53 protein-coding genes and 1 pseudogene are annotated in these 53,775 nt (G+C 69.1%); 28 read left to right on the forward strand and 26 right to left on the reverse strand.

All coding sequences use genetic code 11. The annotated features are described in order from the left end of the window. Window positions 1-483 precede the first annotated feature (483 nt). The 9 genes and pseudogenes from yajC (at window position 484) to SALMUC_RS23485 (ending at window position 7,036) form a co-directional block, all read left to right on the forward strand. The gene (gene yajC, locus SALMUC_RS23450) at window positions 484-771 is read left to right on the forward strand and encodes a preprotein translocase subunit YajC (RefSeq protein WP_020041911.1); all 288 of its coding nucleotides are present in this window, start codon (window positions 484-486) and stop codon (window positions 769-771) included. Window positions 772-799: 28 nt separating this feature from the next. Beyond that, on the forward strand, window positions 800-2,461 hold the full coding sequence (gene secD / locus SALMUC_RS23455) for a protein translocase subunit SecD (protein ID WP_020041912.1): 1,662 nt from the start codon (window positions 800-802) through the stop codon (window positions 2,459-2,461). Between the two features lie 18 nt (window positions 2,462-2,479). Beyond that, window positions 2,480-3,448, forward strand: coding sequence for a protein translocase subunit SecF (gene secF / locus SALMUC_RS23460; protein ID WP_020041913.1), 969 nt, complete (start codon window positions 2,480-2,482; stop codon window positions 3,446-3,448). Between the two features lie 299 nt (window positions 3,449-3,747). After that, a complete protein-coding gene (locus tag SALMUC_RS23465) occupies window positions 3,748-4,101 on the forward strand; it encodes an Mth938-like domain-containing protein (RefSeq protein WP_037372868.1) in 354 nt (117 codons plus the stop codon). A gap of 124 nt (window positions 4,102-4,225) precedes the next feature. Continuing rightward, a pseudogene (gene ccmA / locus SALMUC_RS29300) lies at window positions 4,226-4,702 on the forward strand (heme ABC exporter ATP-binding protein CcmA); the annotation flags it as partial. Window positions 4,703-4,761: 59 nt separating this feature from the next. Next, complete coding sequence (ccmB, locus tag SALMUC_RS23470; RefSeq protein WP_245584738.1) at window positions 4,762-5,493, forward strand: heme exporter protein CcmB; 732 nt, start codon at window positions 4,762-4,764, stop codon at window positions 5,491-5,493. A gap of 115 nt (window positions 5,494-5,608) precedes the next feature. Continuing rightward, a complete protein-coding gene (locus tag SALMUC_RS23475) occupies window positions 5,609-6,337 on the forward strand; it encodes a heme ABC transporter permease (protein WP_020041917.1) in 729 nt (242 codons plus the stop codon). After that, entirely contained in the window at window positions 6,334-6,489 is a 156-nt protein-coding gene (gene ccmD / locus SALMUC_RS23480; RefSeq protein ID WP_020041918.1) for a heme exporter protein CcmD, read from the forward strand. The genes SALMUC_RS23475 and ccmD overlap by 4 nt, the downstream gene beginning before the upstream one ends. A gap of 16 nt (window positions 6,490-6,505) precedes the next feature. Beyond that, window positions 6,506-7,036 carry a DsbE family thiol:disulfide interchange protein gene (locus tag SALMUC_RS23485; protein ID WP_020041919.1) on the forward strand — a complete coding sequence of 177 codons (531 nt, stop codon included), beginning with the start codon at window positions 6,506-6,508 and terminating at the stop codon, window positions 7,034-7,036. A gap of 23 nt (window positions 7,037-7,059) precedes the next feature. Here SALMUC_RS23485 and SALMUC_RS31605 read toward each other — a convergent pair whose 3' ends face one another. Next, window positions 7,060-7,185, reverse strand: coding sequence for a hypothetical protein (locus SALMUC_RS31605; protein ID WP_021120892.1), 126 nt, complete (start codon window positions 7,183-7,185; stop codon window positions 7,060-7,062). Window positions 7,186-7,482: 297 nt separating this feature from the next. Then, window positions 7,483-10,257 (reverse strand): aconitate hydratase AcnA, encoded by a 2,775-nt coding sequence (gene acnA / locus SALMUC_RS23495; protein ID WP_020041921.1) that lies wholly within the window; start codon window positions 10,255-10,257, stop codon window positions 7,483-7,485. Between the two features lie 223 nt (window positions 10,258-10,480). Here acnA and SALMUC_RS23500 point away from each other — a divergent pair, with 223 nt between their 5' ends. After that, entirely contained in the window at window positions 10,481-11,185 is a 705-nt protein-coding gene (locus SALMUC_RS23500; protein WP_020041922.1) for a DUF1223 domain-containing protein, read from the forward strand. Here the strand turns inward: SALMUC_RS23500 and SALMUC_RS23505 are convergent. The 5 genes from SALMUC_RS23505 to purB all read right to left on the reverse strand — a co-directional run bounded on the left by SALMUC_RS23505 (window position 11,149) and on the right by purB (window position 17,014). Then, complete coding sequence (locus SALMUC_RS23505) at window positions 11,149-12,078, reverse strand: lysophospholipid acyltransferase family protein (protein WP_020041923.1); 930 nt, start codon at window positions 12,076-12,078, stop codon at window positions 11,149-11,151. The genes SALMUC_RS23500 and SALMUC_RS23505 overlap by 37 nt on opposite strands. Window positions 12,079-12,141: 63 nt before the next feature. Beyond that, the gene (locus SALMUC_RS23510; RefSeq protein ID WP_020041924.1) at window positions 12,142-13,194 is read right to left on the reverse strand and encodes a flagellar motor switch protein FliG; all 1,053 of its coding nucleotides are present in this window, start codon (window positions 13,192-13,194) and stop codon (window positions 12,142-12,144) included. 140 nt (window positions 13,195-13,334) lie between these two features. Beyond that, complete coding sequence (locus tag SALMUC_RS23515; protein ID WP_020041925.1) at window positions 13,335-13,490, reverse strand: chitin-binding domain-containing protein; 156 nt, start codon at window positions 13,488-13,490, stop codon at window positions 13,335-13,337. 113 nt (window positions 13,491-13,603) lie between these two features. Then, window positions 13,604-15,577, reverse strand: a complete 1,974-nt coding sequence (locus SALMUC_RS23520) for an alpha/beta hydrolase (protein WP_020041926.1) — start codon at window positions 15,575-15,577, stop codon at window positions 13,604-13,606. A 129-nt stretch (window positions 15,578-15,706) separates the two neighbouring features. Beyond that, window positions 15,707-17,014: an adenylosuccinate lyase gene (gene purB, locus SALMUC_RS23525; protein ID WP_020041927.1), complete on the reverse strand. Its 1,308-nt coding sequence runs from the start codon at window positions 17,012-17,014 to the stop codon at window positions 15,707-15,709. Between the two features lie 313 nt (window positions 17,015-17,327). Between purB and trpB the strand changes: the two genes are divergently transcribed. Next, a complete protein-coding gene (gene trpB / locus SALMUC_RS23530; protein ID WP_021120894.1) occupies window positions 17,328-18,548 on the forward strand; it encodes a tryptophan synthase subunit beta in 1,221 nt (406 codons plus the stop codon). A 74-nt stretch (window positions 18,549-18,622) separates the two neighbouring features. On the opposite strand, the gene SALMUC_RS23535 is transcribed toward trpB, so the two are convergent. Then, on the reverse strand, window positions 18,623-18,991 hold the full coding sequence (locus SALMUC_RS23535) for a DUF2237 family protein (protein ID WP_020041930.1): 369 nt from the start codon (window positions 18,989-18,991) through the stop codon (window positions 18,623-18,625). A gap of 73 nt (window positions 18,992-19,064) precedes the next feature. Further along, the gene (pth, locus tag SALMUC_RS23540; protein WP_020041931.1) at window positions 19,065-19,790 is read right to left on the reverse strand and encodes an aminoacyl-tRNA hydrolase; all 726 of its coding nucleotides are present in this window, start codon (window positions 19,788-19,790) and stop codon (window positions 19,065-19,067) included. A gap of 74 nt (window positions 19,791-19,864) precedes the next feature. Here pth and hmuQ point away from each other — a divergent pair, with 74 nt between their 5' ends. Continuing rightward, window positions 19,865-20,176: a heme-degrading protein HmuQ gene (hmuQ, locus tag SALMUC_RS23545; protein ID WP_020041932.1), complete on the forward strand. Its 312-nt coding sequence runs from the start codon at window positions 19,865-19,867 to the stop codon at window positions 20,174-20,176. Between the two features lie 81 nt (window positions 20,177-20,257). Here hmuQ and SALMUC_RS23550 read toward each other — a convergent pair whose 3' ends face one another. After that, window positions 20,258-20,890, reverse strand: a complete 633-nt coding sequence (locus SALMUC_RS23550; protein WP_020041933.1) for a 50S ribosomal protein L25/general stress protein Ctc — start codon at window positions 20,888-20,890, stop codon at window positions 20,258-20,260. A gap of 149 nt (window positions 20,891-21,039) precedes the next feature. Here SALMUC_RS23550 and SALMUC_RS23555 point away from each other — a divergent pair, with 149 nt between their 5' ends. Then, complete coding sequence (locus SALMUC_RS23555; protein ID WP_020041934.1) at window positions 21,040-22,194, forward strand: MFS transporter; 1,155 nt, start codon at window positions 21,040-21,042, stop codon at window positions 22,192-22,194. Between the two features lie 113 nt (window positions 22,195-22,307). Here the strand turns inward: SALMUC_RS23555 and purU are convergent, their stop codons facing one another. After that, a complete protein-coding gene (gene purU, locus SALMUC_RS23560; protein WP_020041935.1) occupies window positions 22,308-23,192 on the reverse strand; it encodes a formyltetrahydrofolate deformylase in 885 nt (294 codons plus the stop codon). Window positions 23,193-23,527: 335 nt separating this feature from the next. Between purU and SALMUC_RS23565 the strand changes: the two genes are divergently transcribed. After that, window positions 23,528-25,261 carry a sugar phosphorylase gene (locus tag SALMUC_RS23565; RefSeq protein ID WP_020041936.1) on the forward strand — a complete coding sequence of 578 codons (1,734 nt, stop codon included), beginning with the start codon at window positions 23,528-23,530 and terminating at the stop codon, window positions 25,259-25,261. Here SALMUC_RS23565 and SALMUC_RS28560 read toward each other — a convergent pair. The 6 genes from SALMUC_RS28560 to SALMUC_RS23595 all read right to left on the reverse strand — a co-directional run bounded on the left by SALMUC_RS28560 (window position 25,245) and on the right by SALMUC_RS23595 (window position 31,706). After that, complete coding sequence (locus SALMUC_RS28560; RefSeq protein ID WP_021120896.1) at window positions 25,245-26,390, reverse strand: Hint domain-containing protein; 1,146 nt, start codon at window positions 26,388-26,390, stop codon at window positions 25,245-25,247. The two genes, SALMUC_RS23565 and SALMUC_RS28560, sit on opposite strands and share 17 nt — an antisense overlap. Before the next feature lie 81 nt (window positions 26,391-26,471). Continuing rightward, a complete protein-coding gene (locus SALMUC_RS23575; RefSeq protein ID WP_020041938.1) occupies window positions 26,472-27,692 on the reverse strand; it encodes a glycosyltransferase family protein in 1,221 nt (406 codons plus the stop codon). Between the two features lies 1 nt (window position 27,693). After that, complete coding sequence (locus tag SALMUC_RS23580; protein WP_020041939.1) at window positions 27,694-28,476, reverse strand: HAD-IIB family hydrolase; 783 nt, start codon at window positions 28,474-28,476, stop codon at window positions 27,694-27,696. Between the two features lie 105 nt (window positions 28,477-28,581). Then, window positions 28,582-28,797 carry a GDCCVxC domain-containing (seleno)protein gene (locus tag SALMUC_RS23585; RefSeq protein ID WP_020041940.1) on the reverse strand — a complete coding sequence of 72 codons (216 nt, stop codon included), beginning with the start codon at window positions 28,795-28,797 and terminating at the stop codon, window positions 28,582-28,584. Between the two features lie 47 nt (window positions 28,798-28,844). Beyond that, window positions 28,845-30,236: a 30S ribosomal protein S6--L-glutamate ligase gene (gene rimK / locus SALMUC_RS23590; RefSeq protein WP_020041941.1), complete on the reverse strand. Its 1,392-nt coding sequence runs from the start codon at window positions 30,234-30,236 to the stop codon at window positions 28,845-28,847. 129 nt (window positions 30,237-30,365) lie between these two features. Next, window positions 30,366-31,706, reverse strand: coding sequence for an NAD(P)H-dependent oxidoreductase (locus SALMUC_RS23595; RefSeq protein WP_020041942.1), 1,341 nt, complete (start codon window positions 31,704-31,706; stop codon window positions 30,366-30,368). Window positions 31,707-31,889: 183 nt separating this feature from the next. On the opposite strand from SALMUC_RS23595, the gene SALMUC_RS23600 reads away from it, so the two are divergent. From SALMUC_RS23600 to SALMUC_RS23610, 3 genes are all read left to right on the forward strand, one after another. Then, the gene (locus SALMUC_RS23600) at window positions 31,890-32,747 is read left to right on the forward strand and encodes a transketolase (protein ID WP_020041943.1); all 858 of its coding nucleotides are present in this window, start codon (window positions 31,890-31,892) and stop codon (window positions 32,745-32,747) included. Window positions 32,748-32,848: 101 nt separating this feature from the next. Then, the gene (locus SALMUC_RS23605; RefSeq protein WP_020041944.1) at window positions 32,849-33,886 is read left to right on the forward strand and encodes a transketolase family protein; all 1,038 of its coding nucleotides are present in this window, start codon (window positions 32,849-32,851) and stop codon (window positions 33,884-33,886) included. Window positions 33,887-33,911: 25 nt separating this feature from the next. Continuing rightward, on the forward strand, window positions 33,912-34,664 hold the full coding sequence (locus SALMUC_RS23610) for an SDR family NAD(P)-dependent oxidoreductase (protein WP_020041945.1): 753 nt from the start codon (window positions 33,912-33,914) through the stop codon (window positions 34,662-34,664). Here SALMUC_RS23610 and SALMUC_RS23615 read toward each other — a convergent pair. The 3 genes from SALMUC_RS23615 to metF form a co-directional block, all read right to left on the reverse strand. Next, complete coding sequence (locus SALMUC_RS23615) at window positions 34,654-35,652, reverse strand: LysR substrate-binding domain-containing protein (RefSeq protein ID WP_020041946.1); 999 nt, start codon at window positions 35,650-35,652, stop codon at window positions 34,654-34,656. The genes SALMUC_RS23610 and SALMUC_RS23615 overlap by 11 nt on opposite strands. A gap of 46 nt (window positions 35,653-35,698) precedes the next feature. Continuing rightward, window positions 35,699-36,229: a hypothetical protein gene (locus SALMUC_RS23620; RefSeq protein WP_020041947.1), complete on the reverse strand. Its 531-nt coding sequence runs from the start codon at window positions 36,227-36,229 to the stop codon at window positions 35,699-35,701. Between the two features lie 181 nt (window positions 36,230-36,410). Next, window positions 36,411-37,277, reverse strand: coding sequence for a methylenetetrahydrofolate reductase [NAD(P)H] (metF, locus tag SALMUC_RS23625; protein WP_020041948.1), 867 nt, complete (start codon window positions 37,275-37,277; stop codon window positions 36,411-36,413). Window positions 37,278-37,371: 94 nt separating this feature from the next. Here metF and SALMUC_RS23630 point away from each other — a divergent pair, with 94 nt between their 5' ends. After that, the gene (locus SALMUC_RS23630; RefSeq protein ID WP_021120898.1) at window positions 37,372-38,304 is read left to right on the forward strand and encodes a LysR family transcriptional regulator; all 933 of its coding nucleotides are present in this window, start codon (window positions 37,372-37,374) and stop codon (window positions 38,302-38,304) included. A gap of 55 nt (window positions 38,305-38,359) precedes the next feature. On the opposite strand, the gene SALMUC_RS23635 is transcribed toward SALMUC_RS23630, so the two are convergent. Further along, a complete protein-coding gene (locus SALMUC_RS23635; RefSeq protein ID WP_020041950.1) occupies window positions 38,360-38,566 on the reverse strand; it encodes a cold-shock protein in 207 nt (68 codons plus the stop codon). Window positions 38,567-38,786: 220 nt separating this feature from the next. Here SALMUC_RS23635 and SALMUC_RS23640 point away from each other — a divergent pair, with 220 nt between their 5' ends. Then, window positions 38,787-39,107, forward strand: a complete 321-nt coding sequence (locus SALMUC_RS23640) for an arsenate reductase family protein (RefSeq protein ID WP_020041951.1) — start codon at window positions 38,787-38,789, stop codon at window positions 39,105-39,107. A 6-nt stretch (window positions 39,108-39,113) separates the two neighbouring features. Here the strand turns inward: SALMUC_RS23640 and SALMUC_RS23645 are convergent, their stop codons facing one another. The 5 genes from SALMUC_RS23645 to thrS all read right to left on the reverse strand — a co-directional run bounded on the left by SALMUC_RS23645 (window position 39,114) and on the right by thrS (window position 44,104). Then, window positions 39,114-39,689 carry a DoxX family protein gene (locus SALMUC_RS23645; protein ID WP_020041952.1) on the reverse strand — a complete coding sequence of 192 codons (576 nt, stop codon included), beginning with the start codon at window positions 39,687-39,689 and terminating at the stop codon, window positions 39,114-39,116. A gap of 1 nt (window position 39,690) precedes the next feature. Further along, on the reverse strand, window positions 39,691-40,428 hold the full coding sequence (locus tag SALMUC_RS23650; RefSeq protein WP_021120899.1) for an HvfC/BufC N-terminal domain-containing protein: 738 nt from the start codon (window positions 40,426-40,428) through the stop codon (window positions 39,691-39,693). A 170-nt stretch (window positions 40,429-40,598) separates the two neighbouring features. Next, complete coding sequence (gene bufB, locus SALMUC_RS23655; protein ID WP_020041954.1) at window positions 40,599-41,450, reverse strand: MNIO family bufferin maturase; 852 nt, start codon at window positions 41,448-41,450, stop codon at window positions 40,599-40,601. 59 nt (window positions 41,451-41,509) lie between these two features. Further along, entirely contained in the window at window positions 41,510-41,812 is a 303-nt protein-coding gene (locus tag SALMUC_RS23660) for a BufA1 family periplasmic bufferin-type metallophore (protein WP_020041955.1), read from the reverse strand. 300 nt (window positions 41,813-42,112) lie between these two features. Further along, a complete protein-coding gene (gene thrS, locus SALMUC_RS23665) occupies window positions 42,113-44,104 on the reverse strand; it encodes a threonine--tRNA ligase (protein ID WP_020041956.1) in 1,992 nt (663 codons plus the stop codon). A 207-nt stretch (window positions 44,105-44,311) separates the two neighbouring features. Between thrS and SALMUC_RS23670 the strand changes: the two genes are divergently transcribed. The 9 genes from SALMUC_RS23670 to SALMUC_RS23710 form a co-directional block, all read left to right on the forward strand. After that, window positions 44,312-45,568: an MFS transporter gene (locus SALMUC_RS23670; RefSeq protein ID WP_020043618.1), complete on the forward strand. Its 1,257-nt coding sequence runs from the start codon at window positions 44,312-44,314 to the stop codon at window positions 45,566-45,568. Window positions 45,569-45,630: 62 nt separating this feature from the next. Next, on the forward strand, window positions 45,631-46,224 hold the full coding sequence (locus SALMUC_RS23675; protein ID WP_020043617.1) for a LysE/ArgO family amino acid transporter: 594 nt from the start codon (window positions 45,631-45,633) through the stop codon (window positions 46,222-46,224). 58 nt (window positions 46,225-46,282) lie between these two features. After that, a complete protein-coding gene (locus SALMUC_RS23680; RefSeq protein ID WP_020043616.1) occupies window positions 46,283-47,185 on the forward strand; it encodes a DMT family transporter in 903 nt (300 codons plus the stop codon). A gap of 110 nt (window positions 47,186-47,295) precedes the next feature. After that, the gene (locus tag SALMUC_RS23685) at window positions 47,296-47,493 is read left to right on the forward strand and encodes a hypothetical protein (protein ID WP_020043615.1); all 198 of its coding nucleotides are present in this window, start codon (window positions 47,296-47,298) and stop codon (window positions 47,491-47,493) included. 217 nt (window positions 47,494-47,710) lie between these two features. Then, a complete protein-coding gene (betI, locus tag SALMUC_RS23690; protein ID WP_021120901.1) occupies window positions 47,711-48,277 on the forward strand; it encodes a transcriptional regulator BetI in 567 nt (188 codons plus the stop codon). Further along, complete coding sequence (gene betC, locus SALMUC_RS23695) at window positions 48,274-49,785, forward strand: choline-sulfatase (RefSeq protein ID WP_021120902.1); 1,512 nt, start codon at window positions 48,274-48,276, stop codon at window positions 49,783-49,785. Before betI ends, betC begins: the two co-directional genes overlap by 4 nt. Before the next feature lie 17 nt (window positions 49,786-49,802). Further along, window positions 49,803-51,263 (forward strand): betaine-aldehyde dehydrogenase, encoded by a 1,461-nt coding sequence (betB, locus tag SALMUC_RS23700; protein WP_020043612.1) that lies wholly within the window; start codon window positions 49,803-49,805, stop codon window positions 51,261-51,263. Window positions 51,264-51,438: 175 nt separating this feature from the next. Continuing rightward, window positions 51,439-53,091 (forward strand): choline dehydrogenase, encoded by a 1,653-nt coding sequence (gene betA / locus SALMUC_RS23705; protein WP_020043611.1) that lies wholly within the window; start codon window positions 51,439-51,441, stop codon window positions 53,089-53,091. A 156-nt stretch (window positions 53,092-53,247) separates the two neighbouring features. Continuing rightward, the coding region (locus SALMUC_RS23710; RefSeq protein WP_245584739.1) for a thermonuclease family protein at window positions 53,248-53,775 on the forward strand (528 nt) is incomplete at its 3' end.

The following is a 53,775-nucleotide window of genomic DNA, read 5'->3' on the forward strand; positions in this document are numbered from 1 at the left end:
CCGGTCAGGTCGCGTGTCACCGGCGCGGCGGCCGCGCCGAACTCGGCCCGCAGCCGGGGCTGGCCGCCGATGGACTCCACCAGCCCCGAGGCCATCTCGACCGGCCCGGCGGCGATGTCGAAGAGCCCGAACTTGAGCGATGACGACCCCGCGTTGAGCGTCAGGGCGACGGTCCTGGTGGTCATGGTGCCGGGTCCTCCGGAAGCTGTCGCCGCCCGCGCGCGGGCCGGCGGGGGCGGATCTGTCGCCGGGCATCATGCCCGAGGCGGGGCCGGGCACAACCGCGATGTCGTCGCAGTCCCCCGGGGGCGCGCGTGCCCGGGGGCCCGTCGGCGCCGGCCCCGGCGTCCTCACGCCGGAACAATCGGGCGATATGCGGTGTCCGGGCGGGATTCGCCGCCTTGCATCGTGTTCCGATCCCACATAGGTATCCGCCAGCTTTGCGGGGGTGTGCCCCGCCTGTCCACATCAAGGAGCACGCCCATGGATAGCAGCGCGATTGCACAGTTCGTTCCGCTGATCCTCATCTTCGCGATCATGTATTTCCTTCTGATCCGGCCTCAGCAGAAGAAGATGAAGGAACACCAGAAGATGGTGCAGGCGCTGCGCCGGGGCGACCAGGTGGTCACCCAGGGCGGGCTGATCGGCAAGGTCTCGAAGGTCAAGGACAACAACGAGATCGAGGTCGAGCTGGCCGAGGGCGTCAAGGTGCGCGTGGTGCAGAACACCATCAGCCAGGTCCTGAGCAAGACCGAACCCGCCGAGAGCTGATCCCACTTCGCGCGAGGCGCCCCCCGACATGCTTCAGATCGACCTCTGGAAACGCGTTCTCATCTGGGCGCTGGTTGTCGCAGGCCTGCTGCTGGCCATGCCCAACGTGTTCTATTCCCGCGTCGAGACCCACAACGACGCCATGACGGTGATCGAGCAGGGCGTCTCGAACGACGAGATCGAGGCGCAGGCGGGGCAATGGCCCTCGTGGCTGCCCTCGGGCCTGGTCAACCTCGGGCTCGATCTTCGCGGCGGGGCGCACCTGCTGGCCGAGGTCCGCGTGGCCGAGGTCTATGAAAGCCGGATGGAGGCGCTCTGGCCGGATGTCCGCGACGTGCTGCGCGAGGAGCGCGGCACCGTCGGCACCATCCGCCTGCAGCCCTCCGATCCCGGCGTTCTGCGCGTGCGGATCTCGAACCCCGAGAACATGGCCCGCGCGGTCGAGGTCGTGCGCGGCCTCGCGCAGCCGGTAACCTCGCTCAGCGGGGCAGGGGCGAGCGACCTGTCGGTCTCGGGCGAGGGTAACGATCTGATCGTGACCCTGTCGGAGGCCGAACGCCGTGCGACCGACGAACGCACGATACAGCAGAGCCTCGAGATCATCCGCCGCCGCATCGACGAGGTCGGCACGCGCGAACCCACGATCCAGCGCCAGGGCTCCGACCGCATCCTGATCCAGGTGCCGGGCATCGGCTCGGCGCAGGAGCTCAAGGACATCATCGGGACCACCGCGCAGCTGACCTTCCAGCCGGTCGTGAGCCGCACCCAGGACGCCGAGGCCTCGGCCGGGGTCGGCAACGAGCTGGTGCCGGCGCTCGACCAGGACGGGCTCTACTACGTCCTGGAGCAGGCCCCCGTGGTCACCGGCGAGGAGCTGACCGACGCGCAGCCCGCCTTCGACCAGAACGGCCAGCCTGCGGTCAACTTCCGCTTCAACCCCTCGGGCGCGCGCAAGTTCGGCGACTACACCGCCGAGAACATCGGCGAGCCCTTCGCCATCGTGCTCGACAACGAGGTGATCTCGGCCCCCGTCATCCAGAGCCACATTCCCGGCGGCTCGGGCATCATCACCGGCAACTTCACCGTCGAGGAATCGACCCAGCTTGCCGTGCTGCTGCGCGCGGGCGCGCTACCGGCGGGGATGGACTTCCTCGAGGAACGGACCATCGGCCCCGAGCTGGGGCAGGACAGCATCGACGCGGGCAAGGTGGCGACCGTCGTGGCCTTTGCCGCGGTGCTGGTCTTCATGGTCCTGAGCTACGGCCTTTTCGGCGTCTTCGCGAATATCGCGCTGGTGCTGAACATCGGCCTGCTCTTCGGGATGCTGTCGCTGATCGGGGCGACGCTGACGCTGCCGGGCATCGCCGGCATCGTTCTGACGGTCGGCATGGCGGTGGACGCGAACGTGCTGATCTTCGAGCGTATCCGCGAGGAGCTGAAGACCGCGCGCGGCCCCGCACGGGCCATCGAGCTGGGCTACGAGAAGGCGCTGAGCGCCATCGTGGACGCCAACATCACCACCGTCATCACGGCGATCATCCTCTACGTGATGGGGTCGGGCCCGGTGCGCGGCTTCGCCATCACGCTGGGGCTGGGGATCGTCACCTCGGTCTTCACCGCGATCTTCGTGACGCGGCTGCTGATCGTCATGTGGTTCGAGCGGCGCCGTCCGCGCACCATCGAAGTTTGAGAAAGGGCTGAGACCGACATGCGCCTGAGACTGGTCAAGCAAGGCACCTCCTTCGACTTCTTCAAGCACTGGAAGACGTGGCTGGGCATCTCGGCCGTGATGATCCTGCTGGCGCTGGTCAGCTTCGGGGTCCGCGGCCTGAACTACGGCATCGACTTCCAGGGCGGCACGACGATCCGCACCGAGAGCGCCGAGCCGGTGGACGTCGGCGCCTACCGCGACGCGATCCAGCAGCTCGACCTCGGCGAGGCGGTGATCTCGGAGGTCTTCGACCCGACCTTCGGACCCGACCAGAACGTCGCCATGGTCCGCATCGCCCCGCAGGAGGGCGAGGAGGCTGTGACGCAGGAGACGATCTCGGCCGTCGAGGGCGCGCTGCAGGAGGTCGCCCCGGACATCGAGTTCGTCTCGGTCGAATCCGTCGGTCCCAAGGTTTCGGGCGAGCTGATCCAGACCGCCTTCATCGCCGTGGCGCTCGCGATTGCGGCGGTCCTGTTCTACATCTGGCTGCGCTTCGAGTGGCAGTTCGCCCTCGGCGCGGTGCTGGCGCTGGTGCATGACGTGGTGCTGACCATCGGGGTTTTTTCCGAGGTCGGTATCCGCTTCGACCTGGCGATCATCGCGGCGCTTCTGACCATCGTGGGCTATTCGCTGAACGACACCGTGGTGGTCTTCGACCGGGTCCGCGAGAACCTCATCAAGTACAAGACGCGCGACCTGAAAGAGGTCCTGAACGTGTCGATCAACGAGACGCTCAGCCGGACGTTCATGACCTCGTTCACGACGCTGCTGGCGCTGATCTCGCTCTTCGTGCTGGGCGGCGACGTGATCCGCGGCTTCGTCTTCGCGATGATCTGGGGCGTCTTCGTGGGCACCTACTCGTCGATTTTCGTGGCCTCGGCGGCGCTGCTGTGGTTCGGCGTCAAGCGCGACTGGTCCAAGCCCGATGCCGAGGACGAGGCCAAGGTGGCGAACGCCCGGAACTGACCGGAGGGCGCGACAATCCGCCGCTCCGCCTCGGTATGGCAGCGCAGCATTCTGCGCTGCCGCATAAAACCTGTAAGAATCGGTTATCTTTTCCCGATGATCCACCCGGGATACCGACCTTGGGATTAACTGCAGGGGCCATTCACCTTTGACTGCCCGGTTTTTTTGCATATGGTGCAATCCCAAGTCTGGGTCCGGCGCCAGTACCGGCACGGGAGGAGGGGTATCCGTGCCGTGGCCCTTGCGACATTGCACCGAGCGATCCCAGACGGATCGCCTGTATGGCACAGGGGACGACCATGCGGATGAATGAAATCACCTACAGCGATGCACAGCCGGTCGAGGGGTACGGACCGGGGTTCTTCCGTGTCGGGGGCAAGGCCCTCGACGGACCGCTCTGCGTTTCGGCCTCGGGGCCGAAGCACTGGGGTGGCTTCGACGACGAGGAACCGCTCCTCTCGCTGGCCGGCCAGGTCGACGTGTTGTTCGTCGGCACGGGCGACGACGTGGCGCATTTGCCAAACGGGCTGAAGGCGCGGCTCGAAGAGGCCGGCGTGGGCTACGAGGTCATGAACTCGCCCTCGGCCTGCCGGACCTTCAACGTGCTGCTCGCCGAGGGCCGTCGCGTGGCGCTGGCCGTGCTGCCGGTCTGACCCGGCGCAAATCCCGGACATCCTGACCCCGACACCGACCTTCCCCCTCGGGGAGGGCGACGCCCGTCAGGCCGCGTGCTTTTGACGCTTTCGCCGCGCGCGGGGCTGAGGTAGTTCGGGCGGCATGAAGCTGGTGGTGCGGGATCTGACGGTCGCGAGGGGCGGCGTGCCGGTGCTGGAGGGGGTCGGGTTCGACCTCGCCCCCAGCCGGGCCCTCGTGTTGCGTGGCCCGAACGGCTCGGGCAAGACCACGCTGCTGCGCACGGTTGCAGGGCTGCAGCCGCCGCTCGAGGGCGCCATCGAGGGCGCGGGAGAGCGGATCGCCTACGCCGGGCACTCCGACGGGCTGAAGGGCATGCTGAGCGTGACCGAGAACCTCGCCTTCTGGGCGCGTGTCTTCGGGACGCGCGACATCGCGCCGGCGCTCGCGGGCTTCGATCTGGAGTTTCTCGCAGACCGGCCCGCAGGCTCGCTCTCGGCCGGGCAGAAGCGCCGGCTGGGGCTGGCGCGGCTCATGGTCACGGAGCGCCCGGTCTGGGTGCTGGACGAGCCGACCGTCTCGCTCGATTCGGCCTCGGTCGCGCTGTTCGCCGAGGCGGTGCGGCGGCGCCCTTCGGCGTGGGCCCCGAGGCGAGCCTGCTGTCGCGAATCGCGCCCGGCGTGCTCTGGATCGGGGCGCTGCTGGCCTGCCTGCTGTCGCTGGACCGCATCTTCGCGCTCGACTGGGAGGACGGCTCGCTCGACCTGCTGGCGACCGCGCCCCGGCTTGCCGTGCGGGCGGGCGGGGGCTTTGGCCTCGGGCTTGCTTTCTTCCTGATCGTGACCGTGCTGGTGCCCTTCGGCGTGGGCCCCGAGGCGAGCCTGCTGTCGCGAATCGCGCCCGGCGTGCTCTGGATCGGGGCGCTGCTGGCCTGCCTGCTGTCGCTGGACCGCATCTTCGCGCTCGACTGGGAGGACGGCTCGCTCGACCTGCTGGCGACCGCGCCCCTGCCGATGGAGGGCATCGTCACCATCAAGGCGCTGGCCCACTGGATCACCACGGGCCTGCCGCTGGTGCTGGCCGCGCCGCTGCTGGGCGTGCTGCTGAACCTGCCGCAGGCGGGCTACCTCTGGGTGCTGGTGAGCCTCGCGCTGGGGACGCCGGCGCTGTCGGTGATCGGCACCTTCGGGGCGGCGCTGACCGTGGGGCTCAAGCGGGGCGGGCTGCTGCTGTCGCTGCTGGTGCTGCCGCTCTACGTGCCCACGCTGATCTTCGGCGCCGAGGTGGCGCGGCGCGGGGCGGAGGGGCTGACCGTGCAGACGCCGCTATTGATGCTGGCGGGGATCAGCGCGGGAACAATCGCGCTGCTGCCCTTCGCGAGCGCGGCGGTGCTGCGGATCAACCTGCGCTGACGGCACCGCGACGCCACGACAGTCGGCGCGAATCCGGAGCCTGCGTCAGCGCGTTGCATTGCGCCTGTCGCGTATTTGATGTGTAACCGATCCGGCCATGGGGTAGGGAGAGGCCATGTCGATCTGGGAATACGCCAACCCGGTTAAGTTCATCCGTGCGACGGACCGTGTCCTGCCATGGGTCTCGGCGCTTGCGCTGGTGTGCCTCGTGACGGGCCTGATCTGGGGATTCTTCTTCACGCCCGAGGACTACCGGCAGGGATCGACCGTCAAGATCATCTACCTGCACGTGCCCTCGGCTCTCATGGCGATCAACGCCTGGATCATGATGCTGGTGGCCTCGCTGATCTGGATCGTGCGGCGCCACCACGTCTCGGCGCTGGCGGCACGGGCGGCGGCGCCGGTGGGCACCGTCTTCACCCTGATCGCGCTGGCGACCGGCGCGCTCTGGGGGCAGCCCATGTGGGGCACATGGTGGGCCTGGGACCCGCGGCTGACGTCCTTCCTGATCCTCTTCCTGTTCTACCTCGGCTACATGGCGCTCTGGGCCGCGATCGAGAACGACGACACCGCGGCCGACCTGACCTCGATCCTCTGCCTCGTGGGATCGGTCTTTGCACTGCTCTCGCGCTATGCGGTCAACTTCTGGAACCAGGGCCTGCACCAGGGCGCATCGCTGTCGCTGGATGCCGAGGAGAACGTGGCCGACGTCTTCTGGTACCCGCTGCTGGTCTGCATCGCCGGCTTCGTGGCGCTCTTCATCGCGCTCGTGTTCCTGCGGACGCAGACCGAGATCCGCGCCCGCCGTGCGCGCGCGCTGCTGGCACGGGAGCGCCGCGCATGACGCCGGACCTTGGTAAATACGCCTTCGCCGTGCTGGGCTCCTACGTGGTGTCCCTCGTGCTCATCGCGGCGGTCATCGTCCTGAGCCTCGTCCGGTCGCGCCGCGTCCGGGCCGAGCTGAAACGCATCGAGGAGCGCCTGCGCAATGGCTAGGAAAGTCTCGCCGCTGATGGTTCTGCCGCCGCTGATCTTCGCGGCCTTCGCCGTGATGGCCTATCTCGGGATGCAGCGCGGCGATCCCTCGAGCCTGCCCTCGACCTTCATCGGCCGGCAGGCTCCGGCGCTGCCGGAAGAGGCGTTGAGCGGCTTTCCCGCGGTGCCCGACGGCGCGTTGCGCACGGGGCAGGTGACGCTCGTGAACTTCTGGGCCAGCTGGTGCCCGCCCTGCCGGGCCGAGCATCCGCGACTGCTGGAACTCGAGGCCGAGGGCGTGCGGATCATCGGAGTGAACTTCAAGGACAAGGCGAACGCTGCGGCGGGTTACCTGCGCGAGTCCGACTCGCCCTTCATCGGCGTGCCCTTCGACCCCAAGGGTCGCACGGCCATCGAGTGGGGCGTGACCGGTCCCCCGGAGACCTTCATCGTGGGTGGCGACGGCACGATCCTGCACAAGCACGTGGGCCCACTGGCCGGCACGATGTACGAAAAGGACTTCCTGCCCGCCCTGCGTGAGGCGCAGCAGGCGTCCGCGGGCTCCTAGAGCCCGGCCAGCGGTCCTCGACTTCAGAGCTCGCAGCGCTGCTCGACGGGCGTGTCCACGCATCCTTGCGGGGTGTCTTGGCCGGCGTATGCGCCGACAACCGCCAGAACGGCCAGTATGGCGGCCTGGATCAGGGTCAGGGTCTTCATCGGGGGTGTCTGCTCTCGATTATTCTTGTCGTCCTCGAAGGACCTACGCATCGAGATGGGATCCCGTTCCTGCATTGGCAGAGGCGGGCGCGATATTTCCCGGCCGCACCTCCCTGACCGGCGCAAAACCGCGCAGCGCGGGCGTCTCCTGTACAGGCGAAAGGCCGTTTCTGTACGGGTGCCGTCGATCACGACGGGCAGCGGAGCCGGATCCCGGCGAGACCCGATTGCGCAAAAGAAAACCGCCGGGGGAACGGGTCCCCCGGCGGCTGATCGTTCAAGCCCGTTGAGGGCAGGTCACGCGGCCTTGGCGAGGTTGCGCAGCACGTAGTGCAGCACGCCGCCGTGCTCGACGTATTCCCGCTCGATCGCGGTGTCGATCCGGCACTTCAGCTCGATGTCCTTGGTCGAGCCGTCCTCGTAGGTGATCGTGCAGGGCGTCATCTGACCCGGCTTGACGTCCTCGAGGCCGTGGATGCTGACCGTTTCCTTGCCGGTCAGCTTCAGCGTCTCGCGGTCGTCGTCCCCGGTGAACTCGAAGGGGATCACGCCCATGCCGACCAGGTTCGAGCGGTGGATGCGCTCGAAGCTCTCGGCGATGACCGCCTTCACGCCCAGCAGCGCCGTGCCCTTGGCCGCCCAGTCGCGCGAGGAGCCCGCACCGTAGAGCTCACCGCCGAAGACCACCAGCGGGGTGCCCTGGTCCTGGTAGGCCATCGCGGCCTCGTAGATCGAGGTCTCGTTGCCGTTCGGATCCAGCGTGTAGCCGCCCTCGGTGCCATTCAGCATCTCGTTCTTGATGCGGATGTTGGCGAAGGTGCCGCGCATCATGACCTCGTGGTTGCCGCGCCGCGAGCCGTAGGAGTTGAACTCGCGCACGGGGACCTGGTGCTCGCGCAGGTACTGGCCTGCGGGGGTGCTTTCCTTGAAGGAGCCAGCGGGCGAGATGTGGTCGGTGGTGATCATGTCACCCAGCACGGCGAGAACGCGGGCGCCCTCGATGTTGCTGATCGTGCCCGGATCCTTCGACATGCCCTGGAAGTAGGGCGGGTTCTGCACGTAGGTCGAGGAGGCCGGCCAGCTGTAGGTCTCGGCGTCCGTGGTCTCGACCGCCTGCCACTTCTCGTCGCCCTTGAAGACGTCGGCGTATTTCTCCTGGAAGCTCTCGCGCGTCACGGTCTTCTCGACCAGGTCGGCGATCTCCTGCTGGGTCGGCCAGAGGTCCTTGAGGTAGACGTCTTTGCCGTCCGGCGTCTGGGCGATCGGGTCGTTGGCGACGTCGATGTTCATGTCGCCGGCCAGCGCGTAGATCACCACCAGCGGCGGCGAGGCGAGGTAGTTGGCGCGCACGTCGGGCGAGATCCGGCCCTCGAAGTTGCGGTTGCCCGAGAGCACCGAGGTCGCCACGAGGTCGTTGTCGTTGATGCACTTGCTGATCTCGTCGGCCAGCGGGCCCGAGTTGCCGATGCAGGTGGTGCAGCCGTAGCCCACGAGGTTGAAGCCGACGGCGTCCAGGTCTTCCTGCAGGCCGGCCTCCTCGAGGTAGGCCGAAACGACCTGCGAGCCGGGCGCCAGCGAGGTCTTGACCCAGGGTTTCCGGTCGAGGCCAAGCTCGCGCGCCTTGCGGGCGACGAGACCGGCGCCGATCATCACGTAGGGGTTCGAGGTGTTGGTGCAGGAGGTGATCGAGGCGATCACGACCGAGCCGTCGTGCAGCTGGTACTTGTGCTCGCCGGTCTGGGCAAAGCCGCGCTTGTGGTGGCCCTGGTCGCCGGGGATGTCGACCGGCTCGGGCGCGCCGCCCTCGGCTTCCCAGCGGACCTCGGCGTTTTCGGACACCTTTTCGCCGTTGCGCACGCCCTTGATGTACTCGCCGAAGGCACCGGCGGCCTTGTCGAGCGCGATGTAGTCCTGCGGACGCTTGGGGCCCGAGATGGCGGGAACGATGGTGCCCATGTCGAGCGACAGCGTGTCGGTGTAGACCGGGTTGTAGCTGCCGTCGCGCCAGAAGCCGTTCTCCTTGGCATAGGCCTCGACCAGCGCGATGCGGTCCTTGTCGCGACCGGTCATCTCGAGGTAGCGCAGGGTTTCCGCGTCGATCGGGAAGAAGCCGCAGGTGGCGCCGTATTCCGGGGCCATGTTGGCGATGGTCGCACGGTCCGCCAGCGGCAGGTTGTCGAGGCCGTCACCGTAGAATTCCACGAACTTGCCGACCACGCCCTTCTCGCGCAGCATCTCGACGACCTTGAGCACGAGGTCGGTGCCGGTGGTGCCCTCGAGCATCTTGCCGGTCAGCTCGAAGCCCACGACCTCGGGGATCAGCATCGAGATCGGCTGGCCCAGCATCGCGGCCTCGGCCTCGATGCCGCCCACGCCCCAGCCCAGGACGGCCGCGCCGTTGACCATGGTGGTGTGGCTGTCCGTGCCCACCAGCGTGTCGGGGTAGGCGACCGCCTCGCCGTTCTGGTCCTCGTCGGTCCAGACCGTCTGCGCGAGGTACTCGAGGTTCACCTGGTGGCAGATGCCGGTGCCCGGCGGCACCACGCGGAAGTTGTTGAAGGCGCCCTGGCCCCACTTGAGGAACTCGTAGCGCTCGATGTTGCGCTCGTACTCGCGATCGACGTTCATCTGGAAGGCGCGCGGGTTGCCGAACTCGTCGATCATGACCGAGTGGTCGATGACCAGGTCGACTGGGTTCAGCGGGTTGATCTTCTGCGCGTCGCCACCCAGCGCCTTGATGCCGTCGCGCATCGCGGCGAGGTCGACCACGGCGGGAACGCCGGTGAAGTCCTGCATGAGCACGCGGGCCGGGCGGTAGGCCAGTTCGCGGTCGCCCTTGCCGCCGTTCTTGGCCCAGTCCGAGAAGGCCTTGATGTCGTCGACCGAGACGGTCTTGCCGTCCTCGAACCGCAGCATGTTTTCCAGCACGACCTTCAGCGCCGCCGGAAGCTTGGAGAAGTCGCCGAGGCCCGCCGCCTCGGCGGCCGGGATCGAATAGTAGGCATAGGTCTTGCCGTTGACCTCGAGCGACTTGCGCGCCTTGGCCGTGTCCTGACCGACTGTGATGGGCATCGTTGGCTCCCTTGCAGAAAAGGCTGGAGATAAAGGGTTCGCTTGCACAAGCTTCTGCCCCATGCGCCGCATCCGTTCAAGAGGGGTGCGGCGATTTTGTATACCGTGGAATACTGAAAAAGGCCGCTTCTTGCTTCACCCGCTCTCGCAAAACCTTGATTGGTTATTTCAGATGCGCTTCGTTACCCCGGATCGGGTCAGAAGGCGCAACTTTGGGGACCGCATGTCACGACTCACGCACTGGATCGCGCCCGTCTTCCTGGCTCTGGCGGCGGCGCTTCCTGCGCAGGCGCAGGATCGGCCCGTGGTGGTGGAACTCTTCACCTCGCAGGGATGTTCCTCGTGCCCTCCGGCCGATGCGATCCTGGCGGAGCTCGGCCAGCGCGACGACGTGATCCCGTTGGCGCTGCACGTCGATTACTGGGACTACATCGGCTGGACCGACGGGTTCGCCCAGCCGGGCTTCACCAAGCGCCAGAAGGGCTACGCGCGCTCCGCCGGGCGGCGGTCGGTCTACACGCCCCAGATGGTGGTCGACGGGCGCTACGACGTGGTGGGCTCGCGCCCGATGAAGGTGGTCGAGGCGATCCGCCACGCGGCGGCCAAGCCGGCGCGCGCCGCGCTGGATGTCACGCGCGAGGGCGGTGAGCTGGTGGTCCGCGCCGAGCCAGTCTCGGCGCCGCTGCCGGAGTGTGTCGTGCACCTCGTGCGCTACATGCCCGAGGAGCGGGTGAGCATCGAGGCGGGCGAGAACGCGGGTCACACCATGACCTACACCCACATCGTGCGCGACTGGACCGTGCTCGGCCGCTGGGACGGCAAGGCCCCGCTCGAACTGCGCGTGCCGGTGGATGGGACCGAGCCGGTGGTCGTGCTGGTGCAGGAACAGCCCTACGGCGCCATCCTCGCCGCCTCGCGGCTGCGCTGACGCGCCTGCCGCCGCCATTTCCAGCGGCGGTGAATCCAGAACCACTGACCCGGGTTTTCCTGGATGCGCGCCTCGAGCCGGCGCGTGGCCTCGCGCATCATCTCGGCCGGGTCGCCATGCGGGACCGGCGTCTCGAAGACCGCGTCGAAATTCATGCCGTCCGCGCGGCGGATCCCGAAGAAGGGCACGAAGAGCGCGCCGGTCTTGACCGCGATCTCGGCCGCCGAGGTCAGCGTCGGCGCCGGTTGACCGAGGAAGTCGATGGGCACGCCCGCGCTGTCGTAGACGTCGAAGAGCAGCACGCCCATGCCGCCGCCGCGGATGTGCTTCAGCAGCCCCATGGTGCCGCGCCGTCCCTGTTCGAAGACCGGATCGCCGAGCCGGTGCATGTTGGCGGCGTAATGCGCATTGAAAAAGGGGTTGGCCATCGGCCTGTAGAGCCCGCCGATGCGCCAGCCGCGGGCGACCAGCGCGGCGCGGGGGGCCTCGAAGTTGCCGAAATGGCCGGTGACGAAGAGCACGGGGCGCCCCTCGGCGCGCGCCGCCTCGATCGCGGCAACGCCTTCGCCCAGCAGCGGCGCGTCCTTCATGCGCGCCAGAAGGCCCGGCACGTCGTAGTTCTCGATCATCGTGCGGCCGGCGTTTTCGGCGGTGGCGTCGGCGATGCGGCAGCGCTCTGCCTCGGGCAGGTCGGGCCAGACGTGGGCGAGGTTCTCCATCGCGCGGCTGCGGTAGCCCGCGAGCGGTGCCAGCACGCGGCGCACGAGCCCGCCCATGAGCGCAAGCCGCGGCCGCGGGGGCAGGGCGAGCGCCGAGGCGATGAGGCCGCGCAGCACCCGGTCCGTCATCCAGTCGCGCCATCCGCCTCTCGTCTTGGTCTCGCGTTGCGCCACGGTCGGCTCCCTCCGGTTCGGGCGCAGAGATAGGCCGCGCCACGCCCGGGCACAAGCGTGGCGCTAGTCCTCGTCGCCGTCGGGGTCGCGCAACTCGATCTCGCCGGTGGCGACCAGATCGCGGATTGCGCCCACCACGGCGTTCATCGCGGCCTCGGCCTTCTTGCCCTTGACGTTCATGCCGGCGGCCTCCTCGCGGAGCGAGCCTGCCATGCGTTTCGACATGTTCTCGAGCAGGAACTCGGCGGCGCGCAGATCGGCCTCGGCGCTGGCGGCGGCGATGGCCTGGGTCAGCACGTCCTGCGGCACATCGCGGGTGATCTTGGGCACGTCGCCGGGTTTGAGCCGGTCGGCGATGTTGGCAAAGGTGAAGATGGCACGCCGCACCGCCTCGGCGAAATCGCGGTCGGTCTCCTCGAGCCCCTCGAGTACCTCGTCGCGCTTGGCGCTGGCGGCGTAGTTCAGGATGGCACCGACCCTTTCGTCGGGTTTCTTCTGGAAGGCACGGGGCGGTTCGGCGTCGAGCTGTGCGGCGAGGCTGAGCCCGATGCGGTCCACCGCCTCTGGGCTGACGCCGGCGGTCATGGAGACCGCGTAGGTGATGCGCCGCGCCTTGTCACCGGGCAGGCGGGCCAGCACGCGGGCGGCCTTGGCGGTGTCGACCTTGGACATCATGACGGCGGCGATCTCGGTCGACTCGCCGGTCAGCAGGTCGACGATGCGCTCCTCGGGCAGGGCGTTGATCCGCTCCCATGGATCGCCGGTCTGGCGCACGCCGGCCTCCTTGCGCAGGCGCAGGGCGGTGCGGTGGCTGATCTTGCCGTCGAGCGCCGAGAGCGCGCCGGCCATGCCGCCGGGAAACGACAGGCCCACCGATTCCAGCTCGTCCGAGAACTCGGCGATGACTGTGTTAAGCGTTTCGCGGTCGATGTAGCGCATGCGCCCCAGCTGCTGCGTCAGCTCGGCCTGCAGGTCGTCGGGCAGCGACGACAGCGGCACGTCCGCGCCCTCGTTCAGCAGGAACTGCACGATGATCGCCGCCTTGGCGCGCCGTGTCAGCGGTTGCCGGCCCCGCGCAGAAGCCGCGGGGCCTGCGAGTGCCAGTGAATTCGACATCTGCCGTTGCTCCGTTGGTCCTCGCGCCAATTGCTAGCGCCGCGAGGTTAACGAAGCCTCACCGTCGAAGCGGAAACCGGTCCCCCAAAAGGCAGAGGCGGCCCGCAGGGGGCCGCCTCGCGGAAACCTGAGCCGGGTTTTCAGCCCGAGATCACCTTGCAGGTGCCGCTCTGGGCGTCGAAGACCATGCCTTCGGAACAGGTCATCGTCACGTCCGAGTGGCCCGCGCATGCGGCAAAGCCCGCGACGGGGGCCGCCGCGAGGGCAGCGGCGGTCAACAGCGTCTTGATCGTCATGGTGCGTCCTCCGGGTTGGGAGCCTTGACGCTAGCACGGATTGACGTTGCGGCAAAAAGAATGCCGACCGCCCGGGGCCTCACAGTGGCGTGAGCGATCAGCCTGCGTGCAGCTCAGGGCAGTGGCGTATCCGGCAGGGCGAACTTCGGGGCCAGCCCGGCCAGGCAGCTCCGGTCGAGCGGCGCCTCGGGATCGAGGATGAAGGTCACGTTCATGTCGAGCCCGCAGTCCGAGAAAAGGCTGGAGCCATGCCCGGCGTTGGGGAAGATCACGACGCGCGAGTTCGGCAGTGTCTCGGCCGCGAGCCCGGACCACTTCCACGAGGTCTGGCTGTCGTTCGTGCCCCCCATCACGAGCACGGGCACGTCCGAGACGACGGGGTCGTGAAAGCCCTCGCGTGGGGCGGGCTCGAACAACGCGCAGGTGGCGGCCATGTTGCGCATCTCGGTCATCATGCCCTCGGTCTTCACCACCGAGTAGGGGAAGGCGGCCGCCATCTCCTCGAAGCCTTCCAGCGAGTTGTAGGGATAATCCTCCTGGCAGGCGTAGATGTAGAGCCCCATGGCGCTCTCGACCCCGGCCTGGAACCCTGCGAGTTCGGTGATCCCCGTGGCGAAGGTGCGGGCGACATCCTCGTCGGTCATCGCCGCGACAAGCGCCAGCAGCGCCTCGCGGTCGGGGCCGAGGAACCAGTCCTCGACCCATGCGGCAATGGCCTCCTTCGAGGGGTCGTCCGAGAGCAACCGGGCGTAGTCCTTCGCCGCGGCGAACAGCGTCTCGTGGGTCAGCTCGCGCCCGGCCTCGGTGACGCGCCGGTCGAAGGCCTCGGCCACCGAGACGGCCGTCATCCCTGCGACGAGGTCGTTCTTGAGCTGTCCGATGGCCGAGGCGACCGACTGCGATTGCGACGTCATGGACTGTGCCGAGGCGAGCGCGGCGAGCGCCAGCGCCCTCTCGTCGTCGCTCAGCCGCTCGGCGCCCGGGGCCAGAAGATCGGCGGGCTGCTTCGGCTTCGGCTCGGAATAGGTCGTCAGGTACCAGTCGAAGGTGGTGGGATCGCCTTCGGACAGCTCATAGATCATCCGGGGCAGGTAGCCGGTCAGGTCCCGGGTCCAGGTCGCGCTGTGCTTGGTGCGCATCATGACGAGGCCGTAGAACAGGTCCGAGGTGATCGCGGGCATCCCGCGCGCCGCGGGGATCGGGTTGTCCGAGAGGATGTCGCCGAGGGCGAGCGTCTTGTCCCGAAGCTCGGGGTAGGCCGCGGCGCAGCCCGCGTCGGCGGCGCATTGGTCGAACATGGCCTCGAGGGAATCCCCGTGCGGCCCGAAGAGGTCGTCGTAGAGCTTGACCCCGGTCGGGGCCACGCCGTCGATGATGACCGCCCGCACGCCTTCGGGCGCCGTGCGCAGCACCTCGAGCGCCAGCCGCGTCCCGTAGGAAATGCCGAAGATATTGTATTCGGGGTATCCCAGCGCGGACATCACCGCCTGCACGTCGCGGGCATTGTTGGCGGTGTTGTAGGCGGCAAGATCGGCGTCGCCGGCCTGGAGCTCCTCGATGCAGGGAGCGAGGATGTTCTCTTCCTTGGCTTCCTCTCCCGCGATCTCGGGCCTGCCGGCGGCGCTGCGCGCGAGGCCGACGATGTTGTCGGCCATCACCTCGCGGCAGCGCACCGTGGTCGAGGACAGCATCGCCGCGCGCTGGTCGAAGGTCACCACGTCGCGGTGGGCGCGGTGGCCGCCGAGGATCACCTCGGTGGTGGCCGAGATCGAGCCGAGGCTGCCGCTGGCCGGTCCGCCGTGCAGGTAGACGATGGCGTCCTCGAAGGGCTGGGTGGTCTGCGCGCGGCCGAGGGCGAAGGTCAGCGGCACGCGGCGGCCGTCCGGGGCATCGTAGCGCTCGGGCACGCTGACGGTTCCGCAGATCAGCGTGTGCCCCTCCACATCGAGCGGTGCAGTGGTTTCCGGGCAGGCGGCGATGGTGACGGGGTAGCGCGGATCGAAGCCGCCCTCCCGCAGCGTATCGAAGGCGGGATCGGGCTCGGAGACGAGCATGCCGATGGCGGCGACGATCTGTTCCGGGGTCATGGCTGGGGCTCCTGCTGCAAGGAGGAGCCTGAGACCCGGCTCCGACCTGCAAGAGTGGAGCCGGGTTTCCGAGTCCGGTCAAGCTTGCGGGACGGCGGGCGGCGGGCCGTGCCGCCGCCCGGTCGCCGATCAGCTCTCGCCGAAGACGCGCTTGAAGATCGTGTCGACGTGCTTGGTGTGGTAGCCCATGTCGAACTTCTCGTTGATGCCGTCGACACCGAGGGCCGCAACGACCTCGTCATCGGCCAGCAGCAGCTCGCGGAAGTCGAGACGTTCCTCCCAGACCTTCAGCGCGTTGCGCTGCACCATGGCGTAGGCGTCCTCGCGGCTCACGCCCGCCTGCGTCAGGGCCAGCAGCACCCGCTGCGACATCACGAGGCCGGGGAACTTGTTCATGTTCTCCAGCATGTTGTCGGGGTAGATGATCATCTTGTCGACGACGCCGGCAAGCCGGTTCAGCGCGAAGTCGAGCGTCACGGTCGCGTCAGGGCCGATGCCGCGCTCGACCGAGCTGTGCGAGATGTCGCGCTCGTGCCAGAGGGCGACGTTCTCCATGGCCGGCACGACGGTCATCCGCACGAGACGGGCGAGGCCGGTGAGGTTCTCGGTCAGCACCGGGTTCTTCTTGTGCGGCATCGCAGAGGAGCCCTTCTGGCCCATCGAGAAGAACTCGGCGCCCTCGAGCACCTCGGTGCGCTGCATGTGGCGGATCTCGACGGCGACATTCTCGATCGAGGACGCGATGACGCCAAGGGTCGCGAAGAACATCGCGTGCCGGTCGCGTGGGATCACCTGCGTGCTGATCGGCTCGGGGCGCAGGCCCAGCTTCTCGCAGACGTGTTCTTCGACGAAGGGATCGATGTTGGCGAAGGTGCCGACCGCGCCCGAGATGGCCCCGGTGGCGACCTCGTAGCGGGCCTTTTCCAGCCGGTTCCGGTTGCGGTCCATCTCGGCGTAGAAGCGCGCAAAGGTCAGGCCCATGGTGGTGGGCTCGGCGTGGATGCCGTGGCTGCGGCCGACGCGGACCGTGTCCTTGTGCTCGAGCGCGCGCTTCTTGAGCGCGGCGAGCAGCTTGTCCATGTCGGCGATCAGGATGTCGGCGGCGCGCACGAGCTGGATGTTGAGGCAGGTGTCGAGTACGTCCGACGAGGTCATGCCCTGGTGCACGAAACGCGCCTCGTCCGAGCCCACGTGCTCGGCGAGGTGGGTGAGGAAGGCGATGACGTCGTGCTTGGTGACGGCCTCGATCTCGTCGATGCGGGCGACGTCGAACTCGACGTCCTTGGCCTTCCAGACCGCCTCGGCGTTCTCCTTGGGGATGACGCCCAGCTCGGCCTGCGCGTCGCAGGCGTGGGCCTCGATCTCGTACCAGATGCGGAACTTGGTGGCGGGGTCCCAGATCTCGGTCATCTCGGGGCGGGCGTAACGGGGGATCATCGGCGGTCCTCGGGCGGTTTGCTGGGTTTGCGCGCGTCATAAGCGGCAAGGGACGCAGCGGCAAGGGTTGCGGAGGGACGGCTGGCCCGTCGGCTCGATCCGGGGCCTCTCGGGAGGGCCGACCCGGCGGGCTTCGCCGCCGATTCCGGGCCCGGGGACCAACGCGAGGGTCGTGCACCCTGCCGACATTCTACCGAGCCACCGGATCGCAGCCTCCGAGCGTCACGATTCTGCCCTCTCACGGCCCGCAATCTCTGGCGTTCCCCCGGGTGGATGGACTAGAACATCCGGCAACGCGAGACGGAGAGGCGCAATGGACGACCTGGTCAATTCCTTCATGAACGGTCCCGACGAGAAGGGCCGCTTCGGCATCTACGGCGGACGCTTCGTGTCCGAGACGCTGATGCCGCTGATCCTCGAACTCGAGGAGCAATACGAACGCGCCAAGACCGACCAGAGCTTCTGGGACGAGATGGACTTTCTCTGGACCCATTACGTCGGCCGGCCCTCGCCGCTCTACTTCGCCGAGCGCCTGACCGAGGAGTTGGGCGGCGCCAAGGTCTACTTCAAGCGCGACGAGCTGAACCACACCGGCGCGCACAAGATCAACAACGTGCTGGGCCAGATCATCCTGGCCAAGCGCATGGGCAAGGACCGCATCATCGCCGAGACCGGCGCGGGTCAGCACGGCGTCGCCACGGCGACCGTTTGCGCCAAGTTCGGCCTGAAATGCGTCGTCTACATGGGCGCGCATGACGTCGAGCGCCAGCAGCCCAACGTCTTCCGCATGCGCCTGCTGGGCGCCGAGGTGGTGCCCGTGACCTCGGGCCGCGGCACGCTCAAGGACGCGATGAACGACGCGCTGCGCGACTGGGTGACCAACGTGCGCGACACCTTCTACTGCATCGGAACGGTGGCCGGGCCGCACCCCTATCCGGCGATGGTCCGTGATTTCCAGTCGATCATCGGCAAGGAGACCAAGGAGCAGATGCAGGCCGCCGAGGGCCGGCTGCCCGACACCATCATCGCCGCCATCGGCGGGGGCTCGAACGCCATGGGCCTCTTCTATCCCTTCCTCGACGACAAGTCGGTGCGCATCATCGGCGTCGAGGCCGGTGGCAAGGGCGTCGACGAGAAGATGGAGCACTGCGCCTCGCTCACCGGCGGGCGGCCGGGCGTGCTGCACGGCAACCGAACCTACCTGCTGCAGGACGACGACGGACAGATCCTCGAGGGGTTCTCGATCTCGGCGGGCCTCGACTATCCCGGCATCGGCCCCGAGCATTCCTGGCTGCACGACACCGGCCGCGCGGAATACGTGGCGATCACCGACAAGGAGGCGCTCGAGGCCTTCCAGGTGTCCTGCCGGACCGAGGGCATCATCCCCGCGCTCGAGCCCTGCCACGCGCTGGCCCATGTCATGAAGATCGCGCCGGACCTGCCGAAGGACCATGTCATCGTGATGAACATGTGCGGGCGGGGCGACAAGGATATCTTCGCAGTCGCCAAGCACCTCGGCGTCGAACTGGGCTGAGCCCGGGACGCCCGAGACCGCAGACAAGGGCAGGGGGCTCCGGCATAAGCCGGGGCCCTTTTCGCGTCGGGGGGTCAGTCTGCGTAGGTCTCGAGGATCTCCAGAGGCACGATGTCGAGCGCGCGGGCATGGGTGGACTCCAGCGAGACACGCGGCGCACATCCTTCGTCGTGCGCCTGCAGAAAACGCGCGGCGCAGAGGCACCAGCGGTCGCCCGGCTTGAGCCCGGCGAAGCGGAACTCGGGCCGCGGGGTCGAGAGGTCGTTGCCCACGTACTTGGAATAGGCGAGAAACTCATCGGTCATCACGGCGCAGACCGTGTGGCTGCCGTGATCGGCCGCGCAGGTGTTGCAGGCCCCGTCCCGGAAGAACCCGGTCAGCGGGTCGGTCGAACAGGGCGCCAGTGCGGCGCCCAGGACATTGACGGATTGGTCTTTCTCCATGCTCGGCTCCCTGCTTGCGCGTGCCGGATTCCGCAAGGATAGGCACGCACGGCGCATGGCACAAGCCGTGCGCTCAGCGGAACTTGTCGGCGAGCTTCTGGAGCGGCGAACGCGCGTCCTCTTCCTCCGGCGCGGGCTCGGGCGCCGCCTTGGTTTTGGGCGCTGCGCGCGTGTCCGGGCCCTTGGGGGTCCCGGACTTGTCGGGCTTGCCCGCGCCGCCCGACGGACGCTGCGGGTTCACCCGCAGGGCCACGGCGTTCTGGAAGCGCCCGCTGTCCCCCTCGGCCAGCGCCGGGGCGCCGTCGGATATGCCGCGCAGCAGGTCGTCGAGCCAGGCCTCCTCGGCCTTGGCGAAGTCGTGCAGCACGTAGCCCGCCACCGCCTCCTTGCGGCCGGGATGGCCGATGCCCAGCCGGACGCGGCGGTAGGCCTCGCCGATATGCGCGTGCATCGAGCGCAGCCCGTTGTGCCCGGCATGGCCGCCGCCGGTCTTGACCCGGCACTTGCCCGGCGCGAGGTCGAGCTCGTCGTGAAAGACCGTCACGTCGCCGGCGCCCAGCTTGAAGAAGCGCATGGCTTCGCCCACGGACTGGCCGGAATTGTTCATGTAGGTCGCGGGCTTGAGCAGCAGGACCTTCTCGCCGCCGAGCCGTCCCTCGCTGACCTCGCCGCGGAAGCGCGTGCGCCAGGGGCCGAAGCCGTGGTCTTCGGCGATGCGGTCGACCGCCATGAATCCGATGTTGTGCCGGTTCGCGGCATACTTGCCGCCGGGATTGCCGAGGCCCACGAAAATCTGCACCTTGCCCTCCGAGCCAATGCCATGTCCCGCCCTAGATAGGGCGGAACCGGCCGAAATCACAAGGAGGGGGCAGGATGTATCTGACCATGAACCGCTTCAAGGTCGCCAGCGACCGCACCGCGGAGTTCGAGGAGATCTGGGCGCAGCGCGACAGCCATCTCAAGGAGGTGCCGGGCTTCGTCAGCTTCGCACTCATGAAGGGGCCCGAGCACGAGGACCATGTCCTCTACGCCTCGCACACGGTCTGGAAGGACGAGCAGAGCTTCGTCGACTGGACCAAGAGCGAAGCCTTCCGCGCGGCCCACAAGGGGGCGGGCACCTCGAAGGACCTCTACCTCGGACCGCCGGAGCTTGAAATCTTCGAGGCGGTGCAGGTGCTGGATTGAGCCGCCGGCGCCGGGGTCGAATGCAAAACGGCCCCGCCAATCCTGGCGGGGCCGTCGCAAAACGTCGGACAGGGCCGGGGATCACTCCTCGGCGGGAGCTTCCTCTTCGCCCTCTTCGCCTTCCTCGGCATCGTCGGCGCGCAGGCCGCGCGGGGCCGAGATGTTGGCGATCACGAAGTCGCGGTCGATGGTCGGCTTGGCGCCCTGCGGCAGCGTCACGTCCGAGATGTGGATCACCTCGCCCATGTCGAGACCCTCGAGGTCGATGACGATCTTCTCGGGGATGTCGCCGGCGGTCACGCGCAGCTCGATCTCGTTGCGCACGATGGTCAGCACGCCGCCCTTCTTGAGGCCGGGGGCCTTTTCCTCGTTGATGAACTCGACGGGAATGAAGAGGTTGATCTTCGAGGTCCGGCGCAGGCGCATCAGGTCGAAGTGCGTCGGCAGGTCCTTGACCACGTCGCGCTGCACGTCGCGGCAGATCACGCGCACGTCGTCGTGACCGTCAACCTTGAGGTTGAAAAGCGTCGACTTGAATTGCCCGGCCTTCAGGCGCTTGAGCAGCGCGTTGAAGGGCATCTGGATCGGAAGCGGGTCCGCGTCGCCGCCGAACACAATCCCCGGAACCATGCCCTCGCGACGGGCCTGCCGAGCGGCGCCCTTGCCCGTCCCCGACCGTTCCAGGGCTTCGAGATCAGGAATCTCACCAGCCATGTCAGTATCTCCATATGTAAGGGCGGGGTGCCTCCAAGGCTGTCACCCCGCGTAAGAGGCGCCCCGATAGACCGGATAGCGCCGTTTGGCAAGGGGATTCGCGCGCGCGCGGCTGGACCTTCCGGCGCGGGCGTGGCACCGCCTTTGCCATGGACCTTCTGAGAGACCTGCGGCTGAGCCGCGCGCCCGCCTCGGCCTTTGCGGCGATGGGCCTGTTCTGGGGCGGTTTCGCAGCCCTGGTGCCCGACCTCAAGCCCCAGGCGGGGCTGTCCGACGCGGGATTCGGGCTGGCGATGCTGCTTTCGACCTTCGGGGCGCTGGCGGCCATGTGGCTGGCTCCGGCGCTCGACGCGCGGGTCGGGCGGCGCCTGCTGCCGGTGCTGACGGCACTCATGGCAGGCGCCTTCCTGCTTCCGGGCATGGCGACGGCCCCGCTGGCCTTCGCGCTTGCCATGACCTGCGCGGCGGCGACCTGCGGTCTGCTCGACGTGGTCATGAACGCGCGGGTCGCGGCGCTCGAGGCGGCGCACCGGCGGCCGCTCATGAACCTCGACCACGGGATGTACTCGCTTGTCTACGCCGGCGCCGCGCTGGCGACCGGCGCCGCGCGCGAGATGGGCGCGTCGCCATCGACTGTCTTCGCCGCGCTCGCCGTTGCGGCCCTGGGCTGCATCGCGATCATGCTCACCGCGCCACCCGGGCAGGGCGAGGCCCGCGGCGCGGAGGCGACCGGCGCGGCGCCGGGCTGGGCCATGGTGATCCCGGCGGGCCTCGTCGTGCTGATCGGCTTCATGGCCGAGGTGGGCACCGAGGGCTGGTCGGCGCTCTACCTCGAACGCGAGATCGGCGCGGGCGCCGCGGCCGGCGCCGTGGGGCCCGCGCTGCTGGGGCTGACCATGTTCGTGGGGCGGATCTCGGGGCAGTCGCTGTCACGCCGCCTGAGCGAGGTCGCCGTGCTGCGGACCGGTGCTGCCGTCGCGGCCGCCGGCGCCATTCTCGCCGCCTCGGCGCAGAGCGTGGCGCCCGCCTACGCGGGGTTTGCCGTGCTGGGCGCGGGCGTCTCGGTCATCGTGCCGACGGGGATCGCCTGGCTCAGCGCGCGGGTGCCCGAGGCGCGGCGCGCGCAGGCCATCTCGCGCGTGTCGCTGGTCGGCTACATCGGCTTCTTCGCCGGACCGCCCATGATGGGCGGCCTGTCGGAACTGCTGGGACTCGGGGCGGCCTTCGCGGCGGTGGGCGTCATGCTCCTGCTCGTGCCCGTGCTGCTGGTGCCCATGCTGGCGCGGCACAGGCTGGCGGTGTGAGACAGGGGGCTCGCCCGCGATGAAAGCCGGGGTGCGTTACCTCTGTCGCACCCCGGGACCGCGCCCGCGACAATCGCGAAAGCTCTGCCGCGCCGGGCGGCGCGGACCGGGTTTCACCCCATCCGTTCCGAGGCGTATGAGCCGGGCGAGGCGGGGAAGACCACCGTCTTGTTGCCGTTCAGGAAGGCGCGGTTGTGGATATGCGCATGGACCGCGCGGGCCAGCACCGAGGCCTCGACATCGCGGCCCAGCGAGACGTAGTCGTCGGGGCTCTGCGCATGGGTCACGCGCACGGTGTCCTGCTCGATGATCGGCCCCTCGTCGAGGTCGGCGGTCACGTAGTGCGAGGTCGCCCCGATCAGCTTCACCCCGCGCTCGAAGGCCTGCTTGTAGGGGTTGGCCCCCTTGAACGACGGCAGGAAGGAGTGGTGGATGTTGATGATCCGCCCGGACATCTTGCGGCAGAGGTCATCGGACAGAACCTGCATGTAGCGCGCCAGCACGATCAGCTCCGCCCCGGTCTCCTCGACCACGTCCATCAGCCGCGCCTCGGCCTGCGGCTTGTTCTCCTTGGTCACCTTGATGCAGTGGAAGGGGATGTCGTGGTTCACCACCAGCTTCTGGTAGTCCATGTGGTTCGAGATCACCGCCACGATGTCGATCGGCAGCGCGCCGATGCGCCAGCGGTAGAGCAGGTCGTTCAGGCAGTGCCCGAAGCGGCTGACCATGATGACGACCTTCATGCGGGCCGCCTCGTCGTGAAACTGCCAGTCCATGGCAAAGGGCTCGGCCACGGCGGCGAAGGCATCCTGCAGCGCCTCGAGCGTGGCGCCGGTCTCGCTGCGGAAACTCACCCGCATGAAGAAGTTGCCGGTCTCGAGGTCGTCGAACTGGGCGCTGTCGGTGATGTTGCAGCCCTGCTCGGCGAGGAAGCCGGCGATGGCGGCCACGATGCCGCGGGTGGAGGGGCATTTCACTGTGAGGGCGAAGGAACTCATTCGGAAGCGGTCCTTGGATCTGGGGGCATCGCGTCTGTGCCGGGCTGCCGCCGCGCGCCGCCGCCGTCAAGACGGTGCCGCGGGCTCTGGAGGCCATATTCGACATGGCGCGCGCCCTGCCGCGCCTCGGCGCGACGCCTTTGCGCGGCGCAGCGACACGATGCGTCACGCGCTGCCCGCTATCCGACCGTTCCGTGCGCCATCGGGCCGGGATCCGCGCGCGCGGGCCACAAGAACCTTGTGCGGGCGGGGGCAAAACCATACCGCTGGATGAGAGGCCCGCGCGGGGCGGGGTCCGCCGCGCCGCGGCCACCGCAACCGAGCCGCGTGACCGCATGACCGAACCGACCTTCAGCAACCGCCTGACAGACCTGCTCGAATTCATCTACCCGGAGGTGAACAGCCACATCCTGGCCAGCCAGGTGATCGAGGCCTTCTGGCCCGAGGGCACGCACCGCCGCCGCAAGCCGCGCAAGCCCGGCAACAACCTGTGGTCCCAGAAGGACGCGGTGCTCATCACCTACGGCGACAGCCTGATCGACGGGCATCACAAGCCGCTGGACCTGATGCACGATTTCCTGCTGCGCCGGATGAAGGGCGTGGTGAACGGCGTGCACATCCTGCCGTTCTTTCCCTATACCTCGGACGACGGCTTTGCGGTGACCGACTACCGCAAGGTGAACCCGCAGCTGGGCGAATGGTCGGACATCACGCGCATCGGCTCGGAATTCCACCTGATGTCGGACCTGGTGCTCAACCACGTCTCGAGCCAGGGCGTCTGGTTCAACGCCTACCGGCAGGGCCAGAAGCCCTACGACCGCTTCTTCTACGAGGCCGACCCCTCGGACGATCTGTCGATGGTCGTGCGCCCCCGCACCACGCCGCTGCTGCAGGAGGTCGAGACCGCCATGGGCACGCGCCATGTCTGGTGCACCTTCAGCCACGACCAGGTCGATCTCGACTATTCCAACCCGGATGTGCTGCTCGAGATCCTGCGCATCGTGCGGCTGCACCTCGACAAGGGGGTGCGCATCCTGCGGCTCGACGCGGTGGCCTTCCTGTGGAAGCAGATCGGCACCAACTGCATCCACCTGCCGCAGACCCACGCGGTGATCCAGATGCTGCGGCTGCTGATGGACTACGCCACCGAGAGCGTGATCCTGCTGACCGAGACCAACGTGCCCAAGGCCGAGAACCTGAGCTACTTCGGCCACCGCAACGAGGCGCATGTCGTCTACAACTTCCCGCTGCCGCCGCTGATCCTGCACGCCATGATGTCGGGCACGGCGGAAACCCTGATCGAGTGGCAGCGCACCATGCCGCCGGCGCCGCTGGGCTGCGCCTATCTCAACTTCACCGCCAGCCACGACGGCATCGGCATGCGCCCCGCCGAGGGCCTGCTGCCGCCCGAGGAGATCGCCCGAATGATCGAGGCCATCGGCGCGCTTGGCGGGCTGGTCTCGATGCGCTCGCTGCCGGGCGGGGGCGAGGCGCCCTACGAGATCAACTGCTCCTATTTCGAGGCCATGGGCCGCACCTACGCGGGCCCCGACGAGCACCAACTCGCGCGGTTCCTGTGCTCGCAGACCATCGTGATGTCGCTCGAGGGGATCCCGGCCTTCTACATCCACTCGATGCTGGCCACGCCCAACGACCACGAGGCGGTGAAGCGGCGCGGCATGAACCGTGCGATCAACCGGCACCGCTGGGACTATCCTGCGCTGCTCGAGGCGCTGGACGATCCCGAGACGGTGCATGCGCAGGTGCTGGAGATGGTCTCGGACCGGGTGAAGCTGCGCGCCGCGCAGCCGGCCTTCCACCCCAACGCGACGCAATTCACGCTGAACCTCGACGCGCGCATCTTCGGCCTCTGGCGGCAGTCGCTGGACCGCGCGCAGTCGATCTTCGCCCTGCATAACGTGAGCGCCGACACGGTCGAGATCCCGGCGGGGCAGCTCAACCTCATCGCCGACGAGCGCTGGGTGGACCTGATCACCGGGGAAGAGGTGCCCGCGGGCCTGGTCGAGATGGCACCCTACCAGTGCCGGTGGATCACCAACCTGGTCTGAGGGCCGTCAGCCCGCCTGCTGTTCGCGCTCCGGCGCATGCCAGGCGCTCGCGAAGCGATGAAGCGCCGCTTCGGGGCGCAGCAGGGCGAGGCTCTGATGCGGGCGGCGGACAAGCCGGTGCCCCTGCTTGCCGTTGAGACAGCGGCGCGCCGGGGGCCGGTACGCCCTCCGGTCCGTCCGAAAGCGCGGGCAGGCGCGCGACCAATTGCCAGCGGTCGCGCTCCGGCAGCATGGCCAGCGCCTGCGGGCCGGGCAGCAGCGTTTCTGTCAGCAGCCCGTCGGCCAGCACGATCTCGTGCCGGTCGAGCAGCAGGTGGACGTAGCGCGTGCAGGAGGCCCGGATGCGCGAGACCTCGCCCTCGCGCTGAAGATGCGTGACGGCGACCAGCACCTCGGGCGTGCTGAAGCGGCGCAGGATCCTGTGCCCGCCCAGCAGAACGCGGTGCTGGGGCGAGAGGTGCACGGCGCGCCCGTTTCCCAGCAGCCCGGACGCGATTTGCAGCGGTGCGCCGCGCCCGCCCGGTCCGATCCGACGCTGCGCGACCCAGCGCACCGGCTGCTGCCCGTGGTCCAGCGTCATTACCGCGTCGCCGGGGCACAGGTCCTCGACCGCCCTGGTGCCGCCGGGCACCGCGATGCGCGTACCTGCGGTGAAGCAGACGAAGGGCTGATCCACGCCCGAGGTCCAGATGCCGTCGTATTCGACGCCGTTCCAAGTGCCGAGGGTGACCGAGGTGACGTAGTCGTGGTGCGTGCCGGGCGGAATCGAGTGATCCATCAGCCGCGCCCCCCAGGTTCCGTCGTCGAAGAGCGTCACCTCGATGTCGAGCCCGGTGTAGGTGACTCCGCCGATCACCGCCGTCGAGCCGGCATAAAGCGCGATTTCTTGGGGATTGAGCGTCGTTGTCGGCCCTATGACGTATTCGCCGGGCGTCGGGCTGTGCACGTCGTCGCTGTCGTGGTCCCACAGCCGTCCATCGCCGTCGGCGTCCCGCATGGTGAACTCGAGATAGCCGGCCGGATCGACCGACAGGCCGTCCCCGCGCGCGTCGAGGTTGGACTGGTTTGCCGGATCGTAGCCGGGCCAGGGAGAGGGGCTGTACCAGCCCCAGGTCTGGATATCGGGCATCGCGCGCTCCGCGTCTCGGGTCGCGGGGCACTCTGGCGCCGAGGTCTGAACATTTCGTCAAGCCGGGTGCAGCGCAGGCTTTCAGCCGAACTCCCGCTCGTCCGCCGCCACCGCCGCGCGGAAATCCGTGAGCAGCGTCGGGTCGGCCGAATGGACCCGGTTCCAGGTCGGGATGAAGGGCGTCTCCTGCGGGTTCTCGACGAACATCTGGCCCGCACGCACGATGTTCTCGCCGAAGATCTCGATCGAGCGCTCCTCGGCGTGGCGGTCGATGGCGAGCCCGTTCATCTTGGCATCCGCCCAGTAGGCCTCGAGAAGGTCGAGAGCCGAGCGGTAGTAGGTCGCCTTGAGCGTGCGGAAGACATGCGGCGTGAAGACCGTGCCGTCGGCGGCAAGCTTGCGATAGATCGCCTTGCAGATGTCGGTCGACATGCGCGACAGGCCCTGGCTCGCGTCCTCGGGCGAGAGCTCCTGGTGCTTGTGGTCGTACTGGTCCGCGATCTCGACCTGGCAGACCTGCCGCGGCCCGAGGTTGCGCCAGGCCTCCGACAGCACGCCGATTTCCAGCCCCCAGTCCGAGGGGATGCGCAGGTCGGGCAGCAGGCCCGTGCGCATCGCGAACTCGCCCGAGAGCGGGTAGCGGAAGGCGCGCAGGTAGTCGATGTAATCGCGGTCGCCGATGGTGCGCTTGAGCGCGATCAGCAGCGGCGAGACCAGCAGCCGCGTCACCCGGCCGTTGAGGCGGTTCTGGCCGACCCGGGGGTAGAAGCCCTTGGACAGCTGGTAGGGGAAGGTGGGGTTCGCCACCGGGTAGACCAGCCGGTCGAGCATCTCGCGCTTGTAGGTGAGGATGTCGCAGTCGTGGATCGCCATCACCGCGCTGTCCGCGCAGGAGATGAGGTAGCCCATGCAGCCCCAGACGTTCTTGCCCTTGCCCGCCTCCTGCGGGGCGAGCCCCAGCGCCTCGAGCCGCTCCATGATCTGCTGCATGCGCGGGCTGTCGTTCCAGATCACCGTGGTCTGCTGCGGCAGCTCGGCGAAGAAGGCCCGCGCGTGGCGGTACTGCTCGGCATCGGCGCGGTCGAGCCCGATGATGACGCGGTGCAGGTAGGTGACCTTTCTCAGCTCGGCCAGGATGTTCGGCAGCGCCTCGCCCTCGAGCTCGGAGTAGAGCGAGGGCAGAACGAGCGAGATGCGCCGGCTCTGGGCAAAGGTCTCGAGCTCGTAGACCATCTCCTCGAGCGGGCGCGAACGCAGGTTGTGGAACTGGGCGATGTTTCCGTTCTGGTGAAAGTCGGCCATGTCAGTCTGCGCTCCTCGTCGGTGCCGTTTCGTCGAGCAGGTCGAGCACCGCCCGGTTCCAGCCCGCGGGGCCGGGCGCGGTGGTGCGCCGGACACGGCCCCTGCTTTCGCCCGCGAGCTGCGGCAGGGAGGTGCCCGCGTCGTTGCGCACGATCACGCCGTGATCGGCGGTCTCGATCATCTCGACATCGTTCGGCGCGTCTCCCAGCGCGATGCTGGTGTCGCGGTCCAGATCGCGCATGATCCCCGCCATGCAGCCCGCCTTGGTCCCGCCGGCCGAGAGCGTCAGGAAGCGCCCGCCGCGCCGTGCCGAGATCCCGCGCGCCGCGAGCGCGTTCAGGAAGGCCGCGCGGGTCGACTCGTCGCCGGTCCAGGTGCCGGGTTCGGAAAAGCGGCGCTGTCGGGCCAGCTCGGCGGCGGGCTCGGGCAGGCCGGTGGCCAGTGCCACCTCGCGCAGGCTCATGTCGCCGAAACCGGTGAAGGGAGCCCGCAACTCGTGCGGCAGGGCGTCCAGCGCGGCGCGGATGCGGTCGTACTCGGTGGTATCGCTGTCCGCGGCACGGGGCACGACGGCCTGCGCGCCGTTCTCGACGATGGCGGGCCAGTCGCCAAGGCCCAGCTGCGCATGTAGCGGCGCGATCTCGGCGGCGGTCTTGGACGTGGCGAGGATCAGGGGAATGCCGCGCGCCCTGAGCGCGTCGAGCGCCGGCTGCGCGGGCGCGAAGCTGTAGCTGTCGTGGTCGAGGAGCGTGCCGTCGAGATCTGTGAAAACGATGAGCCGCACCGGTTCGTCCCTTGTTGCGTCCAACGCGTCCCATGTCGCGCGGGCGCGCGCAAGAAAAACCTTTCGCAGGTGCAGCAATCCGGAGCCGGACCCTGCGTCAACCGCCTAGCCGCAGCAGGCGTCGCCCGCCTGGATCGGCGGGCAGGGCACGGTGCCGAAGGAGCAGAAGACGCAGCAATCGCCGGGTTTCGGCTTCAGCACGGCCCCGCACCCGGGGCATTGCCAGAACCACTGGCAGGCGTCGGTGGGCATGGTCTCCTCGGTCACCTGCCCGCAATGCGGGCAGGTCAGCGTGCTTTGCAGGATGATCCCGGTGGCCATGCGCGAATACTACCACCCGCGCGGGCGGCCGTCACCGCCGCCTTGCCTCAGGCTTCCTTGCGCCGGGTCCGGCTGCGCGGTTTGCGCGGGGCGACCTTCTGCTCGATGTGCTGCATCACCAGCCCGGCGATGTCCTTGCCCGAGGCACGCTCGATCCCTTCCAGTCCCGGCGAGGAATTGACCTCGAGCACCTTCGGCCCGTCCTCGCCGCGCAGCAGGTCCACGCCCGCCACGTCGAGCTTCAGCGCGCGGGCAGCGCGCACGGCCGTGTCGCGTTCGCGCTTGGAGATGCGCGTCGCCTCGGCCGTGCCGCCCTGGTGCAGGTTCGAGCGGAAGTCGTCGCCGCTGCTCTTGCGCCGCATGGCCGAGACGACCTTGCCGCCCACCACGAAGCAGCGGATGTCCTCGCCCGCGGCCTCCTTGACGAAGCTCTGCACGAGGAAATCCGCCTTCAGCCCGCGAAAGGCCGAGATCACGCTCTCGGCCGCGTTCTTGGTATCCGCCAGCACGACGCCCTTGCCCTGTGTGCTCTCCAGCAGCTTCAACACCAGCGGCACGCCGCCCACGAGGCTGATGACGTTGCCCGAATCCTTGGGGCTGCGGGCAAAGGCCGTGGTCGGCATCCCGATGCGGTGGCGCGCCAGCACCTGGTGGGCATGCAGCTTGTCGCGCGACATGGTGATGCCCTCCGAGCCCGACAGGCAGTAGGTGCCCATGGACTCGAACTGCCGGACGACGGCTGTGCCGTAGTTGGTGATCGAGGCGCCGATGCGGGGGATCACCGCGTCGTAGTGGGGCAGCTTGCGGCCGTCGTAGTGCACCTCGCCGCCAACGGCGCGGATGTTCATGTAGCAGCGCGTGGTGTCGATCACCTCGACCGCGTGGCCGCGCGACTCGGCGGCGCGGATCAGGCTGCGGGTCGAGTAATTGTCGGGCTCGCGCGTCAGGATCGCCAAGCGCAGCGCGCGGCGGTGCTGCTTGAGCCGCGGGGCGTCGTGGTAGACGTCAAAGCTCAGCTCGGGCTGGCAGTAGCTCTGCGCAGGGCTGACGATCATGTCCTCGGCCAGCGCCGAACGGCCCAGCAGCATGCGGTAGGACATGGCGCCGCGGTCGGTCAGCGTGACCTCGATCGGCCAGCTGCGGTCGCCCATGCGCGCGGTCGTCTCGATGACGAAGCGCAGCTCGCTCTCGCCGTTCGAGGAGGTCACCTCGCGCCGGTCCTTCAACGGGGCCGAACAGATGATCTCGAGGTTGGGATCTCCAGGGTCGGGGTGGATCGCGAAGCGCACCATCGGCTTGTCCGAGGGGCCGAAGGGCTCGATCGCGAAGGCGTGCAGCGCCGAGGTCCTGGCGCCGGTATCGACCTTGGCGCGAATGGCCGGCAGGCCGAGGTCGGGCAGGGCGAGCCATTCCTCCCAGCCAAGCGTGAACTGTTCCATCCCCATCCCTTTCCTGTTGCGCGGCCGTTCGGGTGCGACCTAACCCGCTGATAGCGGCTGTCACCCGGCGGCTTCAATGCGCTTTGCGGAAAAGGGGCGGCCCCGCCGGGCTGGCGGGGCCGGATTGGCTCAGTCGGCGACCATGCTCTGCATCTCTTTGCGGATCTTCACGATGTCCAGGTCGTCGGTCACCTCGACGTCGTCGAATGTCACGATCTGGTCCTTGCCGACGTGGTTCTTCAGCTTCACGTGATGCGCGAGGCCGATGGGCAGGGCGTTGATCTTCGCCGAGGTCGAGGCGGGCAGGGCGTCCGCCACCACCGCGTAGCCGCCCTCGCCGTCGAGCATGGAGCCCGCCTGCAAGTCGGCCTTGGCGATGGCCACCGCGTCGCCGCGATACTCCTTCGAGCAGCCCGTGGGCTCGCCGCGCAGGCAGACCGAAAGCACCGAGATCGCCGCCTCGAGCCCGATGATGTGGAAGGGCCGCCAGCTCGAGCCGTACCAGCCCGAGTCGTCGATCTTCAGCCCGTACTGGCGGAAACAGTCGCGGGTGTATTCGCAGGGCGCGCGGAAGGTCGCCCAGACGCCCCAGCGGATGTCGTTGTGCACCTGCCGGCCGTCCAGCTCCTCCGAGGCCGCGACCTCGGCCACGCCGCCCTTGGGCAGCCGTCCGCCGTCCGAGGCCGGACGGAAAACGCGCGCCAGGTCATGCGTGCCGCAGGGGTAGAAGCCGAGGCCGTCCTCGGGGCACGACAGGCCCGTCGCGTTGGCCACCGCCGCCATCTCGATCGCCGACTTGGTGCCGTCGACGAAGGAGTTGTACATCTTCGGATTGAAGTCGCCCGCCGCGACCTCTTCCTTGGACCAGCCGAAGTGATCCCAGACCGTGTCGGGCGTCGAGTAGCGGTAATCCGGCACGTATTTCATGCCCTTGCCGGCGGCCACCAGCTCGAACCCGCAGGAGCGGACCCAGTCCACCAGCTCGCAGATCAGCGCCGGCTGGTCGCCGTAGGCCATGGAGTAGAGCACGCCGTTGGCCTTGGCCTTGGCCGCCAGCCACGGACCGCAGAGCACGTCGGCCTCGACGTTGACCATGACCATGTGCTTGCCGTTCTCGATGGCCGAGAGCGCGTGACGCACGCCGGCGAGCGGGTGGCCCGTGGCGTCGATGACGATCTCGATCCCCTCGTGCTGCGTCAGCGCCATGGCGTCCTCGGTCACGAAGGTCGCGCCGGTGTCCATCGCCTCGCCGAAGGAGGGCGCCGCATAGGCCGCCGCGTCCCAGCCGACCCGCGCTAGGGATTCCTTGGCGCGCGAGACGTTGAGGTCGGCCACGCCCACGATGTGCAGCCCGTCGATGAAGCGCGCCTGGCTCAGGATCATCGAGCCGAACTTGCCGGCGCCGATCAGACCGGCGCGGATCGGCCGCCCCTCGGAAGCCCGTTGGCCCAGCAGCGTGTAGAGATTCATGGTGTCCTCCCGTTTGAAACCTGCGCCGACCCTAGCCACGGGCACGGATGGTATACCATGACGAAAAGCTGAACTCGGGTTAAGCTGTGCTTCACGCATATTTAAGAATTGATGATTGAAGCCATGCCCGCCCGCGCCCCATAAGGCCCGGCAGGACGACCGGCACGACCAAGGGAGGACGACGTGACAGCATCACCCGCGAAAGAGGGCTCGAACCTGAGCCTCGAACAGCGCGCCTGGGGCATCCGCCGCAACGCACTGCTGATGGGCGAGGTGCAGGGCCAGGGCTACATCGGCCAGGCGCTGGGGGCCGCCGACCTGCTGGCGGTGAGCTACTTCCACGCCATGGACTACCGCCCGGACGAGCCGGAGTGGGAGGGCCGCGACCGCTTCTACCTCTCCATCGGACACTACGCGATCGCGCTCTACGCCGCGATGATCGAGGCCGGCATCCTCCCCGAGACCGAGATCGCCACCTACGGCATGGACGACAGCCGCATGCCCATGTCCGGCATGGCGGCCTACACCCCGGGGATGGAGATCACCGGCGGCTCGCTCGGCCACGGCCTCGGCATCGCCGTGGGCGCGGCGCTGGGTCTCAAGCGCAAGAACAGCGCCTCCTTCGTCTACAACATGCTGTCGGACGGCGAACTCGGCGAGGGCTCGACCTGGGAGGCGGTGATGTCCGCCGTGCAGTGGAAGCTCGATAACCTGATCGCCGTCGTCGACTTCAACAACCAGCAGGCCGACGGGCCCAGCACCGCCGCGCTCGCCACCGGGCCGGGCACCGAGGCCGCCAAGTGGGAGGCCTTCGGCTGGCACGCGCAGGAGGTCGACGGCAACGACATCCCCGCGCTGGTCGCCGCCTTCGACGCCGCCCGCAACCTGCCCGAGGCAAAGCCCCGTGTCATCATCTGCAACACGAAGATGTGCAAGGGCATCCCCTTCCTCGAGGAGCGCGAGATCACCCACTTCGTCCGGGTCGAGCCCGACGAGTGGCAGAAGGCGCTCGCGCTGCACGACACCAACCGCCCGGACTGAGCCCCGCCGCTTCTTCTGGCCTGCAAATATCCCGGGGAGTCCGCGCGCAGGCGCGGACGGGGCAGAGCCCCGAACCCCCGCCCGAGAAAGGCAACCGACCCATGACCATCGGCCCAAACTCCCGCCGCAAGTCCAAGTACGAGCCCCGCCAGGCGCCCGGCGCGGGCGGCGCGCGGACCTCCGCCATGATCGCCTCGCTCGACGCCGAGGGGCGCGAGACCGTCTCCGCTCCCTTCGGCAATGCGCTGGTCGAGCTGGCGAAAACCCGCGAGGACATCGTCGGTCTCTCCGCCGACCTGTCGAAATACACCGACATGCACGTCTTCGCGAACGCCTATCCCGATCGTTTCTACCAGATGGGCATGGCCGAGCAGCTGCTCTTCTCCGCGGCCGCCGGCATGGCGCGCGAGGGTTTCACCCCCTTCGCCACCACCTACGCCGTCTTCGCCTCGCGCCGGGCCTACGACTTCATCGCCATGGCCATTGCCGAGGAAAGCCTGCCGGTGAAGATCGTCTGCGCGCTGCCCGGCCTCTCGACCGGCTACGGTCCCAGCCACCAGGCGACCGAGGATCTGGCGATCATGTGCGGCATGCCCAACCTCACGGTGATCGACCCCTGCGACGCCACCGAGACCGCGCAGGCCACCCGCGCCATCGCCGATCATCCCGGGCCCGCCTACATGCGCCTGCTGCGCGGCAAGGTGCCCGACGTGCTCGGCGAATACGGCTACCAGTTCGAGCTCGGCAAGGCCAAGACGATCCGCGACGGCTCGGACGTGCTCTTCGTCTCCTCGGGGTTCATGACCATGCGCGTGCTCGACGCGGCGGCCGCGCTCGAGCGCGACGGCGTCTCCTGCGCCGTGCTGCACAGCCCGACGATCAAGCCCCTCGACGAGGAGACCATCGCGCGCGAGGCCGCGAAGGGCGGCCGGCTCGTGGTCACCGCCGAGAACCACACGATCCGCGGCGGTCTCGGCGACGCGGTGGGGGCTGCGCTGATGCGGCGGGGCGTGCACGTGCCCTTCCGCTCGATTGCGCTGCCCGACGAGTTCCTCGACGCCGGCGCGCTACCGACGCTCCACGATCAATACGGTCTGACGGTCGAGAAGATCGCGCAGAACGTGAAGTCCTGGCTCTAAGTCACTGCAATCAAGGAAAAGAAAAATGAACCTACTGGACGGAAAGACCGCCATCATCACCGGCGCCGCCAGCCCGCGGGGCCTTGGCAAGGCGACCGCGAAACTCTTCGCCGAGCACGGCGCGCGCATCGCGATCCTCGACCTCGACGCCGCCGCCGCCAAGGCCGCGGCCGAGGAACTGGGCGAGGGTCACATCGGGCTGGCCTGCAACGTCACCGACAAGGCGGCCTGCGAGGCCGCCGCGCAGGAGGTGATCGACACCTTCGGCCAGGTCGACATCCTCGTGAACAACGCCGGCATCACCCAGCCGCTCAAGCTCATGGACATCGCGCCCGAGAACTACGACGCGGTGCTCGACGTGAACCTGCGCGGCACGCTCTACATGAGCCAGTCGGTCATCCCGCACATGCGCGGCCGCAAGACCGGCTCGATCGTCAACATCTCCTCGGTCTCGGCACAGCGCGGCGGCGGCATCTTCGGCGGGCCGCACTACTCGGCGGCCAAGGCGGGGGTGCTGGGCCTGACCAAGGCGACGGCCCGCGAATGCGCCCCCGACGGCGTGCGCGCCAACGCGGTCTGCCCGGGCTTCATCGCCACCGACATCACCGGCGGCAAGCTGACCGACGAGATGATGGAACAGATCCTCGCAGGCATCCCGATGGCCCGCGCGGGCGAGGCTTCGGACGTTGCTGGCTGCTGCCTCTTCCTCGCCTCCGACCTCGCGGCCTACGTGACAGGCTCCGAGGTCGACGTGAACGGCGGCTCGCTCATCCACTGAGCCTCTGCGGCGCGGCGCCCCCGACCAGTTCGACGGGGGCGTCGATCTCCACCTCCACGAGCCCGAGGTCAGCCTCGACCTGCGCGATCTCGGCCTCGTGCGCGGCGGCCTGTTCGGTCAGCCAGTCCATGAAGAGCCGCACCGCCCGCCGGTTGAGGTAGCGCGTCGGGCAGGTGGCCCAATGCGCGGGATAGCTCAGCACCGGCAGGCCGGGCGTGACCGGCACGAGCCGCCCCTCGCGCACCTCGGGCAGGGCCAGCGCCAGCGATTCCAGCACCACCCCGGCGCCGTCGACGGCCAGTTGCAGCGCCATGGACGAGCGGTCCATCAGCGCCGCCTTGCGGTTCTCGGCCGTCTCGATCCCGTTGCGGCGCAACCAGAAATCCCACTGGCAGAGGTTGCGCGCGCTGTCGATCAGCCGCGCCCGAGAGAAGAGCGCCTCGGGTGTGTCCGCGCCGCCGATCTCCTCGAGGTAGGCGGGGCTGCAGAGCGGCAGCATGTGGTCGCGCACCACGGGCGCGACGTGAAAGCCCGTCCAGGCGCCCAGCCCGTAGCGGATGTCGAGGTCCATGATCTCGCGCTCGAAATCGGTGGGGTCGGGGGCCGCGTCGACGCGGATGTCCCAGTCGGGATGGCGCGCGATGAAATCGTGCAGCCGCGGACCCAGCCAGCGCACGCCGAAGCTGGGCGCCACCCGCAGGTTCAGCCGCCGCGATTCCCGCGCGCGCCCGAGGTGCCGGTGCGCCTCGCGCAGCATCGAGATGGCGGCGGCCGAGGCCTGGAACAGCTGCTCGCCCTCGAGCGTCAGGCTCAGCGCCCGGCCGTTGCGGCGGAAGAGCTTCACCCCCAGCTGCTGCTCGAGCTGCTTGATCTGCTGCGAGACCGCCGAGGGCGAGACCGAAAGCTCTTCGGCCGCGCGGGTCAGCGTGCCGCGCCGGGCGACGGCCTCGAAGTAGAGGAAGGCGTTGAGGTTCTGGTCGCGGGACATGCGGGCTCCGTCTGAAGTCCCGCTAAACTATCCCTTCCGCGCTGCTTTAGAAAGCCGGGGCGCGCTGGCGCCGCAGCTCGGCCAGTTCCTCGGGGCGCAGCTTGGCCATCTTGGGGCGGCGCGGGGTGACCGGTTCGCTGGGGATGCGCGGGTCGCGCGGTTTCGGCCAGACGCAGAGCGCGAGGCCGATGCACCAGTTGATCCCGCAGAGCATGACGATCGGCACGGCCGAGAAGATCGCCAGCGACCGCGACAGCGGCTCGGCCAGCTGTAGCGAGATGACGGCGCCCATGGCGGGAATGGAGAAAAGCAGCGGCACCAGGGCGTGGAACAGCAAAACTGGCAGAAGGTGCGTCGGGTGATCCGGCCGGGCGAGGATACGCGGCGTCAGCCCCGGACGCATCATCGTCGCGGCGACGAAGACCGACATGGCCGCGAGGAAGCCGAGAGCGGCGACGTGATGCCCGAGCGCGAGCTGCGAGGGAATCCGCACCAGCGCCGCGAGGGCCGCGAGGCCGCCGTAGAGGCCGGTCGCCCGCAGCAGGGCCAGGTAGGATGTCGCCAGGACGTTCTGCATCTTCGCCGCTCCGTGTTTGCCGTGACCGCAAGCTGTGCGGGCCCTGTGGAACGGACATGGCCGGGTGGGGGCGAATTTGTGGATTCTCAAACCCTTCGCGGCCGAATTATGGCCGGCGGAGGCGGCACGAAAAAAGGGCGCGCCAGCGGCGCGCCCCATACGTCCAGCCGGAGGGGTCCGGTCAGGCGACGTTTTCCAGCCGGGCCTCGGGGGTGACCCCCAGCGCGTAGCAGACGTCGCGCGTGAGCTCGGGCTTGTTCAGCGTGTAGAAGTGCAGCTTGTCGACGCCGCCCTCGAGCAGCTCCGAGCAGAGCTCGGTGCAGAGCGCGGTGGCCAGCAGATCTTGGCGGCCGTCGCGGGTGGCGGCCTCGAAGGCCTCGATCACCCAGTCGGGGATCTTGGTGCCGCAGGCCTCGGCGAAGCGGCGCGCGCCTTTCCAGTTCTCGACCGGGAAGATGCCCGGCACGATGGGCTTGTCGATCCCGGCCTTCTCGCAGGCGTCGCGGAAGCGGAAGAAGGTCTCGGCCTCGAAGAAGAACTGCGTCAGCGCCTCGGAGGCGCCGGCGTCGAACTTGCGCTTGAGGTACTCGACGTCCGCCGTGTCGGTCGCGGCCTCGGGGTGGATGTCGGGATAGGCGCCCACGCGGATGGTGAAATCGCCCTCCTCGCGCAGCGCCTCGATCAGCTCGACCGAGTGGGCAAAGCCGTCGGGGTGGGGGGTGAAGCCCGACTCGCCCTTGGGCGGGTCGCCGCGCAGCGCGACGATGTCGCGGACGCCGGCTTCCTTGAACTGGCGCGCGATGCCCAGCGTCTCTTCACGAGTGGCGTTCACGCAGGTCAGGTGCGCCGCGACGCGCAGGTCGGAACGCTTGTGAATGGCCGCGACCACGTCGCGCGTCAGCTCGCGCGTGGTGCCGCCGGCGCCGTAGGTGACCGACACGAAGCGCGGGTCGAGTGGCGCGAGCGCCTGGACCGTGTCCCACAGGCGGAAGGTGCCCTCGATGTTCTTGGGCGGAAAGAATTCTAGCGAAATCTCGGGGCGGTTCATGACCGGGCTCCTCTTGATGCCTCATCCTTGTCGCACAGACTGCATTGTGAGACAAACTCATAAATCTCAAGAACAACATGAGCCGCGTGCCAAGATGCATATAGAGTTCCGCCATCTCAGGACAATAAAGGCGATCCACGACGCGGGGGGCCTGGCACGGGCAGCCGACCAGCTGAACATAACCCAGTCGGCGCTTTCGCACCAGATAAAGGGCCTCGAGGAGCAGGCGGGGGTGGAGCTGTTCGTGCGCCGCTCGAAGCCGATGCGCCTTTCGCCGGCGGGCTTGCGGTTGCTTCGCCTGGCCGAGCAGGTGTTGCCGCAGGTCGAGGCGGCGATCGCCGAGTTCGACGGGCTGCGCAAGGGATCCACCGGTCGCATGCACATCGCCATCGAGTGTCACGCCTGTTTCGAGTGGCTTTTTCCCGTGCTCGAGGCCTTTCGCCACGACTGGCCCGACGTCGATGTCGATATCCGGCCCGGGCTTGCCTTCGACGCGCTGCCCGCGCTGCAGACGGAGGACGTGGATGTCGTGATCTCCTCGGACCCCGAGGATCTGCCGGGCGTCACCTTCACCGAGCTCTTCGACTACAGCCCCGTCTTCGTCGCCGCCGCGAGCCATCCGTTGGCGCAGAAATCCTGGATCGAGGCCGAGGACTTTCGCGGCGAGACGCTCATCACCTACCCGGTGGAGCGCAGCCGGCTCGACGTCTTCTCTCAGCTGCTGACGCCCGCCAAGGTCGAACCGGGTGCGATTCGACAGGTCGAGCTGACGGCGGTGATCCTGCTGCTGGTGGCCTCGAACCGCGGCGTCTCGGTGCTGCCCGACTGGGTCGTGCGCGAGGTGAAGTACAATTCCGATTACGTCACCCGCCCGCTGACCGCGACCGGGTTGAAGCGGCGTCTCTACGCCGCGACGCGCACGGCGGACCTCGACCGGCCCTACGTGCGCGATCTCATCCGCCTCGCCGGGGAAGAGGCGCGGCGGTTGCAGGACTGGGCCGGCCCGGGGGCGTCCGCGGCCGGTTAGACCGGTCGCGGTCAGGCCCTCGGCGAAAGGGCAGGACCCATGGTCTGTCGCGAGGTCAGAGCGACTTGAGGTCCGCGGCCATCATGCGGCCGTCGCGTCCCTCCTTGAGCTCGTAGCTCACCTTCTGATTGTCGGCCAACCCGGTCAGACCCGAGCGCTCGACAGCGGAAATATGAACGAAAACATCCTTGCCGCCCTCTTCAGGCGCAATGAAGCCGTAGCCTTTGGTGGTATTGAACCATTTCACGGTGCCGTTCGGCATGGTCCCGTGCTCCTTCCAGTCGTCCTTGGTCTCTTGCCCGAAAATGGCGGGCGCTCCGTCACATCCGCCTTTCAGGCCTGCCGGTGAAATCGCGGCGTCTGGCTGATCGTCGAAGGTCACGGAATCAGGGTTGCACGCGCTTTGTAAAAATCAAGCGAAAGGCTTCGCACCCGCGGCGATCGGCAATAAATTGTCCCGCGACGGTCAAGGAGCGAGCGAGATGGAACTTTACGGACTGAAGAACTGCGACACCTGCCGCAAGGCGCTCAAGGCATTGCCACGCGCGACTTTCGTCGACGTGCGAGGCGATGGCGTGCCGCCCGAGGTGCTGCGCGACGCCCGTGCGCGCTTTGGCGACAAGCTGATCAACACGCGGTCGACGACATGGCGGGGCCTGTCGGAGGACGACCGGGCGGGCGATCCGCTGGAGTTGCTGGCGGTGCATCCGGCGCTGATGAAGCGGCCGCTGATCGTGGATGGCGACCGGATGTACCTGGGTTGGGACAAAACCGTACAGGCGGAGCTGCTCGACACGGCTTGAGCGGGCTCAGGCGGGGCGGGGTGTTGCGCGGGGCCACCATGCCGCGAGCGCGCGGTCGGCCGAGAGGGCGCCCGCGCCGCGGATCGTGAGGGTCACGAGCAGGAAGGCCCAGAACAGGCGCTGGTCGAGGATGGGGGAATCCGGGTGGCGGTCGAGCCAGGCGCCGAGGGTCTCGGGCTGGCCGATGGCGCCGTGGCCGTAGAGATCGGTGAGCGTCTGGACCGCGATGAAGCCCAGCATCCCGAGCGCCGAGAGACGCGTGGCGAGTCCCGCAACGATCAGAAAAGGCAGGATAAATTCCGCCCAGGTGCCCGCGACGGCGACGGCCCAGTGCAGGGGGCCGAGCTGCGAGACGTCGTAGCTCACGGCCTCGAACTGGCGGGGCCAGATCTGGGCGTAGGCGCCGCTGGAGGGGGAGAGGAAACCGAACGGGCCGTCGCCGAGCTTGGTGCGGGCGGAGGCCCAGAAGTAGCCGAGCAGGGTGGCGGCGAAGACGAGGCGCGCGAGCAGTGGCAGCAGGTCGGAGGCATGGTGTTCCACGGCGCTGAAGAGGCGATTGTGCAGGGAAATCAATTGGTTCATGTCACGTCTCCTCGAGGCCGGTGATGGCGCCATGGCGCAGCAGGAGGGCCAGGGTCGGGCCCGGATCGAAGGTGGGGCCGGCGGCCTCGGTGGCCTTGCCCAGGGGGTGCCCCTTGGCCAGTGCGGCGACAAAGGCCGCACCGCCCGGGGGCGCGATATGTGGTATCGAGTCGAACTCCGGCCGCAATATGAGGGCGGTTTCGGCCCTTGCGGGCGGTTTCGGGGAGTCCCGGTCGAGGGCGTGGTTTCGGATCGAGAAGGTGGGCCATTTGGAGGGGACGAGGCGCAGGGCCGGGGCGAGGTGCAGGCGCAGGGCGGCGAGGCGTTCGGGCGCGTGACGCGACAGCGCGGCGGGATCGATCGGGGCGGCATCGGCGGCATGGTAGGACTGCCGCATCGCCAGGTCGAGACGCGCGCAGTCAGGAAGATATCCGAGCTTTTCCAGTGGCTTGAAGGCTTCGAGGAAGGCCGGGAGGCCGCTGCCGTAGTGCATCATCAGGGGCGATGACGGCGGCTCGGCGCGCAGGTAGGCATCGGCGATGACGGTGAAATTCCGCTCCCCGACAAGGGCGCGGACGGTGGGAAAACCCACTTCGAGGGCCTCGCGCAGGGAGTGGGCGACGTTGTTGCGGTAGACGTCGTAGCGGCGGCCGGCGGGGGCTCCTGTACCAGTCGTAAGGCCTTTCGGTACAGGACGGGCCGGATCGAGCAGCGCATCGCGGAAGTCCTGTTGGCTCACCGCCGCCGGATCGGGCCGTGCCGTACCGGTCGTACGGTCTTTCCGTACGGGTCGGGCGGGTGCCGGAGGCCGGGGCGTGCCAGCCGCTTCGGGATCGGGCCTTCCCGTACCGGTCGTACGGGATTGCCGTACGGGAGCGCCTGGCGCGTCGCGGAGCGTGTCGCGGAGGGTCATGCCGCCACCTCGCAGAGGGCGAGCGCGGCTTCGGCGCGGCGGGCCTCGGCGGCGAGGACGGGCCAGTCGGGGACGTCGGTGTCCCACTCGACGAGAACCGGCCGGGGACCGGCGCGGCCGAGGGTGTGGCCCAGGAGCGACCAGACCGGATCGGCGGTCGGGGCGCCGTGGCTGTCGATCAGCAGCGGGGCGCCCGCGTCGTCGGTGTCGGCGTCGTGGCCGCCGACGTGGATCTCGCCCACGCGGTCCAGCGGGAAGGCGTCGATGTAGTCGCGCGGGGCGAAGCCGAGGTTGGTGGCCGAGACGAAGACGTTGTTCACGTCGAGCAGCAACCCGCAGCCGGTGCGGCGGGCGATCTCGGCGAGGAAGTCGGGCTCGGACCAGGTGCTCTCGGCGAAGGCGAGGTAGCTGGAGGGGTTCTCGAGCAGCATGCGGCGGGAGAGGCGCGCCTGCACCTCGTCGATGTGATCGCAAACGCGGGAGAGCGTCGCGGCGGTATAGGGCAGGGGCAGCAGGTCGTTCAGGAAATGGCTGTCGTGGGTCGACCAGGCGAGATGCTCGGAGAAGCTCGCCGGGTTCAGCCAATCGACGAGATGCGCGAGGCGCGCGAGGTGGTCGGGGTCGAGCCGGCCCTCGCCGCCGATGGAGAGGCCGACGCCGTGCACCGAGACCGGAAAGCGTTCGGAGAGGGCGCGAAGCTGGGCGAGGGGGCGGCCGCCGTCGCCCATGTAGTTCTCGGCGTGGACCTCGATCCAGCGCACCGGGCCGGGGTCGGCGGCGATCTCGGTGAAATGCTGCGGCTTGTAGCCGACGCCGGGGGCGGCGGGCAGGCGGGTGAGGTCGGTCATTGCAGGTCCTCCCGGAGGTCGCGCGGGGCGGGCGGCGCGGCCCGCCCCGCGGCATCGGCTCAGCTGGGGATGTCGCGCTCGAGCGGTTCGAGCGAGCCCATGCGGGGGGTGCCGTCGGCCATCGCGGGCAGCTCCATGTCCATGCAGGTGCCTTCGTCGACGAGCGTCCAGCTGTTGCCCTGGTAGTCGACGGTCGAGGTGCCGGCGCAGGTGGTGCCGGGGCCGGCGGCGCAGTCGTTCTCGCCGGCCATGGCCACGCCGTAGCACTTGACCTGCTCCTGCGCGGCGGCCGGGGTGGCGGCCCCCGCGAGAGCGGCTGCGACGGCGCCGGCGAGCGCGGCGGCGGTGGTGGTCCTGGTCATCTTCAACTTCCCTTGGCTGTCGTTGTCTCTCACCGGCGGTTCCGGTGGTGACTCCAGCCTGCCGCGACAATCCGCCACGCACCATTCACGGCGCCGTGGCTCACGCGGGCGTCAGGCGGCGTCAGCGCCGGGTGACGTGCGGCGCCGGGGGAACGCCCGAATTTCCAAGGAAATTTCCGGCGCGTGGCTGCAAATGTTGCGGGTGACGCGGCGTCGAACGACGGATTGTTACAACGCAAACGGCCCCCGCCGGAGGGGCGGGGGCCGCGCGTGAGGGATGTTACAGGATCGCCGGGGCGATCAGCGCAGGTCGGGCGGGGTCGCACCGGTGCGGAACTCGGCCACGGCCTCGTCCAGCGACATGACCGCGGTCTGCTTCTCGCCGAGACGGCGGACGGTGACGGTGCGCTCCTCGACCTCGCGGTGACCGACGGCGAGGATGACCGGCACCTTGCCGACCGAGTGCTCGCGGACCTTGTAGTTGATCTTCTCGTTGCGGGTGTCGGCCTCGGCGCGGACGCCGGCGGCGGTCAGGTCGCGGACGACCTCGTGCACGTAGTCGTCGGCCTCGGAGGTGATCGAGGCGACGACCACCTGACGCGGGGCCAGCCAGAAGGGCAGCTTGCCGGCGTGTTCCTCGATCAGGATGCCGATGAAGCGCTCGAAGGAGCCGAGGCAGGCGCGGTGCAGCATGAAGGGCCGCGTCTTTTCGCCGTCGGGGGCGATGTAGGTCGCGTTCAGCCGCTCGGGCAGGTTGGGGTCGACCTGGAAGGTGCCGCACTGCCAGACCCGGCCGATGGCATCGGTCAGGTAGAAGTCGAGCTTGGGCCCGTAGAAGGCGCCGTCGCCGGGTTCGAGCACGTAGTCGCGGCCGACCGCCTTGATCGCGTTCTCGAGCGCGCCCTCGACGTAGTCCCACGATTCCTCGGTGCCGACGCGCTTTTCGGGGCGCGTGGCGAAGCGGATCTCGAACTCGGGGAAGCCCAGCTCGCGGTAGATCTCGGCGAGGAAGTCGATGAAGCGCGCGCATTCCTCCTGGATCTGGTCCTCGGTGCAGAAGATATGCGCGTCGTCCTGGGTGAAGCCGCGCACGCGCATGATGCCGTGCAAGGCGCCCGAGGGCTCGAAGCGGGCGCAGGAGCCGAACTCGGCCAGCCGGAGCGGCAGGTCGCGGTAGGACTTTAGACCCTGGTTGAAGACCTGGACGTGGCAGGGGCAGTTCATCGGCTTCAGCGCGTTGATGCGCGTCTGGTCCTTGTTCTTCGCCTCGGCATCGTCGGTCTCGCCGTCGCGGGATTCATCCACCTCCACGATGAACATGTGGTGCTGGTACTTGTCCCAGTGGCCCGAGGCCTCCCACAGCTTGCGGTCGACGACCTGGGGCGTGTTGATCTCGCGGTAGCCGCCGGCGCGCTGCTTGCGGCGCATGTAGTCCTGCAGCGTGGTGTAGATGGTCCATCCGCCCGGGTGCCAGAAGACCTGGCCGGGGGCCTCTTCCTGCATGTGGAAGAGGTCCATCTCGCGGCCGAGACGGCGGTGGTCGCGCTTGGCGGCCTCCTCGAGGAAGGTGAGGTAGTTCTTGAGGTCCTGCCGGTTCTTGAAGGCCACGCCCTGCACGCGCTGGAGCATGGGGCGCGAGGTGTCGCCGAACCAGTAGGCACCGGAGACGCCCATGAGCTTGAAGGCATCGGCGGGAAGCTGGCCGGTGTGCTGCAGGTGCGGGCCGCGGCAGAGGTCCTGCCAGTCGCCGTGCCAGTACATGCGGATCGGCGCGTCCTCGGGGATGCGGTCGATGAGCTCGACCTTGAAGGGCTCGCCGGTCTGCTCGTAGTGGGCGATCGCGCGGTCGCGGTCCCAGACCTCGGTGCGCACGGGGTCGCGGGCGGCGATGATCTGCTTCATCTTCGCCTCGATCTCGCCGAGGTCCTCCGGGGTGAAGGGCTCGGCGCGGTCGAAGTCGTAGAACCAGCCGTTGTCGGTGACGGGGCCGATGGTGACCTTGGTGTCGGGCCAGATCTCCTGCACGGCGCGGGCCATGACGTGGGCGAAGTCGTGGCGGATCAGCTCGAGCGCCGCGTCGTCGTCCTGCATGGTGTTGATGGCGATCTCGGCGTTTTCCGAGATCGGCCACTGGAGATCCCAGTGCTGGCCGTTGACGGTGGCGGAGATGGCCTTTTTCGCGAGGCTCTTCGAGATCGCGGCGGCCACCTCGGCGGGCGTGGTGCCGGCGGGAAACTCGCGCGCGTTGCCATCGGGGAAGGTGAGGGAAATCTGGGACTGGTCGAGGCTCATCGGCCTGGTCTCCTCGTCGGTCTGGCGCCCACGGAACGCCCGGTTGCGGGTATGGTGTGAGGCGCCTTGTGGCGCGCGGCCCCCCGGCTGTCAAGCGCGGGCGGGCCGGGGCGCCCGGCCGGCGGGGCGCCGCCGGGGCGGAAGCGGCGCGGGAACCTTCGTGCCGCGAGCGGCGTTGAGGAGCGACCCAGCGATCCGCAAGGTACCATGACGACATTCGACGAACGCCGTGTCTTCGACACGTTGACAGAGGCCGGGGACGCGGCGGACCGGACGGAGGCGCGCAACGGGCTGCGCCACGTGGTGTCGCTCTCCATGACCAAGCTCGCCGACGGGCTGATCAATCCCAAGCTCGTGCTCACGTGGCTGGCCGGGGCGCTTGGCGCGCCCGCGGCGGTGACGGGGCTGCTGGTGCCGATCCGCGAGGCGGGCGCGCTGTTGCCGCAGATGCTGCTGGCGGGGCCGGTGCAGGGCATGGCGCATCGCAAGTGGGCCTGGGTGCTGGGCTCGCTGGGGCAGGGGATCGCCGCGGCGGGCATGGTCGCGGTGGCGCTGACGCTGGAGGGCCGGGCGGCGGGCCTGGCGCTCTGCGCGCTGCTGGCCCTGCTGGCGCTGTCGCGCTCGGCGGCCTCGGTCAGCTACAAGGACGTGCTGGGCAAGACCGTGCGCAAGACCCGGCGCGGCTCGGTCACGGGCACGGCGGCCTCGGTCGCCTCGGTGGGCGTTCTGGTCTTCGCGCTGCTGCTGATGTCGGGCCTGCTGGAGACCGTCGCGGCGGTGGCCTTGGCGATCGGGCTGGCCTCGATCCTGTGGCTGGTGGCGGGGGCGCTGTTCTCGCGGCTCGAGGAAGAGGCCAGCGCGGAGGCGGGCGAGGCGCCGGTGATCGACCTGGCGCCCTGGCGCGAGGACGCGCAGTTCCGGCGTTTCGTCTACGCGCGGGGCGCGCTGACGGCGACGGCGCTGGCGCCGCCCTACATCGTGCTGCTGGAAGGCGAGGGCGGCGCGCTGCAGGCGCTGGGCGCGCTGGTGCTGGCGAGCGCGGCGGCCTCCTTTGTCAGCTCCTATGTCTGGGGGCGGCTCGCGGACCGCTCGTCGCGGCAGGTGCTGGTGCTGGCGGGCTTCGCGGGCGGCGCCGCGATGGCACTGGCGGCGCTGGCGGGCGCGCTGGGCTGGGCCGCGACCGCCTGGGTGGCGCCGCTGGTGCTCTTCGGGCTGATGGTGGCCTACCACGGCGTGCGCCAGGGACGCTCGACCTACCTGGTCGACATGGCGCCCGAGGACGCGCGGGCGCGCTACGCGGCGCTGGCCAACACGCTGATCGGCGGGCTGCTGCTGCTGACGGGCGCCTTCGGGGGCGCGCTGGCCTTCGTCGGGCCGGTCGCGGCGCTGGCGGGCTTTGCCGTCCTGAGCGCGCTGGGCGGCGTGCTGGCACTGGGCCTGAAGGAGGTCGAGCGCGCAGGCTGAGCCTCTGGCGGCCCGGTGCGGGGCCGTGCTACCGCGCCTGCGGGGCAAGGGCAGGAGCGCACATGCAGTCGGCCATCGCGGGCTTCGCGCTCGGACTTTCGCTGATCCTCGCGATCGGATCGCAGAACGCCTTCGTGCTGCGGCAGGGGCTGCGGCGCGAGCACGTGGGCACGGTGGTGGCGATCTGCGCGCTCTCGGACGCGGCGCTGATCGCGGCGGGCGTGTCGGGCTTCGGCGCGCTGACGCGCAGCGTGCCGGGCCTCGAATGGGCGATGCGGCTGCTGGGCGTGGCCTTCCTGGGCTGGTACGGCGCGCGCACGCTCGGGGCGGCCTGGCGCGGGGGCGACCGGCTGGAGGCGGGCGCGGCGGCCGGGAGCCGGCGCGCGGCGGTGCTGACCTGCCTCGCCTTCACCTGGCTCAACCCGCATGTCTACCTCGACACCGTGGTGCTGCTGGGGGCGGTCTCGTCGCAATACGCTGACCGGACGTGGTTCGCGCTGGGCGCGATGAGCGCGTCGCTGTGCTTTTTCACCGCGCTGGGATACGGCGCGCGGGCGCTGGCGCCGCTTTTCGCGCGGCCCGGGGCCTGGCGGGCGCTGGACCTGCTGGTGGGGCTGACCATGTGGGCCATCGCCGCCAAGCTGCTGCTGGGCTGAGGCCGGCCCCGGGCCCGGGGGTCTTGTGCCCGCCGGTCACAGGAGTAAGACACGCGGCATGGATACCACCCAAAGCGCGAGCCCGGTCCGGGGCATTCTGTGGATGGTGGTCACGGGGCTGTGCTTCGTGGCCGTCACGGCCCTGGTCAAGACGCTGGCCGGGCGGGTTCCGGCGGCGGAATCGGCCTTTCTGCGCTACGTCTTCGGCCTTGTCTTCCTGCTGCCGGCCTGGCGCAGCCTGCGCGACCTGAGGCTCACGAAGCGCCAGTGGGGGCTGTTCACCCTGCGCGGCGCCGCCCAGACGCTGGGGGTGATCTGCTGGTTCTACGCCATGACCCGCATCCCCATCGCCGAGGTCACGGCGATGAACTATCTCGTGCCGGTCTTCGTCACGGTGCTGGCGGTGGTCTTCCTGGGCGAGCGGCTGGCGGGCCGCCGGATCGGTGCCATCGTGGTGGCGCTGCTGGGCGCCATGCTGATCCTGCGGCCGGGCTTCCGCGCGCTGGACCCGGGGCATTTCGCGATGCTGGGCACGGCGACGCTGTTCTCTGTCTCCTACCTCATCGCCAAGATCGTCTCGGGCGAGATGCGCGCCTCGGTGGTGGTTGCGCTGCTGTCGATCACGGTGACCATCGGGCTCGCGCCCTTTGCCATCGCGGTCTGGGTGACGCCCTCGCTGGCGGATCTCGCGGTGCTGGCGGGCGTGGCCTGTTTCGCCACCGGCGGGCACTACGCCATGACGCTGGCCTTCGCCGCGGCGCCGGTGACGCTGACCCAGCCGGTGACCTTCCTGCAGCTGGTGTGGTCGGTCGCCATCGGGGCGCTGTTCTTTGCCGAGCCGGTCGATCCCTTCGTGGTCGCGGGCGGCACGGTGATCGTGGGGGCGGTGGTCTTCATCACCTGGCGCGAGGCGGTGCTGAAGCGGCGGATCTCGCCGCTGGGGACCGAGGGGAAGTTTTAACGTCTGCGGAAACGCTGTGTTTCCGCTGTCTGAAAAAGCCTTTGACGCTGCGTAATCCTGCCGCAATCGCGGGGCAGCCTCCTGGTTACCGAAGGGTTCAGGAGTGCATCATGTTTGCAGAAAACACATTGACCGAGAGCATGGACGAGGTTCGCGATTTCCTTCTGCGCGAGCGGGAAAAGACATTGTCCGAGATGGAGTGGCGGTTCCGGGCGCGGGGCTATGGCTACAATCTGCGCCGCATCGAGGCGGGCTTCGAGGTGGCCCGGCTGCCGCAGAACACGGTGCTGGGGACGTTGCGGGTCTGATCCGCGCCGCCCCGGGCGTTGTGCCGCCTCGCCGGCCGCTTGTGCGTATTTGGCACAAGAAGAAGCCTGGGGGGGGGGCGCCGGGAGCCGCTGGCGGTGGGCTTCGTTTGCGGGTTTCCTGGCAGGAAGACACGGGCGGGCGGCGGCTGCCGGGTGTTTTGTTGATTGACGGGTCAATCAAAATCGGGAAGGGTGCCGGCCGACAGGAGGGTGGCGCTTGCCGAGAGTTGGACAGGAACCGAAGCGGCGCGCGGCGCTGGTGGCGGCCACGGTGGCCGAGGTCGGGGCGCGCGGCTCGCTCGACGTGACGGTCGGGCAGATCGCGCGGCGCGCGGGCATGTCGCCGGCGCTGGCGCATCACTATTTCGGCGGCAAGGTGCAGATCTTTCTCGCCGCCATGCGCCATATCCTGTCGGAGTATTCCGCCGAGGTGCGCCACGCGCTGGCCGGGGCGCCGGAGGGGCGCCGGCTGGAGGCGCTGATCGCCGCCAATGTCGCCGAGAGCTGTTTCCAGCCGGCGACCGTCTCGGCCTGGCTGAACTTCTACGTGCTGGCGCAGCGCGAGCCGGAGGCCGCGCGGCTGCTGCGCGTCTACCAGGCGCGGCTGCACAGCAATCTCGTCCACGCGCTGCGCGGCCGCGCGCGCGATCCGCGCGATACCGCCCGGACGCTGGCGGCGCTCATCGACGGCGTCTACCTGCGCGCGGCGCTCGACGGCGCGGGGGTGGGCAATGCCGCCGCGCAGCTCATCGCCACCGCCCAAGCCCTGACAGGAGAGTCATGACCCGGCCCAATATCCTCATCCTCATGGTCGACCAGCTGAACGGCACGCTCTTTCCCGACGGGCCGGCCGACTGGCTGCACCTGCCGAACCTGCGCCGGCTGGCGGGGCGGTCGACCCGCTTCGCCAATGCCTATACCGCGAGCCCGCTCTGCGCGCCGGGGCGGGCGAGCTTCATGTCGGGGCAGCTGCCCAGCCGGACGGGCGTTTACGACAACGCGGCCGAGTTCTCGTCGGCGATCCCGACCTACGCGCATCACCTGCGGCGGGCGGGCTATCACACCGCGCTCTCGGGCAAGATGCATTTCGTCGGGCCCGACCAGCTGCACGGCTTCGAGGAGCGGCTCACGACCGACATCTACCCGGCCGATTTCGGCTGGACGCCGGATTACCGCAAGCCGGGCGAGCGCATCGACTGGTGGTATCACAACATGGGTTCGGTCACCGGCGCGGGCGTGGGCGAGATCAGCAACCAGCTGGAATACGACGACGAGGTGGCGCATTTCGCGAAGATGAAGCTCTACGACCTGGCGCGCGGCAACGACGCGCGGCCCTGGTGCCTGACGGCGAGCTTCACCCATCCGCACGATCCCTACGTGGCGCGGCGGAAGTACTGGGATCTCTACGAGGATTGCGCGCACCTGCTGCCCGAGGTCCCGGCGCTGGCCTACGAGGATCACGATGCGCATTCGCAGCGCATCTTCGATGCGAACGACTGGCGCAACTACGAGATCACCGAGGACCATATCCGCACCGCGCGGCGGGCCTATTTCGCCAATGTCTCGTATCTCGACGACAAGATCGGCGAACTTCTGGCGGTGCTGGAGGAGACGGGTCAGGAGGCGGTGGTGGTCTTCTGCTCGGACCACGGCGACATGCTGGGCGAGCGGGGGCTGTGGTTCGTAAGAATGAGCTTTTGCGAGGGCTCGGCCCGCGTGCCGCTGATGATCTCGGCCGCCGGCATGGCGCCGGGGCGGGTGGCGGCGCCGGTCTCGACGCTGGACCTCTGCCCGACGCTCTGCGAACTGGCCGGGGTGAGCCTGGAGGAGGTCGCGCCCTGGACCCAGGGCGAGAGCCTCGTGCCGCTGGGGCAGGGCGGCGAGCGGGTCTCGCCGGTGGCGCTGGAATACGCGGCCGAGGCCTCCTACGCGCCGCTGGTCTGCCTGCGACAGGGCAAGTGGAAATACACCGCCTGCGCGCTCGACCCCGAGCAGCTCTTCGACCTCGAGGCCGACCCGCACGAGATGACCGACCGCGCGGGCGACCCGGCCTGCCGCTCGGTGCTCGAGGGGTTCCGGCACGAGGCGGGGCTGCGCTGGGATCTGGCGCGCTTCGACGCCGAGGTGCGCGAGAGCCAGGCCCGGCGGCACGTGGTCTACGAGGCGCTGCGGCAGGGCGGCTACTACCCCTGGGATTACCAGCCGCTGCGCGATGCCTCCGAGCGCTACATGCGCAACCACATGGACCTGAACGTGCTCGAGGCGCGCCAGCGCTACCCGCGCGGCGACTGAGGCGAGGCGTGCCTGCGATGAGCTACGATCCGCAGCCCGAGGCCAGCCACTACGTGGCGGGCGGCTACATCGAGGACACGGGCGGCGCGCCGCTCGAGGTGGTCTATCCCTTCACCGGCGCGCGTATCGCGCGGCTGCACTGCGCCACGGACCGGGTGATCGAGCTCGCGCTCGCCTCGGCGCTCGAGGCGCAGGAGGTCTGGGCGGCCATGAGCGGCACCGAGCGCGGCCGCGTGCTGCGCCGCGCCGCCGACATCATGCGCGGCCGCAACCGGGAACTGTCGGAGCTCGAGACGCGGGACACCGGCAAGCCGCTGCAGGAGACGCTGGTGGCCGATGCGACCTCGGGCGCCGATGCGCTGGAATACTTCGGCGGCCTCGCGGCGACGCTGACCGGCGAGCATATCCCGCTGGGGACGGACTGGGCCTATACCATGCGCGAGCCGCTGGGCCTCTGCGTCGGCATCGGCGCCTGGAACTATCCCACGCAGATCGCCTGCTGGAAGGCGGCGCCGGCGCTGGCCTGCGGCAATGCCATGGTCTTCAAGCCTTCCGAGGAGACGCCGCTGAGCGCGCTGAAGGTCGCGGAGATCCTGACCGAGGCCGGGGCGCCGCCGGGGCTCTTCAACGTGGTGCAGGGCGGCGGCGATGTCGGCGCGGCGCTGGTTGCGGACGCGCGCGTGGCCAAGGTCTCGCTCACCGGCTCGGTGCCCACGGGGCGGCGCGTCTATGCCGCGGCGGCCGAGCGCATCAAGCACGTCACCATGGAGCTCGGGGGCAAGTCGCCGCTCCTCGTCTTCGACGACGCCGATGTCGAGGACGCGGTGGGCGGCGCGATCCTGGGCAACTTCTACAGCTCCGGGCAGGTCTGCTCGAACGGCACGCGGGTCTTCGTCCAGCGCGGTCTGCGCGAGCGCTTCCTGCGCCGGCTGTCGGAGCGGCTGGAGGCGGGTGTCGTCATGGGCGATCCGCTGGACGAGGCGACCAACATCGGCCCGCTGGTCAGCGCGGCGCAACGCGACAAGGTGATGGGCTACATCCGGCAGGGCGCGCGCGAGGGCGCGCGGCTGATCCACGGCGGCACCGCGGGGCCGGGCCCGGGCTTCTTCGTCGCGCCGACGGTCTTCGCCGACGTGACCGACGACATGGTCATCGCCCGCGAGGAGATTTTCGGGCCGGTCATGGCGGTGCTGGATTTCGACACTGAGGAAGAGGCCGTCGCGCGGGCCAACGCCACGCCCTTCGGCCTCTCGGCCGGGGTCTTCACCCGCGACATCGCCCGCGCGCACCGGGTGATCGGACGGCTGCACGCGGGGAGCTGCTTCATCAACTCCTACAACGACGCCCCGGTCGAGGTGCCCTTCGGCGGGGTCAAGGCCTCGGGCGTGGGGCGCGAGAACGCGAAGGCCGCGATCGAGCACTACTCGCAGCTCAAGTCCGTCTACGTCCGCATGGGCGCGGTGGAGGCGCCGTTCTGATGCCGTTGACGATGGAGATCTGCCCGACCGCTGCGCGCGGCCGGAAAGGGGATTTGCGTATTTGGAGAAAGATGAAAGGCCGGCTGGCCGCGTGCCCCGGGCTCTTCTTCTTGTTCCAAATACGCACAAGCGGCTTGCGGTCCGGCACTGCGCCGGGGGCCGCGCGGAGCCGATGATGCAGGCCGACTACGTCATCGTGGGCGCGGGCTCGGCGGGCTGCGCGCTGGCCTTCCGGCTGGCCGAGGCGGGGCGCTCGGTCATTGTGATCGAGGCCGGTGGCAGCGACGCGGGGCCCTTCATCCAGATGCCCGGCGCGCTGAGCTACCCGATGAACATGGCGCGCTACGACTGGGGCTATACCTCCGAGCCCGAGCCGCATCTCGGCGGGCGGCGGCTGGCCTGTCCGCGCGGGCGGGTGCTGGGGGGATCGTCCTCGATCAACGGCATGGTCTACGTGCGCGGGCATGCCTGCGACTACGACCACTGGCGCGAGGCCGGGGCAGAGGGCTGGGGCTTTGCCGACGTGCTGCCCTATTTCCGGCGGATGGAGAACTGGCACGACGGCGGGCACGGCGGCGATGCCGCGTGGCGGGGGACCGATGGGCCGCTGCACGTCACGCGGGGGCGGCGGGACAACCCGCTGGTGGGCGCCTTCGTCGAGGCCGGGCGGCAGGCGGGCTACCCGGTGACGCCGGATTACAACGGCGCCCGGCAGGAGGGCTTCGGCCCCTACGACATGACCGTCTGGAAGGGCCGCCGCTGGTCGGCGGCGAGCGCCTACCTGAAGTCGGCCCGGCGCCGCGGCGCGCGGGTGCTGCGCGGGCAGGCGCGGCGCGTGGTGATCGAGGAGGGCCGCGCGCGCGGGGTCGAGGTCGACATGCGCGGCGGGCCGCGGGTGATCCGGGCGGCGCGCGAGGTGATCCTCGCTGCCTCGGCGATCAACTCGCCCAAGCTGCTGATGCTCTCGGGGATCGGACCCGGGGCGGAGCTGGCCGGGCACGGTGTGCCGGTGCTGGCGGACCGGCCCGGGGTGGGGGCGAACCTGCAGGATCACCTCGAGGTCTACCTGCAGATGGCGGCCACGAAGCCGGTGAGCCTCTACCGGTACTGGAACCTTGCCGGGAAGGCCTGGGTCGGGGCGCGCTGGCTCTTCACGCGCAGCGGGCCCGGCGCCTCGAACCAGTTCGAGAGCGCGGGGTTCATCCGCTCGCGCGCGGGCGTGCGCTATCCCGACATCCAGTTCCATTTCCTGCCCATCGCGGTGCGCTACGACGGGCAGGCGGCGGCCGAGGGGCATGGCTTCCAGGCGCACGTCGGGCCGATGCGGTCGGCCTCGCGGGGGGCGGTGACGCTGCGCAGCGCCGACCCCGAGGCCGCGCCGCGCATCCGCTTCAACTACATGAGCGAGCCGCAGGACTGGGCCGATTTCCGCGCCTGCATCCGGCTCACGCGGGAGATCTTCGCGCAGGAGGCCTTCGCGCCCTTCGCGGGGCAGGAGATCCAGCCCGGGGCGGCGGCGCAGGACGACGCGGCGCTGGACGAGTTCGTGCGCGAGCATGCCGAGAGCGCCTATCACCCCTGCGGCACCTGCCGGATGGGGCGGGCCGACGATCCGGGCGCGGTGGTCGACCCCGAGGCGCGGGTCATCGGGGTCGAGGGGCTGCGGGTGGCCGACAGCTCGGTCTTTCCGCGGATCACCAACGGCAATCTCAACGCGCCCTCGATCATGGTGGGCGAGAAGGTGGCCGACCATGTCCTGGGCCGCCGCCTGCCGCCGGAGAACGCCGAGCCCTGGGTGCATCCGGACTGGCGGACCGCGCAGCGGTAGCGGCGCCGGATTCGTTAATCGGTCTTAACGATTTCCGTTGAACTCGGGCCTGTCTGCGCCGATGTAGCGGGGATGTTAAGACTTTGTTCTCTTCTCGTTCTTATGCTTGCCCTCGCTCCCGGACTCGCGCGGGCCGATGCGGCGGGGCCGCTGCGCGTGATCGACGGCGATACCTTCGACGTCGGCGGCACGCGGGTGCGGCTGCACGGGGTCGATGCGCCCGAGACGGACCAGATGTGCGGCGGCGACGGCGTGCCCATGTGGGGCTGCGGCGCATGGGTCAATGCGCGTGTCGCGGCGCGGTTCGAGGGGCGCGAGGCGCGGTGCATCCGCGTCGACACGGATGTCTACGGCCGCGAGGTGGCGCGCTGCACGGTCGGCGGCGAAGACCTGGGCGAGGTGCTGGTGCGCGAGGGGCTGGCCTTTGCCTACCGGAGGTACTCGATGGACTACGACCTGGCCGAGAAGGGCGCGGCGGTGCAGGGCCGGGGTCTGCACGGCGAGGGCGTGACGCCGCCCTGGACCTTCCGCGCCCGGGCCCGCGAGGCGCGGGCGGCGGCCAGCCTGCGCGCGGCGCCGGAGGGCTGCGAGATCAAGGGCAACGTCTCGGGCGACGGGACGCGGATCTACCACGTGCCGGGGCAGATGCACTACGGCCGCACTCGGATCTCGCCGGAGAAGGGC

It is taken from the genome of Salipiger mucosus DSM 16094 (assembly GCF_000442255.1).
Taxonomy (GTDB): domain Bacteria; phylum Pseudomonadota; class Alphaproteobacteria; order Rhodobacterales; family Rhodobacteraceae; genus Salipiger; species Salipiger mucosus.

Coding starts and splice junctions, on each gene's coding strand:
- SALMUC_RS23555 (WP_020041934.1), top strand. CDS start 21,040: ATGGACCTTCTGAGAGACCTGCGGCTGAGCCGCGCGCCCGCCTCGGCC.
- SALMUC_RS23645 (WP_020041952.1), bottom strand. CDS start 39,689: ATGAACCAATTGATTTCCCTGCACAATCGCCTCTTCAGCGCCGTGGAA.
- trpB (WP_021120894.1), top strand. CDS start 17,328: ATGGACGACCTGGTCAATTCCTTCATGAACGGTCCCGACGAGAAGGGC.
- yajC (WP_020041911.1), top strand. CDS start 484: ATGGATAGCAGCGCGATTGCACAGTTCGTTCCGCTGATCCTCATCTTC.
- secF (WP_020041913.1), top strand. CDS start 2,480: ATGCGCCTGAGACTGGTCAAGCAAGGCACCTCCTTCGACTTCTTCAAG.
- thrS (WP_020041956.1), bottom strand. CDS start 44,104: ATGAGCCTCGACCAGTCCCAGATTTCCCTCACCTTCCCCGATGGCAAC.
- secD (WP_020041912.1), top strand. CDS start 800: ATGCTTCAGATCGACCTCTGGAAACGCGTTCTCATCTGGGCGCTGGTT.
- SALMUC_RS23535 (WP_020041930.1), bottom strand. CDS start 18,991: ATGGAGAAAGACCAATCCGTCAATGTCCTGGGCGCCGCACTGGCGCCC.
- SALMUC_RS23635 (WP_020041950.1), bottom strand. CDS start 38,566: ATGCCGAACGGCACCGTGAAATGGTTCAATACCACCAAAGGCTACGGC.
- SALMUC_RS28560 (WP_021120896.1), bottom strand. CDS start 26,390: ATGCCCGATATCCAGACCTGGGGCTGGTACAGCCCCTCTCCCTGGCCC.
- SALMUC_RS23640 (WP_020041951.1), top strand. CDS start 38,787: ATGGAACTTTACGGACTGAAGAACTGCGACACCTGCCGCAAGGCGCTC.
- betA (WP_020043611.1), top strand. CDS start 51,439: ATGCAGGCCGACTACGTCATCGTGGGCGCGGGCTCGGCGGGCTGCGCG.
- SALMUC_RS31605 (WP_021120892.1), bottom strand. CDS start 7,185: ATGAAGACCCTGACCCTGATCCAGGCCGCCATACTGGCCGTTCTGGCG.
- SALMUC_RS23510 (WP_020041924.1), bottom strand. CDS start 13,194: ATGTCGAATTCACTGGCACTCGCAGGCCCCGCGGCTTCTGCGCGGGGC.
- SALMUC_RS23585 (WP_020041940.1), bottom strand. CDS start 28,797: ATGGCCACCGGGATCATCCTGCAAAGCACGCTGACCTGCCCGCATTGC.
- SALMUC_RS23520 (WP_020041926.1), bottom strand. CDS start 15,577: ATGACCCCGGAACAGATCGTCGCCGCCATCGGCATGCTCGTCTCCGAG.
- SALMUC_RS23675 (WP_020043617.1), top strand. CDS start 45,631: ATGCAGTCGGCCATCGCGGGCTTCGCGCTCGGACTTTCGCTGATCCTC.
- purU (WP_020041935.1), bottom strand. CDS start 23,192: ATGAGTTCCTTCGCCCTCACAGTGAAATGCCCCTCCACCCGCGGCATC.
- SALMUC_RS23630 (WP_021120898.1), top strand. CDS start 37,372: ATGCATATAGAGTTCCGCCATCTCAGGACAATAAAGGCGATCCACGAC.
- SALMUC_RS23680 (WP_020043616.1), top strand. CDS start 46,283: ATGGATACCACCCAAAGCGCGAGCCCGGTCCGGGGCATTCTGTGGATG.
- SALMUC_RS23550 (WP_020041933.1), bottom strand. CDS start 20,890: ATGGCTGGTGAGATTCCTGATCTCGAAGCCCTGGAACGGTCGGGGACG.
- metF (WP_020041948.1), bottom strand. CDS start 37,277: ATGAACCGCCCCGAGATTTCGCTAGAATTCTTTCCGCCCAAGAACATC.
- ccmD (WP_020041918.1), top strand. CDS start 6,334: ATGACGCCGGACCTTGGTAAATACGCCTTCGCCGTGCTGGGCTCCTAC.
- SALMUC_RS23660 (WP_020041955.1), bottom strand. CDS start 41,812: ATGACCAGGACCACCACCGCCGCCGCGCTCGCCGGCGCCGTCGCAGCC.
- hmuQ (WP_020041932.1), top strand. CDS start 19,865: ATGTATCTGACCATGAACCGCTTCAAGGTCGCCAGCGACCGCACCGCG.
- SALMUC_RS23615 (WP_020041946.1), bottom strand. CDS start 35,652: ATGTCCCGCGACCAGAACCTCAACGCCTTCCTCTACTTCGAGGCCGTC.
- SALMUC_RS23610 (WP_020041945.1), top strand. CDS start 33,912: ATGAACCTACTGGACGGAAAGACCGCCATCATCACCGGCGCCGCCAGC.
- acnA (WP_020041921.1), bottom strand. CDS start 10,257: ATGCCCATCACAGTCGGTCAGGACACGGCCAAGGCGCGCAAGTCGCTC.
- SALMUC_RS23465 (WP_037372868.1), top strand. CDS start 3,748: ATGCGGATGAATGAAATCACCTACAGCGATGCACAGCCGGTCGAGGGG.
- betB (WP_020043612.1), top strand. CDS start 49,803: ATGAGCTACGATCCGCAGCCCGAGGCCAGCCACTACGTGGCGGGCGGC.
- SALMUC_RS23475 (WP_020041917.1), top strand. CDS start 5,609: ATGTCGATCTGGGAATACGCCAACCCGGTTAAGTTCATCCGTGCGACG.
- SALMUC_RS23485 (WP_020041919.1), top strand. CDS start 6,506: ATGGTTCTGCCGCCGCTGATCTTCGCGGCCTTCGCCGTGATGGCCTAT.
- SALMUC_RS23515 (WP_020041925.1), bottom strand. CDS start 13,490: ATGACGATCAAGACGCTGTTGACCGCCGCTGCCCTCGCGGCGGCCCCC.
- SALMUC_RS23500 (WP_020041922.1), top strand. CDS start 10,481: ATGTCACGACTCACGCACTGGATCGCGCCCGTCTTCCTGGCTCTGGCG.
- rimK (WP_020041941.1), bottom strand. CDS start 30,236: ATGGAACAGTTCACGCTTGGCTGGGAGGAATGGCTCGCCCTGCCCGAC.
- SALMUC_RS23565 (WP_020041936.1), top strand. CDS start 23,528: ATGACCGAACCGACCTTCAGCAACCGCCTGACAGACCTGCTCGAATTC.
- bufB (WP_020041954.1), bottom strand. CDS start 41,450: ATGACCGACCTCACCCGCCTGCCCGCCGCCCCCGGCGTCGGCTACAAG.
- SALMUC_RS23685 (WP_020043615.1), top strand. CDS start 47,296: ATGTTTGCAGAAAACACATTGACCGAGAGCATGGACGAGGTTCGCGAT.
- SALMUC_RS23595 (WP_020041942.1), bottom strand. CDS start 31,706: ATGAATCTCTACACGCTGCTGGGCCAACGGGCTTCCGAGGGGCGGCCG.
- betC (WP_021120902.1), top strand. CDS start 48,274: ATGACCCGGCCCAATATCCTCATCCTCATGGTCGACCAGCTGAACGGC.
- purB (WP_020041927.1), bottom strand. CDS start 17,014: ATGATCCCCCGTTACGCCCGCCCCGAGATGACCGAGATCTGGGACCCC.
- SALMUC_RS23620 (WP_020041947.1), bottom strand. CDS start 36,229: ATGCAGAACGTCCTGGCGACATCCTACCTGGCCCTGCTGCGGGCGACC.
- SALMUC_RS23670 (WP_020043618.1), top strand. CDS start 44,312: ATGACGACATTCGACGAACGCCGTGTCTTCGACACGTTGACAGAGGCC.
- SALMUC_RS23575 (WP_020041938.1), bottom strand. CDS start 27,692: ATGGCCGACTTTCACCAGAACGGAAACATCGCCCAGTTCCACAACCTG.
- SALMUC_RS23605 (WP_020041944.1), top strand. CDS start 32,849: ATGACCATCGGCCCAAACTCCCGCCGCAAGTCCAAGTACGAGCCCCGC.